This window comes from Streptomyces sp. NPDC006140, from assembly GCF_040628815.1.
Taxonomy (GTDB): domain Bacteria; phylum Actinomycetota; class Actinomycetes; order Streptomycetales; family Streptomycetaceae; genus Streptomyces.
The window spans coordinates 1-54,423 of sequence record NZ_JBEXTS010000018.1; the positions used below are offsets into that span (position 1 = coordinate 1).

Below are 54,423 nucleotides of genomic sequence, written 5' to 3' on the forward strand. Positions count from 1 at the left end.
CTCAAGGAACGGTCGCTTCCTTTGTACTCACCCTCTCGGGCTTTCCTCCGGGCGCTTCCCTTCGGTCTTGCGTTTCCGACTCTATCAGATCTTTTTTCTCGATCCGATTCCCTGTCGGCGGGATTTGCCGTCCGGCTCGGGCTTTCGCTCGTCGGCCTTTCGACATTCACTACGTTAGCCGATTCCCCGTCCAACTCATAATCGAGTCCGTCGGCGTCGAATTCAGGCATGCGGGCACGCCGAATTCGCCCCTGCTGAGGGGAGTGGCTAGGTAGTGGTTTGGCCGCTTCCGGCTGCAGGCGATTGCCGTACCCGGGTCAAGCGGCTCGGGCTACATTACGCACCTTGCCTGGACGCGTCAACTTCGGCGGCGCCTCGGGACATGCGCCCGATAGGGGCTGACCGTCGGGTCGTTGGCGATCCAGAAGCGCCAGGGGTGCACGGCTCCTTCGCCGGCCACACCGGTGCGGGGGCCGTTGAGTACCTGGTCGGAGGGCACGGGCGTGCCGGTCAGCATGCGGAGGGGGGTCTCCTCCGAGGTGCAGGCGTCCGTGCCGTCCAGGGAGCGGTCCACGTCCAGGGCCGTGGCCAGACGGGCCGGGCCTTTGGCCAGTTCCTTGTCGTTGCGGGCCGAGAGTCGACGGGTGCGGGCCAGCTCGGCGCCCTCGATGATCTCGCCGGCGCGGAGCAGGACCGCGCTCGCCTTTCCCTCGGGGCCGCACACCAGGTTCATGCAGAACCACATGCCGTAGGTGAAGTAGACGTAGACGTGTCCGGGCGGGCCGAACATCACCTCGTTGCGGGCCGTGCGGCCGCGATAGGCGTGGGAACCGGGGTCGTCGGCGCCGTCGTAGGCCTCGACCTCGGTCAGGCGGAGGGCGATCGGACCGTCCGGGGTGGTGCGTACCAGGATGCGGCCGAGCAGGTCGGGGGCGACATCGAGGACGGGCCGGTCGAAGAACTCCCTGGGCAGGGGCGTACGGTCGGGGGTCACGATCATGCCGTCCGAGGGTACTGGAGACGGGTGGCGCGGTGGGGTGGCCAGGGGGCACCGGCCTTGCCAGGGTGAGGGCGTGGAACCGGCCACGGCCGGATCGCGTTTGTAGGGATCAAGGATCCACCCGTAATGGGCGAGAGGGAGAGTCATGGCGTTCAAGAAGCTGCTCGCGAGCCTGGGGGCCGGCGGGGCTTCCGTCGAGACGGTGCTGCACGAGGTCAACGTCGTGCCGGGCGGTGTCGTCCAGGGTGAGGTGCGGATCCAGGGCGGTTCCGTGAACCAGCAGATCGAGGGGCTCTCGGTCGGGCTGCAGGCCAAGGTCGAGGTGGAGAGCGGCGACCAGGAGTACAAGCAGGACATCGAGTTCACGAAGTCGCGGCTGGGCGGGGCGTTCGAGCTGCAGGCGAACGCGGTGCACGCGGTGCCGTTCGGGCTGGAGATCCCGTGGGAGACCCCGATCACGATGATCGACGGTCAGGCGCTGCGCGGCATGAACATCGGGGTGTCCACGGAGCTGGAGATCGCGCGGGCGGTGGACTCCAGTGACCTTGACCCCGTCAATGTGCACCCGCTGCCGGCGCAGAAGGCGATTCTGGACGCGTTCGTCCAGCTGGGCTTCCGGTTCAAGAACGCGGACATGGAGCGCGGGGTCATCCGGGGTACGCGGCAGAAGCTGCCGTTCTACCAGGAGATCGAGTTCTACCCGCCGCAGCAGTACCGGGGGCTGAACCAGGTCGAGCTGAGCTTCGTGGCGGACGAGCACGCCATGGACGTGGTGCTCGAGATGGACAAGAAGCCGGGGCTCTTCAGCGAGGGCAGCGACACCTTCCGGTCCTTCCAGGTGGGGCTCAACGACTACCAGGGCACGGACTGGATCGCGTACCTCAACCAGTGGCTGTCCGAGGTCGGCAGCAAGCGCAACTGGTTCTAGGGAGGGCCTAGGCTCGGGTTCGACTGCAAGAACCGATCAGGAGGTACCGAGGTGACCGAGCTCAAGCGGCGGCCGCTCCCCCACGACTTCCATCCGCCCGTGCCGTCGTTCACGGTCGAGAGCAAGGACGTCCGGGAAGGGGCGACGCTCAAGGACGCTCAGGTCTACGCGGCCGGCAACACCTCACCGCACCTGCGGTGGGAGGGCTTCCCGCCGGAGACCAAGAGCTTCGCCGTGACCTGCTACGACCCCGACGCCCCGACGGGCAGTGGGTTCTGGCACTGGGTGCTGTTCGACATCCCGGCTTCGGTGACCGAGCTGCCGGTGGGGGCGGGCAGCGGCGCGTTCGAGGGGCTGCCCGAGGGCGCGATCCACGCTCGTAACGACTACGGCAGCAAGGACTTCGGCGGGGCCGCGCCGCCGCCCGGGGACGGGTCGCACCGGTATGTGTTCACGGTGTACGCCGTGGACCAGGAGAAGCTGGGCCCGGACGCGGACGCCAGTCCGGCTTTCGTCGGCTTCAACCTGCGTTTCCACACCATCGCGCGGGCTCAGCTGATCGGTGAGTACGAGGTGCCCGCCGAAGACTGAGCAAGCCGTCCGGCGATCCCAGCGTTCACGGAACGTTTGCCCGCTCCTGGTCTTGGAATTGATCAGGAGCGGGCATTTTTGTTGCCGGGGGTCGCGGGGGTCACCCCCCGTGGGAGCAGCAGATATTGCGTTGTCCATCTCGGCGTGCCCGGCCAGAGTTGATCCCAGCCCGCCAGGGGGTGGGCCGGTGCACACGGGAGGTGGGCTGGTATGCGGGACACGCTGGTACTCAACGCGAGCTTCGAGCCGTTGTCGACGGTGACGCTGAACCGAGCCGTCGTTCTGGTGCTTCAGGACAAGGCCGTCGTCGAGCAGGCCCACCCCGAACTGCGGATGCGGGGAGCCGCGGTCGACATACCGGCGCCCCGCGTGATCAGGCTCTGCCAGTACGTGCGGGTGCCGTTCCGAAGACGAGCTCCGTGGTCGAGGCGGGGTGTACTGGTCCGTGACCGGCACAGGTGCGCGTACTGCGGGAGGCGGGCGACGACCGTGGACCACGTGGTGCCGCGGTCGCAGGGCGGGCAGGACACGTGGCTGAACACGGTGGCCTCGTGCGCGGAGGACAATCACCGCAAGGCGAACCGGACTCCGGAGCAGGCGGGGATGCCGCTGCTGCGGCAGCCGTTCGAGCCGACTCCGGCGGACGCGATGCTGCTGGCGCTGGGGCAGGACGACTTCGACGCGCTGCCGGAGTGGCTGGCCCAGCCGGCCGCCTAGCGGTCGCGTGCGAAGGGGCCCGCTTCCTGGGAAGCGGGCCCCTTCGCATGTGCCGGTTCAGTCGATGGACGGCTTCTCGCGGCGTTCCTGGGCGGGGACCTGGGCGCCGGAGGCGCCGCCGTTGCCGCCGGAACCTCCGCCGATGCCGCCGAAGTTGCCCATGGCGCCGGACAGGCCCTTGAGGGCGTCGCCGATCTCGCTGGGGACGATCCAGAGCTTGTTGGCGTCGCCTTCGGCGATCTTCGGGAGCATCTGGAGGTACTGGTACGAGAGGAGCTTCTGGTCCGGGTCGCCGGCGTGGATGGCCTCGAAGACCGTACGGACGGCCTGGGCCTCGCCCTCGGCGCGCAGGGCGGCTGCCTTGGCCTCACCTTCGGCGCGCAGGATCTGGGACTGCTTCTCGCCCTCGGCGCGCAGGATCTCGGACTGCCGGACACCTTCGGCCTGGAGGATCGCGGCGCGCTTGTCGCGGTCGGCGCGCATCTGCTTCTCCATCGAGTCCTGGATGGAGGTGGGCGGCTCGATCGCCTTCAACTCGACGCGGTTGACGCGGATGCCCCACTTGCCGGTGGCCTCGTCGAGGACGCCGCGCAGGGCCGCGTTGATCTCCTCGCGGGAGGTCAGGGTCCGCTCCAGGTCCATGCCACCGATGATGTTGCGGAGCGTGGTGACGGTGAGCTGCTCGATCGCCTGGATGTAGCTGGCGACTTCGTAGGTGGCGGCCCGGGCGTCGGTCACCTGGTAGTAGATGACGGTGTCGATGTTGACGACCAGGTTGTCCTGGGTGATCACCGGCTGCGGCGGGAACGGGACGACCTGTTCGCGCAGGTCGATGCGGTTGCGGATGGTGTCGATGAACGGGACGACGATGTTGAGGCCCGCGTTCAGGGTCCGCGTGTAGCGGCCGAACCGCTCCACGATGGCCGCGCTGGCCTGTGGGATGACTTGGATCGTCTTGATCAGGGCGATGAAGACCAACACCACCAGAATGATCAGGACGATGATGACCGGTTCCATCGTCGTTCCCCGTGTCCCTTCTCCGCTGCGGCGTCTTCGGCAGATCTTATGGTTGTCGAAGATCTTGCTGGTCGAGTCTGACAGACCGTCGCGTAGCTGGCGAGGAGTTCACTCCAGTTACGTCGTGCGAGGTCACATGACGATCGCGGTCGCTCCCTCGATGTCCACGACGTCCACTTCCTGGCCTACTTCGTAGGCGCGGCCGGTGTCGAGGGCGCGGGCCGACCAGACCTCTCCGGCCAGCTTGATCCGGCCGCCGGAGGCGTCGACGCGTTCCAGGACGACGGCTTGTCTGCCCTTCAACGCGTCCACGCCGGTGGCGAGTTGGGGTCGCTGGGCGCGATGTCGGTTCGCGATGGGGCGTACGACGGCGATGCCCGCGGTCGAGATGACGGCGAAGACGACGACCTGGGCGACGGCTCCGCCGCCGAAGACGCCGCTGACCGCCGCGGCGCCGATGGCGCCCACCGCGAGCATGCCGAGTTCGGGCATCGCGGTGATCACGAGCGCGATGCCGAGCGCTGCCGCGCCGATCAGCCACCACAGCCATGCGTCGATTTCCACATGGTCATGGTAGGTCCGAGGGCCCTGTCGCCGACAGGGCGCCCAGCGTGTGAAATGCCGTTCTTACTCTGGGATTTGTGTGGCGCGGGGGCGGGTCAGGACAGCGGGAGGCCCTGCGCGGTCCAGCGGTCGCCCACCTGTTCGACGACGAGGGGGAGGCCGAAGCAGAGGGAGAGGTTGCGGGAGGTGAGTTCGAGCTCCAGGGGACCCGCGGCGAGGACCTTGCCCTGGCGGATCATGAGGACGTGGGTGAAGCCCGGGGGGATTTCCTCGACGTGGTGGGTGACCATGAGCATCGAGGGGGCGATGGGGTCGCGGGCGAGCCGGCCGAGGCGGCGGACGAGGTCCTCGCGGCCGCCGAGGTCGAGGCCGGCGGCGGGCTCGTCCAGGAGCAGCAGTTCGGGGTCGGTCATCAGGGCGCGGGCGATGAGGGTGCGCTTGCGCTCGCCCTCGGAGAGCGTGCCGAACTTGCGCTCCAGGTACTCGCTCATGCCGAGGCGGTCGAGGAAGGCGCGGGCGCGCTGCTCGTCGATCTCCTCGTAGTCCTCGTGCCAGGTGGCGGTCATGCCGTACGCGGCGGTCAGGACCGTCTCCAGGACCGTCTGGCGCTTGGGGAGCTTGTCGGCCATGGCGATGCCGGCCATGCCGATGCGCGGGCGCAGCTCGAAGACGTCGGTGCCGGGCCTGCCGAGGGTCTCGCCGAGGATGGCGGCGGTGCCCGAGCTGGGGAAGAGGTAGGTGGAAGCGAGGTTGAGGAGGGTGGTCTTGCCGGCGCCGTTCGGGCCGAGGATGACCCAGCGCTCGCCCTCCTTGACCGACCAGGAGACCTGGTCCACCAGAGCCCGGCCCTCACGGACCACGGATACGTCCTGAAGCTCCAGAACATCGCTCATGAGCGCGTTGTCTCCCCTTGCAGTGTGGCCGGTCTCGGCTGTCGCGTACGCCTGTGGCTCGGTCCGCCGCGCCGGTGGGCGCAGCCCTCCATGAAATCTACGCCACCGGTCGGCCCGGACATTCCCTCGGTCCGGTCCTTGGAGGGTCCTAGGCTGGGAGCATGCTCACGGAACCGCGCGCTGGACGTCTCGCAGCTTGGGGAAATGCCCTTTTGGCCGGACTTGTCTCGCCGGATGACGCCGTGCTCGCCATCGTCGGTGAGGACGCGGTGCACCGGGTGGAGGGGTTGCCCGGGGAGTCGGCGCCCGTCGGGCTGACGTTGGCACTGGGGCGGCTGCGGGCGCTCGGAGTGACCGGGCTGCGGGTGGCGCTGCCCGCGCCGGGGCATCCGCTGGGGCTGTGCGGGCCGCCGGAGTTCAACGCGCGGGCGCTGGACGCCGAGGAGGCGGTGGTCTGTTACGGGGCCGCGTTCGGGCTGGTGCCGGAGGTGTACGAGGCCGGGCCCGAGGGCGATGTGCATGTCGAGGTCGTGTGGCATGTGCTGCCCGTGCGGGAGGCGCCGCCCGCTGATGTGCCGTCGCTGGGTGAGGCGGAGCGGGAGTTGGCAGAGGCCCTGCGGGAGGCGACCGAGGTGCTGACGCGGCTGGATGTGGCCGGGTCGGGGCCGGTGGCGGAGGCGGCGATCGATGCGTATCGGGCTCGGGCCGAGCGGGGGCGGGAGGTGCTGGCGCCGGGGTATCCGCCGCGGGCGGTGCGGGTGCTGGAGTTGGCGCGGCGGGTGGGGACGCTGATCGGGGTGGCCGCGGAGAGTGGGCACGGAGGTGCGGTGAGCTCGGCGGAGATCTTCGCTCGGCGGGAGGCGTTGCGGCCGGTGGAGCGGACGGCTCGGCGGGCGCAGGTCGCGGCGTACAACTCCGTTGTGGAGGAGCGGGAGCGGGGGGTGCGGTGAGCTGGCCCGGGGTTGTGCGGGTGCTCGGCACAGGGTGCGGGCGCTCGGCGCAGGGTGCAGGTGCTCGGCGCAGGGGCTGAGGTCGGGGCGTTGCGCAGCCCGGCGGAGCGGGGTGCCGCTGCGCCCACCCGTGCCGCCCCAAGCGGCACGACTGCCCGCAGCTGGGCGGGATGGGGGCTGCGGCTGAGCGGGGCCCGTAGGGGCGAGGGCCCGCGGCTGAGCGGGACTGGGGCCGCTGTTGAGCAGGGTGAGGGACCGCGAGCTGAGCCGAACGGCCTCCCAGGGGTGGCTGGGAGGCCGGTGGTTGCCTCCGGCTCGGAGACGGAGGCGGGGTGTCAGTGGTTGACGGCGAGGTTGCCGAAGGCGGGGTTCAGGATGCCCACGACGTTCACGCTGTTGCCGGACACGTTGACCGGGACGTGCACCGGGGCCTGGACCACGTTGCCCGAGGCGACACCCGGGGAGCCCACGGCCTGGCCGTCGGCGTGCGCGCTGGTGGCGGAGGCCATGCCCGCGCCCGCGGCCAGCAGGCCACCGGTCACCATCGTCACGGCCGCTGCCTTCTTCAGGTTCTTCACTTCTGAGCCCTCCTTGCGATTGCCGCGGCAGGCGCCGCAGCACGCACTGGAGAACGGCGGAGATCCACCGAGGATGCGCCAAATGAGGGACGTTCCCACGACAGTATGAATCTCGGTCCGGAACGGAACCCTCCGTGTTGCCGTGGGCTGAGCGTGTCAGCCGGTCACGCCATGGCGAACGGCCCACAGGGCGGCCTGCGTTCGGTCGGCCAGGTCGAGTTTCATCAGGATGTTCGAGACGTGGGTCTTGACGGTCTTCTCGGAGAGGACGAGCGCGCGGGCGATCTCCCGGTTGGAACGGCCGTCCGCTATCAGGCCGAGCACCTCGCGCTCCCGCTCGGTGAGTGAACCTCCCCTGCCCGGGCCGGAGTTGGCCTCCTCCTGGGAGAGCAGGGCGCCGGCGACCTCCGGCTGGAGGAGGATGTGCCCGGCGTGGACCGAGCGGATGGCTCCGGCGAGGGCGTCGGGGTCGACGTCCTTGTAGACGTAGCCGGCGGCGCCCGCGCGCAGCGCCGGGACCACCGTGCGCTGCTCGGTGAAGCTGGTGACGACCAGCACGCGCGCGGGGTTGTCGAGTTCGCGGAGTCTGCGCAGGGCGTCGACGCCGTCCATGCCCGGCATCTTGACGTCCATGAGGATGACGTCGGGCCGCAGCTCCTCGGCTCGGTCGACTCCCTCGGCGCCGTCGGCCGCCTCGCCGACGACCTCGATGTCGTCCTGCACTTCGAGGAACGTGCGCAGGCCCCGGCGGACGACCTGGTGGTCGTCGACGAGCAGTACCTTGATCACGTCAGCCACCGGGGACCTCCATCTCGATCGTGGTGCCCTTGCCGGGCGCCGATTCCACGGTCAGCGTGCCCCCGGCGCCGCTCGCCCGGTCCCGCATCGAGACCAGGCCGAGGTGACGCCCCGCGCGGCGGACCGCCTGGGGGTCGAAGCCGCTGCCGTCGTCCGTGACCCGCAGGACGGCTCCGCCGTCGCGGCGGTCCAGGGTCACGTCGACGTGGTCGGCGCCGGAGTGGCGCAGGGCGTTGTGCAGGGCCTCCTGGGCGACGCGCAGGAGGGCCTCCTCCTGGGAGGCGGGCAGCGCCTTGACGCCGTGGCCGGTGAAGGTCACGCGGGCGCTGTGGGCGCGGTCGAGGACCTGTATCTGCGTCCGGAGGGTCGCCACGAGACCGTCCTCGTCCAGGGCGGCGGGGCGCAACTCGACGACCGCCGCGCGCAGTTCGTCGGCGGCCTCGGCGGCGAGGGCCGCCACCTGCTGCAGTTCGCCCTTGGCGCGGGAGGGGTCGCGGTCCACCAGGCGGGCCGCCGCCTGGGCCGTCAGGCGCAGGGAGAACAGCTTCTGGCTGACCGCGTCGTGCAGTTCGTGGGCCAGGCGCGAGCGTTCCTCGGCGATGGTCAGTTCGCGGCTGCGTTCGTAGAGGCGGGCGTTGGTGAGGGCGATCGCGGCGTGCTGGGCGAGGATGCCGAGCAGTTCCTCGTCGTCCTGGGTGAAGCCGCAGCTGCCCTCGGGCTTCTTGCAGTTCTTGTTCGCCAGGAACAGGGCGCCGATCACCTCCTCGCCGTCCCTGATCGGCAGGCCCAGGAAGTCGACCAGGTCCGGGTGGGCCTTCGGCCAGCCCTCGAAGCGGGGGTCCTTGCGGACGTCCGCGAGGCGTTCGGCCCTGGCCTCGTGCAGCATCGCGGCGAGGATGCCGTGCTGGCGCGGGAGGGGGCCGATGGCCTTCCACTGCTCCTCGCTGACGCCGTCGACCACGAACTGGGCGAAGCCGCCGTGGTCGTCCGGGACGCCGAGCGCGGCGTACTGCGCGTCGAGCAGCTCGCGGGCCGAGGCGACGATCGTCTTCAGGACGTCGCGCACCTCGAGATGCCTGCTCATGGCCAGCAACGCGGAACTCACCGCGGCGAGGCCGGACCGGGGACCGTGACTCATGTCCTCACGGTACCGGCGGGCTGTGACAGCGCGGATCGGACCGGTGACGGCGGACGCCCCGGCCGGTGGACCTAGGCCGCGCGGCCTAGTACGGGCCTGGGCGGTACAGGGGCGCCGGGACCGGAGCGGCCGGGTGGGTCCGGACCAGGCCCGGGGGTGGTGGGCCCGTGGTCTAGGGCGAAGGGCCCCGGTGGGTTGCGGCTCGCGTCCGAGGCGGTCCGGGCGGTCCCGTTCCTACGGTGAGGGCACGCGATCACGACGAGGGAGCTGATCATGCCGGTTGCGATCATCACCGGGGCCTCGAAGGGGCTGGGCCGGGCGCTCGCCGAGGCGCTGGCCGGGCGTGGCTGGGACCTGGTGCTCGACGCCCGGGGCGCCGAGGCCCTGGAGGACGCCGCGAGGGCGGTCTCCGCGCACGGCACCCGCGTGACCGCCTTGCCCGGGGACGTCACGGACGCCGCGCACCGGGCGGAGCTGGTGGCGGCGGCGTGGCGGCTGGGCGGGGTCGACCTGCTGGTGCACAACGCGAGCGCGTTGGGCGCCGAGCCCCTGGTGCGGCTGGAGGAGCTGCCCCTCGCGGGACTCCGGAGGGCGCTGGAGGTGAACCTGGTGGCGGGCCTGGGCCTGGTCCAGGAGGCGCTGCCGCTGCTGCGGGCCTCGGAGGCGGGGGCCGTGGTGGCGGTCAGCTCGGACGCGGCCGCCGAGGCGTACGAGACGTGGGGCGGCTATGGGGCCTCCAAGGCGGCTCTGGACCACCTGGCGGCGGTGCTCGCCGTGGAGGAGCCGGGGCTGCGGGTCTGGGCGGTGGATCCCGGGGACATGGGCACGGACCTGTATGCGGCGGCCGTGCCGGACGATCACGAGCCGCGGCCGGAGCCGGCGGCCGTGGTGCCGGGGTTCCTGCGGCTGCTGGACGAGCGGCCGGCGAGCGGGCGGTACGGGGCCCCGGCTCTGGTGGACGGGGTCCGATGACCCTGGCCGTGCGCGTGCCGCAGGAGTTGTCGGCCCGGGTTCCCGTCGAGCAGCGGGGGCCCGGGCTGGACCGGGACGCCGTACGGATGCTGGTGTCCAAGGGTGCCGAGGTGGCGCATCACACGTTCTCGGAGCTGCCGCGGCTGCTGCGGGCCGGGGATCTGCTCGTGGTCAACACCTCGGCCACGCTGGCGGCGGCCGTCGACGGATGGGTCGGGCACGCGCGCGTGGTGGTGCACTTCTCCACCCGCGGGGACGACGGCCGCTGGGCGGTGGAGCTGCGGGAGCCGGACGGGCGGGGCACCACGCGTGCGCGTGCGGGCGGGCCTGCGCAGGCTGGGGTGTGTCTGCCAGGGGGTGTGCGGCTGGTCCTGGAGGAGCCGCTGAGCGGGCGGAGCGAGCGGCTGTGGTGGGCGCGGGTGTCCGGGGCCGGGGTGCCGGGGCTGCTGCGGGAGCACGGGCGGCCCATTCGGTACGCCTATACGGAGCGGGACCAGCCGCTGTCCGTCTACCAGACGGTGTTCGCGCTGCCGTCCGGGGACGGGTCGGGCAGTGCGGAGATGCCGAGCGCGGCGCGGCCCTTCACGGCGCGGCTGGTGACGGAGCTGGTGAGCCGGGGGGTGCGGTTCGCGCCGGTCACCCTGCACACGGGGGTGGCGTCGGGGGAGGCGCACGAGCCGCCGTATCCGGAGCGTTTCGCGGTGCCGGAGGCGTCCGCGGGGCTGATCAACGCCACGAAGGCCGGGGACGGCCGGGTCATCGCGGTCGGCACGACGGCGGTACGGGCCGTGGAGTCGGCGGTGGGCGCCGACGGGACCGTGCGGCCGCGGGCGGGATGGACCGACCTGGTGGTGACGCCGGAGCGCGGGGTCCGTGTCGTGGACGGGCTGCTGACCGGGCTGCACGAGCCGGAGGCCTCGCATCTGCTGATGCTGGAGGCGGTCGCGGGGCGGGCGGCGATCGAGCGGGGCTACGAGGCCGCGCTCCGGGGCCGGTACCTGTGGCATGAGTTCGGGGACGTGCACCTGCTGCTGCCGTAGCCGACGGGTCCTCACACAGAGCATCGCTTGTGCAACTAGCGGTGAGACCGCACGTCGCGCGGTGTGAGCCCGCGCATAGGACGCACGTCACGTACGAAAGTGCGTAGGAGACAAAGCCCCACCTATTGAGCGGCGCAGACAGTCCAATCTGCCCCGTTTTACCCCTCCCTGATCCACTATCGGGCATCGTACGTCACACCTTTGCCACGCCATTTTGCGGCCGCTAAGAATTGCTGGCGTCGCTCAGCGCCGTGGGTTCTCCCCCGCGGCGTTCGTGTCGGAAGCACAACCGTCCAACGCCGGACGCCGAGCGACCCCCGCGCTATTCGAAGAGGTCCACAGCAGCATGCCCAAGAACATCTTCAGCCGTGTTCAGAGTCGTAGCCTGACCCGTCATCACAAGATCGCCATGGCCGGTGTCGCCACCCTCGGCGCCGTCGCCATCGGGGTCTCCGCGGTGCCGAGCGGCGCGTCGACCAAGACCACGACCGAGGCCGCTCAGCCGGCTGCGGTGGCGTTCAGCACCGAGCAGATCAAGGACGTCAAGGCGAGCGTCACCGACCAGATGGCCGGTGCCAGCCTGAAGGCCGAGCAGATCGCGGCGAAGAAGAAGGCCGACGCCGCGGCCGCCGCCAAGAAGAAGGCCGCCGCCGAGGCGGCGAAGAAGAAGGCCGAGGCCGCGCGCAAGGCCAAGGAGGCCGCGAGCCGCGACGCCAAGCGCGCCCAGATCAAGAAGGCCGCCGCGAAGAGCTACCCGAACAACCTCGACGGCTGGATCCGCGAGTCGCTCGACATCCTGAAGAAGCACGACATCCCGGCGTCCTACGACGGCATCCACCGCAACATCATGCGGGAGTCCTCGGGCAACCCGAAGGCGATCAACAACTGGGACATCAACGCCATCAACGGCGTCCCGTCGAAGGGCCTGCTGCAGGTCATCCCGCCGACCTTCAAGGCGTACCACGTCCCCGGCACCTCCTGGGACATCTACGACCCGGTCGCCAACATCACCGCCGCCTGCAACTACGCGGCCGACAAGTACGGCTCCATGGACAACGTCTTCGGCGCGTACTGAGGCTGGCGCGGACCTCTGCTCGCTGAACCGAACGCCGAAGGGCGGCACCCGGCTGACGGGGTGCCGCCCTTCGGGCGCGGTGGAGCGGTGACTACTTGCGCATGACCTCGGGCTCGTGGCGGCGCAGGAAGCGGGCCACGAAGAAGCCGCAGATCACACCGAGGGCGAGCAGCGCGCCCATGTCCATGGCCCAGGCGCCGACCGTGTGCTCCCACAGCGGGTCGGTGTCGCCGGGCGTCTCGGGCGGGCTGATCTTGTTGAAGTCCAGCGTGGCGCCGGCTGCGGCGACCGCCCAGCGCGACGGCATCAGGAACGAGAACTGGTTGACGCCGATCGAGCCGTGCAGCGTGAACAGGCAGCCCGTGAAGACGACCTGGATGATCGCGAACATCACCAGCAGCGGCATGGTCTTCTCGGCGGTCTTCACCAGCGACGAGATGATCAGGCCGAACATCATCGACGTGAAGCCCAGCGCCATGATCGGCACCGACAGCTCCAGCAGCGTCGCGCTGCCGAAAACGAGCCCTTCCTCCGGGATCTCCCGGCTGGAGAAGCCGATGACGCCGACCAGCAGGCCCTGCAGTACGGTGATCATGCCGAGCACGAACACCTTCGACATCAGGTACGCCGAGCGGGACAGACCGGTCGCGCGCTCCCGCTCGTAGATGACCCGTTCCTTGATCAGCTCTCGGACCGAGTTCGCCGCGCCCGCGAAACAGGCGCCGACCGCGAGGATCAGCAGGACCGTGGTGGCCGTGCCGTTGGGGATGATCCGGCCGGTCTGCGGGTTCTCCGGGTTCGGCAGCAGGCCCCGGTCCGCGTCGATGAGCAGGCTCACCGCGCCGAGCACGGCCGGCAGGATCACCATCAGGGCCAGGAAGCCCTTGTCGGACGCGATCACCGAGACGTACCGCCGCACGAGCGTGACGAACTGGGACATCCAGCCCTGCGGCTTCGGCGGCTTCATCGCCTGCATGGGCGCGACCTGTACGGACTGCGGCGCTACGGCGTCGATGTCCGCGGCGTACATCTGGTAGTGCTGCGAGCCCTTCCAGCGGCCCGCCCAGTCGTAGTCGCGGTAGTTCTCGAAGGCGGAGAAGACGTCGGCCCAGGTGTCGTAGCCGAAGAAGTTCAGTGCCTCCTCGGGCGGGCCGAAGTAGGCCACCGAGCCGCCGGGGGCCATCACGAGGAGCTTGTCGCACAGGGCGAGCTCGGCCACGGAGTGGGTGACGACGAGGACCGTGCGGCCGTCGTCGGCGAGGCCGCGCAGCAGCTGCATGACGTCGCGGTCCATGCCCGGGTCGAGGCCGGAGGTCGGCTCGTCCAGGAAGATCAGCGACGGCTTGGTCAGCAGCTCCAGGGCGACCGAGACGCGCTTGCGCTGGCCGCCGGAGAGGGACGTGACCTTCTTGTCCTTGTGGATGTCGAGCTTGAGCTCGCGCAGCACCTCGTCGATGCGGGCCTCGCGCTCGGCCGCCGTGGTGTCGGCGGGGAAGCGCAGCTTGGCCGCGTACTTGAGGGCCTTCTTGACGGTCAGCTCCTTGTGCAGGATGTCGTCCTGCGGGACCAGACCGATGCGCTGGCGCAGCTCGGCGAACTGCTTGTAGAGGTTCCGGTTGTCGTAGAGGACCTCGCCCTGGTTGGCGGGGCGGTAGCCCGTGAGCGCCTTGAGCAGGGTCGACTTGCCGGAACCGGACGGGCCGATGACCGCGATCAGCGACTTCTCCGGGACGCCGAAGGAGACGTCCTTGAGGATCTGCTTGCCGCCGTCGACCGTGACGGTCAGGTGGCGGGCGGAGAAGGACACCTCACCGGTGTCGACGAACTCCTCGAGCCGGTCGCCGACGATCCGGAACGTCGAGTGGCCGACGCCGACGACGTCGGCCGGGCCGAGCAGCTGGGAGCCGCCCTTGGGGATCGGCTGGCCGTTGACGTACGTGCCGTTGTGCGAGCCGAGGTCTCGGATCTCCATGCGGCCGTCGGGCATGGCGTGGAACTCGGCGTGGTGCCGCGAGACCTGGAGGTCCGAGACGACCAGTTCGTTCTCCAGGGCACGGCCGATGCGCATCACGCGGCCGAGGGAGAACTGGTGGAACGTGGTCGGGCTGCGGTCGCCGTAGACCGGCGGTGCCCCCGCGACACCGCCGGGGCCCTGCTGCTGCGGGATGTGCGCCGCCGGCTGCTGCGGCTGCTGCTGCCAGCCGGCCTGGGGCTGCTGGTGGGGCGCCTGCTGGGCGGGGGCCTGCTGGGCCCAGCCCGCGTTCGCGCCCTGTGCTGCGTACGGCTGCTGCTGGGGCTGGGCCTGGGGCGTCGCGACGGAGGCCGCGGCGCCGGAGAGGTTCAGGCGCGGGCCGTCGGTCGCGTTGCCCAGGTTGACGGCCGAGCCGGGGCCGAGTTCCAGCTGATGGATCCGCTGCCCCTGCACGAACGTGCCGTTGGTGCTGCCGTGGTCCTCGATGACCCAACTGCGGCCGTTGAAGCTGACCGTGGCGTGACGCCAGGAAACCCTGGCGTCGTCGAAGACGACGTCCCCCTGCGGATCACGTCCGAGGGTGTATGACCTGGACGGATCGAGCGTCCAGGTACGTCCGTTTGATTCCAGTACGAGTTCCGGCACTCCATGCCCCACTGAGTTGTCCCCCGAGTTACCCCCGACATGGGGAGTCTAGGGATGTCGAACATCGGGGGGAACTATTTCAGTAGCGGCCCCCTGACCGAAAGTCGGGCCTTGTGAAGACCGCGTTCGGACGCATCAGCCGATTCCGTTGACGGGGTTGAAAACGGGCCGGAGAGTGGTATTTCGACGCGAGGGGGACATGCGCGGTGTTCCCCGCCGCGCAGCGGATCGGGGGGTCTGCCATGGGTGGTGCCACAGGTGTCGGCGGGGCGAGGGACGACGCGCGCGTGCCGTGGGGGGACGTGCTGATGTCCGCCGTCGCCGCCGTGAGCTGGGCGTTGATCGGGATGGCGGGCACGGCGGCGCTGGGCCTGCGGCTGCTGGAGGCGGACGCGGCGGGCTCGTTGGGGCCGATGACAGCGGCGGTGGTCGCTCTCGCCGCGGGGGGTTCGGTCACGCCGTCCGGTGACGTGTCGGCGTTCGGCCTCACGAGCGCCGAGGCGGACACGGCCATCGAGATCACGCCACTCGGGGTGAGCCTCGTCGGGGCCGTGCTGCTGTCGTACTTCTTCCTACGGTCCTTGCGGGCGGCGGGAGTTGTGGTATCGCCGGCCGAACTCCTCGCGCGTGCGGGCGCGTCGGTCGCGCTGTTCGTGGCGATGCTGGGCGGGCTGGCCTGGGCGGGGCACGACGTCATCACGATCGACGGCGGGTCGCTGGGGCTGGACGACGTGACCGGTGGGGGTGGCGGTGGCGGCGGGGGTGTCGACGTTCCGGGGCTGGGGGACATCGGGGGGTTGCTGCCGGACCGGCTCGGCGACCTGGTCGACGCGCGGGCCTCGGTCGGTTTCACGGTCGACACCGCGCCTACGCTGCTCGGCGGGTTGTGCTGGTCGGCGGGGATCCTCGCCGTCGCCCTGCTGGCCTCCCGCCGCACGCCGCTGCCGCGGGGCTGGGAGACCGTGCACCGGGTGGTACGGCCTGCCGTGTCCGCGGTGGTGACCGTGCTGCTGGTGGCGGTGGCGGCCGGGCTCGCCGCGGCGGGGTACGCGGCGATCGGCGACGACCATCCGCGGCGCATCGCCGGGGCGGCGCTGCTCGGGGCGCCGAACGGGGTGTGGCTGGGCATCCCGATCGGCCTGCTCGTGCCGTGGGACGGGCGGGCGACGGGGGAACTGACCCGGTTCCTGCCGGACCCGCTGGACGACCTGCTCACGGTCGGCTCCGACCAGCCGGTGACGCTGGGGCGACTAGCCGAACTGGACGGCCGGGTGTGGCTGCTGGGTGTGGCGGCGGCCTTGATGATGCTGCTGGCCGGGGTGCTGACGGCGGCGCGGACGCCGGTGGGGGGCGTCGGGGCGGGAGCGGTGGGGCGGGGGGCTGGTGGTCGGGGGGTCGCGGCGGGGCAGGGGGTGGAGGCCGGGTACACACGGTCGGCTGGTTCTTGGGGTTCTAAGGGTCCCGGGGGTTCTGGGGTTCTTGGAGGTTCTGGCGGTTCGAGGGGTTCCGGGAGTTCCTCGGGCGTACGGGATTCGGGGGCCGTCGGTTTCGCGGCGCGGTGTGCGCTGCGGCTGGGGGTCGCGACCGCGCTCGCCCTGCCCTTGCTGGCGTGGCTGACGGAGGTGTCCGTGACGGCCTCCCTGTCCGTGCTCGGCTTCGACGCGTTCGGCGCGGGCATCGAGCTGCAAGGGCACCTCGGCATGGCACTGCTGCTGGGCGCGGTGTGGGGTGCGGGGGCCGGGGCCGTCGGGGCGCTGCTGGCGTGGGCGAGCGGAGCGGCGGGGCGGGCGGCGGCGCCGCTGGCCCGGGCGGAAGGGCTGAGCGGGAGCGGTTGGCCGAGCGGGGCCGGCGGGACGGGCAGCACCGGTGGGGTGGGCGGCTCGGGGGGAGCCGGGCAGGCGCAAACATCGGCGGCTGGGTCAGGGGCGGCAGGTGTCGGACAGGCAGGGCCGGCGGCCGGTGTGGGTCACGCCGGTCACGGCATCGGTGCCGGGCCGCCCCAGGCCGGACCTCGGTCGGGCGTCCCGCGGCCGCCGGACGGCGAGGAGCCCGGGCCCTACGCGCCAGGTGCGCCGTACCGGCCGCCGAACCCGGCCACCAATCCGTACCTCCGGGTGCCGGAGGAACTGCGTGAGCCGGAGGACGCACGGCCCCCTGGCGAGGCCGCCCGGTACGACCGGCCCCCGTGGCCGGGCGAACGCCCTGGCCGGCCCCGGCAGCCGGGAGTACCTCCGCGCCCCGGCGAATCCCGGCCCCCGGATGACGCACGGCCGGGCGGCGACTCCGCAGGGGACGGTGGCTCCGCAGAGGGCCGTGGCTCCGCAGGGCACAGTGGCTCCCCAGAGGGCCGTAGCTCCGCAGGGCACAGTGGCTCCGCAGGGCACAGTGGCTCCGCAGGGGACGGTGGTTCCGCAGAGGGCCGTGACTCCGCAGGGCACAGTGGCTCCCCAGAGGGCCGTAGCTCCGCAGGGCACGGCGACTCCCCGGAGGGCCATGGCTCCGCAGGGGACCGTGACGTGTACGGCGCGCCCACCGTGGCGCGGCCGGTCGGGCCGCCGCCGCGTGGGCCCCGGCAGCCGCCCGGGCCGAGGGGCGGGAACGGGCCGCCGGCCCGGCCGGACGACGGGCCGCCGCCTCCACCGCCCCCTCCCCCGCCGCCGCGCAAACCACGGGGCGGGAGGTAGTCCCGAGGGCCCGGGGACGCCGTACCGGTACGTTAGATTCACGCCATCGACGCGACACCCAGTGTTCGCTGTCCGCCAGACGGACCTCACGGGCGGTATCCCCTGCCTGCCGGATACGGTGGGACCACCATGAGCGCTTCGCAGACCTCGTCCTCTGACGTCCCCACCCTCCTTGTGAAGATCTTCGGCAAGGACAGGCCGGGCATCACGGCCGGCCTCTTCGACACCCTCGCCGCCTACTCCGTCGACGTCGTCGACATCGAGCAGGTCGTCACGCGTGGCCGAATGGTGCTGTGCGCGCTCGTGACCGAGCCGCCCCCCGGGCTCGAAGGAGATCTGCGGGCGACCGTCCACAGCTGGGCCGAGTCGATGAAGATGCAGGCGGAGATCATCTCCGGCCTCGGCGACAACCGGCCGCGCGGCCTGGGCCGCTCCCTGGTCACGGTGCTCGGGCATCCGCTCACCGCGGAGGCGACCGCGGCGATCGCCGCGCGGATCACGCAGACCGGCGGCAACATCGACCGTATCTTCCGGCTCGCCAAGTACCCCGTGACGGCGGTCGAGTTCGCCGTCTCCGGCGTGGAGACCGAGCCGCTGCGCACCGCGCTGGTGACCGACGCGGCGAGGCTCGGCATCGACGTGGCGGTCGTCGCCGCCGGTCTGTACCGGCGCGCACAGCGCCTGGTCGTCATGGACGTCGACTCGACGCTCATCCAGGACGAGGTCATCGAGCTGTTCGCCGCGCACGCCGGCTGCGAGGACGAGGTCGCCGAGGTGACGGCGGCCGCGATGCGCGGGGAGCTGGACTTCGAGCAGTCCCTGCACGCGCGCGTGGCGCTGCTGGAGGGGCTGGACGCCTCGGTCGTGGACAAGGTGCGCAGCGAGGTACGGCTGACGCCGGGCGCCCGCACCCTGATCCGCACGCTGAAGCGGCTCGGCTACCAAGTCGGCGTCGTCTCGGGCGGTTTCACCCAGGTCACCGACGATCTGAAGGAGCGGCTCGGGCTGGACTTCGCCCAGGCCAACACGCTGGAGATCGTCGACGGCAGGCTGACGGGCAGGGTCACCGGCGAGATCGTCGACCGCGCGGGCAAGGCCCGGCTGCTGCGCCGGTTCGCCGCGGAGGCGGGTGTACCGCTGTCGCAGACGGTGGCGATCGGTGACGGGGCGAACGACCTCGACATGCTGAACGCGGCCGGTCTGGGCGTCGCCTTCAATGCCAAGCCGGTGGTGCGCCAGGCCGCGCACACGGCGGTGAACTTCCCCTTCCTGGACACGGTCCTGTACCTGCTGGGCATCACGCGCGAAGAGGTCGAGGCGGCGGACACCGTCGACACGGTCTGAGCCGACCGGGAGGGCCCGGCACCGCACCGGTGCCGGGCCCCTGTCACGCGGAGGTCACGCGGGGTGGGTCACTCGGCGGGCGCCCAGTAGTCCTGCAGCGTGGCCACGCCCGGCTCCAGGCTCTTCCACTCGCCGGTGTAGGCCAGGACGGCGAAGGCGGCGGCCGGGAACCCGCGGCGGCCCATCCGCTCGCGGGCGTCGCCCTCGGCCGAGCCCGCCAGGACGTCGGCGAGGCCCTGGATGCCCGGGTTGTGGCCGATCACGAGGATGTTCTGCGCGTCGTCGGGGGTCTCGTTGAGCACGGCGATCAGTTCGCCCGGCGAGGCCTCGTAGATCCGCTCCTCGTAGACGGTTTTCGGCCGCTGCGGGAACTCCTGGACGGCGAGCTTCCAGGTCTCCCGGGTCCGGACCGCGGTGGAGCACAGGGCCAGGTCGAAGGGGATGCCGGTGTCGGCGAGCCTGCGCCCGGCCTCCGCCGCGTCCATTCGGCCCCGGTCAGCGAGCGGGCGCTCGTGATCGGTCACCTGTGGCCAGTCGGCTTTCGCATGGCGGAAGAGGACAATCCTGCGGGATTCTGCGACGCTCATGAGATCCAGCTTCGCATGAAACACGCCACAGGGCGCAGGGAGTTGACCAGCGGATCCGGCCGTGCTCAGCGGGCTATCAGCTGCTGCGCGCGCTCGAAGAGGTGCGTGAGCGCGGGGTCGCCGGCGGCCGCGTGGGCGTCGGACGGGTTCAGGATCAGGGCGAGCAGCGCGGTGAAGGCGAGCATGGGCAGGGCGAGGGCCCACCAGGGCAGCCGGCTGTCGGCGCCGGCCCGGGTCGCCGGGTGGGGCCGGGTGTGCGTGGGAGCCGACATGCGTGCCTCCGCTCTTCGGACGGTCGGTGACCCGCTTCTCGTGGCCACACCTCGACGCTACGGAATCCGCGGCCGCCGGCCCATCCGGTGATCCACCCACTTGACCCTGACCCTCACCCCCTAGGGGACAGGGGGGCTAGCCCCACCACGGGCCGGGTCAGGGCGGGGTCATGGCGAGGCGAGCGTCGCGATGACGCCGATGACGATGAAGATCGCGAAGAAGGCGCCGAAGACGAGCAGCATCTTCTTCTGACCGTGCTGGGGATTCGGGTCGAGCACTGGCATGGGCCAAGTCTCGCACCCGCCCCGGGCGCCGGGCGCCCCGGGGTGACCCCACGGCCCTGGGAGGAGGCTCAGCGGGCCGCCTCGTCCTCCACCGTGCGGTCGCGGCCCGCCAGGACGCCGACCACCATCTGCGGGATCATCAGGGCGCTCATCAGCGCGATCGGCAGGCCCCAGCCTCCGCTGTGCTGGTAGAGGACGCCCACCAGGAGCGGCCCCGGGATGGAGATCAGGTAGCCGGTGCTCTGCGCGAACGCCGACAGCTGGGCGACGCCCGGCCCCGTCCTGGCCCGCATCCCGACCATGGTCAGGGCGAGCGGGAAGGCGCAGTTGGCGACGCCGAGCAGCAGGGCCCAGGCCCAGGCTCCGGCGGCCGGCGCGAGGTACAGCCCGGCGTAGCCGGCGAGGCCGCAGACGCCCAGGGCGAGCACGATCGGGCCCTGGTGGGGCAGTCGCGTGGCCAGGCGCGGTATGACGAAGGCCAGGGGTACGCCCATGACCATCGTGACGGCGAGCAGCAGCCCGGCGGTGCCGGCGGGCACACCGGCGTCGCGGAAGATCTGCGCCATCCAGCCCATGGTGATGTAGGCGGCGGTGGCCTGGAGGCCGAAGAAGACGGCCAGGGCCCAGGCGGTACGGCTCCGGGTGATCCGCAGCGCCGGCGGCTCCTCGCGCGCGGGTTCGGTCCGGGCCGTCGTGACTCGCCCGTAGGCGGAGGAGCCTTGCGTCTCCGTCGTAGCTCGCCCGTCGGCGGAGGAGTCCTGCCTCTCCGTCGTACCGCGCCCCTCGGCGTCGGTACCCCGCGTCTCCGTCGCACCTGGCCCCTCGGCAGCCGGCCCGGCAGCGTCCCGGTCCCCAGCCGTGGGGGCCGTCACCCGCTGTCGTACGAACGGCAGCCACGGCAGCACCGCCGCCACGGCCAGGCCCGCCCACAGGGCCAGGCCCGACTGCCAGCTCCCGCCGAGGGTGTCGGTGAGGGGCACCGTCACGGCGGCCGCGAGCGCGGTGCCCAGGGCGAGCGCCATCGAGTACAGGCCGGTCATGGAGCCGACGCGGTCGGGGAACCAGTGCTTGACGATGACCGGCATCAGGACGTTGCTGACGGCGATGCCCATGAGGGCGAGGGCGCTGGCGGCCAGGAAGCCGGCCGTGCTGCCGGTGTAAGGCCGGAGCAGCAGGCCGGTGGCGATGGCGGCCATGCCGGCGCACACGACGGCGCCCGCGCCGAAGCGGCGGGCGAGCCGCGGGGCCGTTACGCCGAAGACGGCGAAGCACAGCGGCGGCACGGACGTGAGCAGCCCGGCCACGCTGCCGCTCATGCCGAGCCCGTCGCGGACCTCCTCCAGGAGGGCGCCGAGGCTGGTGATGGCGGGGCGGAGGTTGAGCGCGGACAGCACGATGCCGAGGACGAGCAGCCGCATCGTCCACGCGCGCGTGGCCGTACCGCCCGGTTCCCGGGCGTCGTGCGCGGCCGAGCTGCGTACGGTCGGGGGCGTCACGGTCCGGGTTTCCTCACTAGCCATGAGGCCCATCATAGAATCATAGGATGATTGACTGTCCAGCTCCCGGCCACACTCCGGCGCCCCGATCGTGGGAAGGTGTGCCATGCCCCTGAGCCATCCCCGTCGTTCGGCCCTGTCCGAGCAGGTCATCGCCGCGCTGCGGGCCCAGATCACTTCGGGCGAGTGGCCGGTCGGCTCCCGCATCCCGACCGAGCCGGAACTGGTCGAGCAGCTGGGTGTCGCCCGCAACACGGTCCGTGAGGCCGTCCGCGCGCTCTCGCACAACGGCCTGCTGGACATCCGCCAGGGCTCCGGCACGTACGTCGTGGCGACGAGCGAGCTGGCGGGCGTGATGCAGCGGCGGTTCGCCGACGCCGATCCGCGGCACATCGCCGAGCTGCGCTCCACGCTGGAGTCGGCCGCCGCCCGGCTGGCCGCCGAGCGGCGCACGGAGAAGGACCTCAAGCAGCTCGACGCGCTGCTGCTGCGGCGCGAGGAGGCGTGGGAGTCGGGTGACGCGGAGGCGTTCGTGACGGCGGACGCGACCTTCCACCTGGCCGTGGTGTCCGCCTCCCACAACGACGTGATGACCGCGATGTACGCGGACCTGGGCGAGGTGCTGCGGGACTGGCTGCGCGAGGACGTCGGCGGGGAGCTGACGCCGGAGACGTACATGGACCACGGGCGGCTGCTGGACGCGATCCGCGCGGGCGACGCGGCACAGGCGGCCGCCGAGGCCGCCCGCTATCCGTTCCTGTGCCGCCTGGGCGGGGTCAGCTCCCCCGCCGGTGACTGATCCACACCTCGTCGACTTCCTTCCAGCAGCGTCCGCTCAGCCGCACGGTCTGCGCGGGCCCGGTCGCGACCGGGGCGCTGTCGGTGTCGAGGTCCCACCAGCGGGCGCACTCGACGTGCAGGCTCACGCGGTCGGTCTCCGGGTACGGGTTGTGGCAGTACGCGGTCACGGAGGAGCCGGTGACCCGGGTGCGGCAGGCGGCGCCGAACGGGTCCGCCGGCTCCTGCTCGCCGGCGGGCACGCGCGCGTGGGGCACCGCCTCGTACGCCAGGGTCATCACGAGAGCGACGGCGAGGGACAGTGAGGCCGTTCGGCGGGACAAGCGCACAAGGGGACCTCCTCGGCCGTGCTGGGGAGGGAGCGCGTGGTGAACGCGTACTCCAGAGTGCCCAGTTGCAGCGCTCCCCCGCCCGGCCGGATGAGCCGAACGGGTGACGCCCCGCTCCCCGCGCGTGCGGGAAACGGGGCGTCCGGGACGTACGCGGGGTCAGGCGCCGATGGCGTGCAGACCGCCGTCCACGTGGATGATCTCGCCGGTGGTCTTGGGGAACCAGTCGCTCAGCAGCGCGACGATGCCGCGGCCGGCCGGCTCCGGGTCCTTCAGGTCCCACTCCAGCGGGGAGCGGGAGTCCCACACGGAGGCCAGTTCGCTGAAGCCGGGGATGGACTTGGCGGCCATGGAGCCGAGCGGGCCGGCCGAGACCAGGTTGCAGCGGATGTTCTGCTTGCCCAGGTCACGGGCCATGTAGCGGCTGGTGGCCTCCAGGGCGGCCTTGGCCGGGCCCATCCAGTCGTACTGCGGCCAGGCGAACTGCGCGTCGAAGGTGAGGCCCACGACGGAGCCGCCGTTCTGCATCAGCGGCAGGCAGGCCATGGTCAGCGACTTCAGGGAGTACGCCGAGACGTGCATGGCCGTGGCGACCGACTCGAACGGCGTGTTGAGGAAGTTGCCGCCGAGGGCGTCCTGCGGGGCGAAGCCGATGGAGTGCACGACACCGTCGAGGCCGCCGAGCTCCTCACCGACGATGTCGGCCAGCCGCCCGAGGTGCTCGTCGTTGGTCACGTCCAGCTCGATGACCTTGACGGGCTTGGGCAGCTTCTTGGCGATGCGCTCGGTCAGCGTGGGCCGGGGGAACGCCGTGAGGATGACCTCGGCGCCCTGCTCCTGGGCCAGCTTGGCGGCGTGGAAGGCGATGGAGGCCTCCGTCAGCACACCGGTGATCAGGACGCGCTTGCCCTCGAGAATTCCGCTCATGGTGATCAGTGACCCATTCCCAGTCCGCCGTCAACCGGGATGACGGCTCCAGTGATGTACGAGGCGTCGTCCGAGGCGAGGAACCGCACCGTCGCGGCGATCTCCTCCGGCTGGGCGTACCGGCCGAGCGGCACCTGCGACACGATGCCGGCGCGCTGCTCGTCGGTGAGCACCTTGGTCATGTCGGTGTCGACGAAGCCGGGTGCGACGACGTTGAAGGTGATGTTGCGCGAACCCAGTTCCCGGGCGAGGGAGCGCGCGAAGCCGACCAGGGCGGCCTTGGAGGCGGCGTAGTTGGCCTGCCCCGGCGAGCCGTACAGGCCCACCACCGACGAGATGAGGACGACGCGGCCCTTCTTGGCGCGCAGCATGCCGCGGTTGGCGCGCTTGACGACACGGAAGGTGCCGGTGAGGTTCGTGTCGATGACCGAGGTGAAGTCCTCCTCGGACATGCGCATCAGGAGCTGGTCCTTGGTGATGCCGGCGTTGGCGACGAGGACCTCGACGGGGCCGTGGGCCTCCTCGATCTCCTTGTAGGCCTGCTCCACCTGCTCGGCGTCGGTGATGTCGCACTTGACAGCCAGGAAGCCGGTCGGCGGCTCACCCGAGCGGTACGTGATGGCGACCTTGTCGCCGGCATCGGCGAAAGCGCGGGCGATGGCGAGGCCGATGCCCCGGTTGCCTCCGGTGACGAGAACCGAGCGGCTCAACGGATCACCCTTTCGGTAGCGGTCTGATACCCCGCCCTGGCGCCTGGGCGACAGGCGACGATGACAGGCGGCTTCCTCGAAAACCTATCGGTCCCGGCACGCTCGCGGACAATCGGGCACCGACAGTGGCGTACGGGACTGACTGTCGGGTCCCTACAGAAAGCCCCGGTCACCGGTTCGGAAACTCATGGCCCGCGCGCGGGATGGACGACATGATCGGAGCAGTCACAGAGCACGGCAACCACGGTCACCTCGACAGAAAGAGACGGCGGTGCCTCATACCATCGACGAGGCCTTCACGGCCCTCCCCCTACGCGCCCTCGCCGACGCGGCCCTCGCACGCGCGCGTGCGCTGGGCGCCGAGCACGCGGACTTCCGGTTCGAGCGGGTGCGCAACGCGTCCTGGCGGTTCCGGGACGCCAAGCCCGCCGGGTCGTCGGACACCACCGACCTCGGGTACGCGGTGCGGGTGGTGCACGGCGGGACCTGGGGTTTCGCGTCCGGCGTCGACCTCACCATGGACGCCGCGGCCAGGGTCGCCGGGCAGGCGGTGGCCATGGCGAAGCTGTCCGCGCAGGTGATCAAGGCGGCGGGTTCGGACGAGCGGGTGGAGCTGGCCGACGAGCCGGTGCACGCCGACAAGACGTGGGTCTCGTCGTACGAGATCGATCCGTTCACCGTGCCCGACGAGGAGAAGGCCGGGCTGATCGCCGAGTGGAGCGCGCGGCTGCTGGCGGCGCGCGGGGTGGACCACGTCGACGCCTCGCTGCTCACCGTCCACGAGAACAAGTTCTACGCCGACACGGCCGGGACCGTGACCACGCAGCAGCGGGTCCGGCTGCACCCGGTGTTCAACGCCGTCGCGGTGGACGAGTCCAGCGGCGAGTTCGACTCGATGCGCACCCTCGCGCCGCCGGCCGGGCGCGGCTGGGAGTACCTGCGGGGCACCGGCTGGGACTGGGAGGGCGAGCTGGAGCGGATCCCGGAGCTGCTCGCCGAGAAGATGCGCGCCCCGAGCGTCGAGCCGGGCCTGTACGACCTGGTCGTCGACCCGTCCAACCTGTGGCTGACCATCCACGAGTCCATCGGCCACGCCACCGAACTCGACCGGGCGCTCGGCTACGAGGCCGCCTACGCCGGCACCTCCTTCGCCACCTTCGACCAGCTGGGCAGGCTGCGCTACGGCTCGGAGCTGATGAACGTCACCGGCGACCGCACCGCCGAGCACGGCCTCGCCACGATCGGCTACGACGACGAGGGCGTCCAGGCGCAGTCCTGGGACCTGGTCAAGGACGGCACGCTCGTCGGCTACCAGCTCGACCGGCGGATCGCGAAGCTGACCGGCTTCGAGCGGTCCAACGGCTGCGCCTACGCCGACTCCCCCGGCCATGTGCCGGTCCAGCGCATGGCCAACGTGTCGCTGCGTCCCGACCCGGCCGGGATGTCGACCGAGGACCTCATCGGGGGCGTGGAGCGCGGCATCTACGTCGTCGGGGACCGGTCCTGGTCGATCGACATGCAGAGGTACAACTTCCAGTTCACCGGGCAGCGCTTCTACCGCATCGAGAACGGGCGCCTCGCCGGGCAGCTGCGCGACGTGGCCTACCAGGCGACCACCACCGACTTCTGGGGCTCGATGGCCGCGGTGGGCGGGCCCCAGACCTATGTGCTGGGCGGCGCCTTCAACTGCGGCAAGGCCCAGCCGGGCCAGGTCGCCGCCGTGTCGCACGGCTGCCCCTCGGCGCTGTTCAAGGGCGTCAACATCCTCAACACCACGCAGGAGGCCGGTCGATGAGCGCGCGCACCAGCAAGCCCCACGAGGTCGTCGAGCGCGCCCTCGAACTGTCCCGGGCGGACGGCTGTGTCGTCATCGCCGACGAGCAGTCCACCGCCAATCTGCGCTGGGCGGGCAACGCGCTGACGACGAACGGTGTCACGCGCGGGCGCACGCTCACCGTCGTCGCCACGGTCGACGGCAAGGAGGGCACGGCCTCGGGGGTCGTGTCCCGCTCGGCCGTGACCGCCGACGAGCTGGAGCCCCTGGTGCGGGCCGCCGAGGCCGCCGCCCGCGGCGCCGGGCCCGCCGAGGACGCGCAGCCGCTGGTCACCGGTGTGCCGCAGTCGCCGGAGTTCACGGAGGCGCCCGCGGAGACGTCCTCGGCGGTGTTCGCCGACTTCGCCCCGGCGCTCGGCGAGGCCTTCGCACGCGCGCGTGCGGGCGGCCGCGAGCTGTACGGCTTCGCCAACCACGAGCTGGTGTCGTCGTACGTGGGCACCTCCACGGGGCTGCGGCTGCGGCACGACCAGCCGAAGGGGACGCTGGAGCTGAACGCCAAGTCGCCGGACCGGACCCGGTCCGCGTGGGCGGGGCGCTCGACCCGGGACTTCAAGGACGTCGACCCGGCGGCCATGGACGCCGAGCTGGCCGTGCGTCTCGGCTGGGCCGAGCGGCGCGTGGAGCTGCCGGCGGGGCGCTACGAGACGCTGCTGCCGCCGACGGCCGTGGCGGACCTGCTGATCTACCAGATGTGGTCGGCGTCGGGCCGGGACGCGGTCGAGGGCCGCACGGTCTTCTCCAAGCCGGGCGGAGGCACCCGGGTCGGCGAGAAGCTCACCGATCTGCCGCTGACCCTGCGCAGCGACCCGCACGAGCCCGGCCTGGAGTCGGCGCCCTTCGTGATCGCGCACTCCTCCGGGGGCGACCAGTCGGTGTTCGACAACGGGCTGCCGCTCGCGGCCACCGAGTGGATGAGCGAGGGTGAGCTGCGGCACCTGACGACCAGCCGCCACAGCGCGGGCCTGACCGGGCTGCCGGTGGCGCCGGGTGTCGAGAACCTGATCCTGGACGGCGGTGATGACCGCTCCCTGGACGAGATGGTCGCGAACACCGAGCGCGGGCTGCTGCTGACCTGCCTGTGGTACATCCGGGAGGTCGATCCGGCGACGCTGCTGCTGACGGGCCTGACCCGGGACGGTGTCTACCTCGTCGAGAACGGCGAGGTGACGGGCGAGGTGAACAACTTCCGGTTCAACGAGTCGCCGGTGGGGCTGCTGGGGCGGGCCACCGAGGCCGGGCGGACGGAAAAGACGCTGCCGAGGGAATGGAGCGACTGGTTCACTAGGGCTGCGATGCCTGCCCTGAGGGTGCCGGACTTCAATATGAGCTCTGTCAGCCAGGGCGTATAACCTCGTACCTGATTACGAGCCCACTCAAGGAGATACGAGAACCGTGACGGACATCGTCGACGAGCTGAAGTGGCGCGGGCTGTTCGCCCTGTCCACTGACGAGGACGCTTTGCGCAAGGCGCTCGCGGACGGTCCCGTCACGTTCTATTGCGGTTTCGACCCGACGGCGCCGTCGCTGCACGTGGGGCACCTGGTGCAGGTGCTCACCGTGCGCCGGCTCCAGCAGGCCGGTCACCGGCCGCTGGCGCTGGTCGGCGGTGCCACGGGCCTGATCGGCGACCCCCGCCCGACGGCGGAGCGCACGCTGAACGACCCGGAGACGGTCGGCGGCTGGGTCGACAGGCTGCGCGCCCAGATCGAGCCCTTCCTGGACTTCGAGGGCGAGAACGCGGCCGTCATGGTCAACAACCTCGACTGGACGCAGAACCTCTCCGCGATCGAGTTCCTCCGGGACATCGGCAAGCACTTCCGCGTCAACAAGATGCTGACGAAGGACTCCGTCGCCCGGCGCCTGGAGTCCTCCGAGGGCATCAGCTACACGGAGTTCAGCTACCAGCTCCTCCAGGGCATGGACTTCCTCCAGCTGTACCGGCGCTACGGCTGCACGCTCCAGCAGGGCGGCAGCGACCAGTGGGGCAACCTCACGGCGGGCCTGGACCTGATCCACCGCCTGGAGCCGGACGCCACCGTGCACGCGCTGGCGACGCCGCTGATGACGAAGGCGGACGGCACCAAGTTCGGCAAGACCGAGGGCGGCGCCGTCTGGCTCGACCCGGAGATGACGACGCCGTACGCGTTCTACCAGTTCTGGCTGAACGTGGACGACCGGGACATCTCCCGGTACATGCGCATCCTGTCCTTCCGTTCCCGCGAGGAGCTGGAGGAGCTGGAGAAGCAGACGGAGGAGCGTCCGCAGGCCCGGGCCGCGCAGCGCGCGCTCGCCGAGGAGCTGACGACGCTGGTGCACGGCGCCGACCAGACGGCCGCCGTGATCGCCGCGTCCAAGGCCCTCTTCGGGCAGGGCGAGCTGGCGGAGCTGGACGACAGGACGCTGGCCGCGGCCCTGTCGGAGGTGCCGCACGTCAAGGTCACCGAGCTCGGCCCGGTCGTCGACCTGTTCGCTGAGGTCGGCCTGGTCGCCAGCAAGTCGGCCGCGCGCCGCACGGTGAAGGAGGGCGGCGCGTACGTGAACAACGTCAAGGTCGTCGGCGAGGACGCCGTCCCCGCCGAGGAGGACCTGTTGCACGGCCGCTGGCTGGTGCTGCGCCGGGGCAAGAAGAACCTGGCGGCGGTCGAGGTCACGGCCGGCTGAGCACGCGTGGGAAGGGGGCGGTCTCCGCTGTCGGAGACCGCCCCCTTCGCCGTGCGCCCCGTTCCGTCCTGCGCTTGTCCGCCGCTATGCGCGGCGCCTGTTTCCCCGGACCGCCGTGTAGGCCCTGTCGCCGATGGCGACGAGGACGACCGCGGCCAGGAGCTGGAAGACGTGCCGCCACCAGTCGATGCCCTCGGTGGCATCGACGCCGGCCGCCCGGGCGATGGCGTTGCCGCCGATGGCGCCGAGCATGCCCAGAATGACCGTCAGCCACAGCGGCACGTGCTGCTTGCCCGGAATGATCGCCTTGGCGATCAGGCCGAGCACCAATCCCACGATGATCGCCCACAACCAGCCCATCCCTGCCTCCTCGTACGGCTCGACGTGAGCACTACGGCCAGTGTCGGCCCAGCCGCGGTACGGCGCATGCCGACGCGGACCGTACGCGGTACGGCGCAGGCCGGCCGGACCGGCCCCGGTCTCGTAGCGGACGCGGACGCGGCGTAACGTGGGAGCTGTCCTGGTCAGGTTCCCCGGCCGGCCGGGGACGGCTACGGGGCGGGGAGAGTCCGATACGGGCGGATGGTGGAATGCGATGCGGAAGCAGCATGGCGGCGGCAACGTCCAGGTTTTCCGGATCACCGGCGCCCGGGCGGGGCTCCAGGAGGACGTACGCGGGCGGCAGCGCCGCTACGTGATCTCGATGACGATCCGCACGATCTCCGTGATCCTCGCGGCCACCCTGTGGAACGTCGAACGGCACGTGGCCATCGTTGCGTTGGTGCTCGGGCTGGTGCTGCCGTACATCGCGGTGGTGATCGCGAACGCCGGGCGCGAGAACGCGCCGTCTCTGCCGTCGACGTTCGTGGCGCCGCCGGTGCGTCCGATGATCGCGCCGGGGGCACAGGACGGGCCGGCGGAATCCGTCCCGGAAGACGCCGTGACCGGGACGGTGCCGGGTGCGCGGACCGAGACGCACGAGCGGTAGGGGCGCCGGCGGGTGATCACAAACGGAAGTCATCTTCCCGCCAAGCTCAAGAAAAGCTCAGATCAATCATGTTGTTCCGGTGCCGGGCCCGGGGTTACCCGTGACATACTTCGTACGCGCTCCGCATCCCCCGTCGGAGCGACGGACCGACGCCGGGCAGCTCCCCCCGTGGCTGCTCGGCGTCGCCTTTTTGTGTGCTGTGGTGAGACGAACCTGTGAGTGACGAGACGCCCATCTGCTCCGCGAAGGGCTGCCGTGCCGACGCGGTGTGGGTCCTTGCCTGGAACAACCCGAAGATCCATACGCCGGAGCGGCGCAAGACGTGGCTGGCCTGCGAGGAGCATCGCGAGCATCTGTCGCAGTTCCTCGGCGTGCGGGGGTTCTTGAAGGACGTCGTCCTGCTGAAGGAGTGGGAGTCCCCGGGAACGGCTTAGCCGCCGATCGCCGACATCGGCCGGTCCGGCTGGACGAACGACGGGTCGTCCAGGCCCGCTCCCGCCTTCTTGCCCCACATCGCCAGGCGCCAGATGCGGGCGATCTCCTCGTCCGGAGCGCCGGAGCGCAGGGCGGCGCGCAGGTCCGTCTCCTCGCGGGCGAACAGGCACGTGCGTATCTGGCCGTCGGCCGTCAGGCGCGTACGGTCGCAGGCCGCGCAGAACGGGCGGGTGACCGAAGCGATCACGCCGACCACATGCGGACCGCCGTCGACCAGCCAGCGCTCTGCCGGGGCCGAGCCGCGCTTCTCCTCACCCTCGGGCGTCAGCTCGAAGCGCGTGCGCAGGGAGGCCAGGATGTCACCGGCCGTGATCATGCCCTCGCGCTTCCAGCCGTGCTGGGCGTCCAGGGGCATCTGCTCGATGAAGCGCAGCTCGTACTCGTGCTCCACCGCCCAGGCCAGGAGGTCCGGGGCCTCGTCCTCGTTGAGCCCCGGCATGAGGACCGAGTTGACCTTGACCGGGGTCAGGCCGGCGTCACGGGCGGCGTGCAGGCCCTCGATGACGTCCTTGTGGCGGTCGCGGCGGGTGAGCGTCTTGAAGACGTCCGGCCGGAGCGTGTCCAGCGAGACGTTGACCCGGTCCAGGCCCGCCGCCTTCAGGGCCGCCGCCGTGCGCCCCAGGCCGATGCCGTTGGTGGTCAGCGACATCTGCGGGCGGGACTGAAGGGCTGCGACGCGCTCGACGATGCCGACCAGGCCGGGGCGCAGCAGGGGCTCGCCGCCGGTGAAGCGGACCTCGTCGATCCCGAGGGACGTGACCGCGATGTCGATCAGGCGGACGATCTCGTCGTCCGTCAGCAGATCCGGCTTGGCCAGCCACTGCAGGCCCTCCTCGGGCATGCAGTACGTGCACCGCAGGTTGCAGCGGTCGGTCAGCGAGACCCTCAGGTCGGTGGCCACTCGGCCGTAGGTGTCGATGAGCACGTGGGCCCCCTCCCTCGACGCGGATCGTGCCCGGAGCACTGGTTCTCCGACACCTGTGAGCCTACGTGACCCCACTGACAACTCCACAGGCCCGATCCCACGACGTGGAACGCGGCCGCGTCGTAGGAACCTGGAGGTTCCTACGACGCGGCCGCGCGAGGGGGTTCGTGCTCAGTGGGCGCCGGTGCCGGTCAGGGACCGGACCTCCAGCTCCGCGTACTTCTTGACGTCAGGCTCCTCCTTGGACAGGACCGTGCCGAGCCAGCCCATCAGGAAGCCGAAGGGGATGGAGATGATGCCCGGGTTCTTCAGCGGGAACCAGGCGAAGTCCACCTCGGGGAACATCGCCTTGGGGTCGCCGGAGACCACGGGCGAGAACAGCACCAGGCCGACGGCGACGATCAGACCGCCGTAGATCGACCACAGGGCGCCCTGGGTGGTGAACCGCTTCCAGAACAGGCTGTAGAGGATCGTCGGCAGGTTGGCGGAGGCCGCGACCGCGAAGGCGAGGGCGACCAGGCCGGCCACGTTCAGGTCGCGGGCCAGGGCGCCGAGGCCGATGGAGATGACGCCGATGAAGACGGTCGCCCAGCGGGCCGCGCGCACCTCCTCGGCGCCGGAGGCCTGCCCCTTGCGGATGACGTTGGCGTAGATGTCGTGCGCGAAGGAGGACGAGGAGGCGAGGGTGAGGCCGGCGACGACGGCGAGGATCGTCGCGAAGGCGACCGCCGAGATCGTGGCGAGCAGGATCGCGCCCCACGTCGAGTCGACGCCGCCCAGGTGCAGGGCGAGCAGGGGTGCCGCCGTGTTGCCGGACGGGTTGGAGGCGATGATCTCTTCCTGCGAGATGAGCGCGGCGGCGCCGAAGCCGAGCGCGATGGTCATCAGGTAGAAGCCGCCGATGATGCCGATGGCCCAGTTCACGGACTTACGGGCGGCCTTGGCGTCGGGCACCGTGTAGAAGCGGATCAGGATGTGCGGCAGGCCGGCGGTGCCGAGCACCAGGGCGATGCCCAGGGAGATGAAGTCCAGCTTGGAGGTGCCGGTCGCGCCGTACTGGAGGCCGGGCTCCAGGAAGGCCGCGCCCTTGCCGCTGTTCTCGGCGGCGGTGCCGAGCAGGTCGGAGATGTTGAAGTTGAACTTCAGCAGCACCAGGAAGGTGATCAGGAGGGTGCCGCCGATGAGCAGCACGGCCTTGATCATCTGGACCCAGGTGGTGCCCTTCATGCCGCCGATGGAGACGTAGACGATCATCAGGACGCCGACCAGGGCGACGATGAGGATCTTGCCCGCGTCGGAGGTGATGCCGAGCAGGAGCGAGACGAGGACGCCCGCGCCGGCCATCTGCGCCAGCAGGTAGAAGATCGACACGACGATCGTGGAGGTGCCGGCGGCGGTGCGGACCGGGCGCTGGCGCATGCGGTATGCGAGGACGTCGCCCATGGTGTAGCGGCCGGAGTTCCTCAGCGGCTCGGCCACCAGGAGCAGGGCGACCAGCCAGGCGACCAGGAAGCCGATGGAATAAAGGAAGCCGTCGTAGCCGAAGAGGGCGATCGCGCCCGCGATGCCGAGGAACGACGCGGCCGACATGTAGTCGCCGGAGACGGCGAGGCCGTTCTGGAAGGCGCTGAACTGGCGTCCGCCCGCGTAGAAGTCGGCGGCGTCCTTGGTCTGGCGGCCCGCCCAGATGGTGATGCCGAGGGTGGCCACGACGAACAGCGCGAACAGGGTGATGATCAGCGGGCGGTGCTCGCTGGCCTCGTTCGCGGCGAGAAGGGTCTGCTGTGCGGGGCTCATGCGCCGCCCTCCATCCGGGACTTGATGGCCTCGGCCTTGGGGTCGAGGTTCGCGGCGGCGTGCTTCGAGTACCACCAGGCGATCAGGAACGTGGTGACGAACTGGGCGACGCCGAAGACGAGGGCGACGTTGATGTTGCCGAACAGCTTGGTGCCCATGAAGCCGCCCGCGTAGTTCGACAGCAGGACGTACAGCAGGTACCAGGCGATGAAGGCGACGGTCAGCGGAAAGGCGAAGGAGCGGTAGGAGCGGCGCAGTTCACCGAACTCCGCGCTCTCCTGCACCTCGCTGAACTCCTCGGGTGAGGGGAGTTTGTGTTGCTCTTTCGAGGGGGGCGGTGCGTCGGTGGCCACGGAGTCTCCTCGCAATGACGAAGCGGTTGTGAACGGGGACGGAGGCGAGTGTCCTCGCGCTCCTTGTTCAACGTCACGGCGGCACGCGAGGAGCGGTTCAACCGCGTCGCGTTCTTTCCGAAGTGGTTTCGACAAAACGTTGCTGACCAGCGAGGGGCCGGGATAGCTTCGCCCTGCACCACCTCGTCATGTACCTGCCCGAGCACCACCTGTGCCTCGGGCCGGTTTCGTTTCCGGAGGATGTGGAGACCCCATGTCTCACTTGCGTTCCAGACGCCGGCTCGCCCTCGCCGTGCCCGTCGTGCTGTCCCTGACGGCCTCGCTCGGCTTCCTGCCCGCCGCCGCCTCGGCGGCCCCGCAGGCGGCGCCGGCCACCCGGTCGGCGGACGCGCCGCAGCTGGCGTACGTCGTCAACACCAAGGTGGACCGGCACACGATCGCGTCGGTGAAGAAGGCGATCGGGAAGGCCGGCGGCTCGGTCGTGGCCACCTACGAGCGGATCGGCGTGATCGTCGTCCACTCCTCGAACGCCGACTTCGCCAAGACCATCCGCACGGCGCGGGGGGTCCAGTCGGCGGGTGCGACGCGGACGGCGCCGCTGACGCCGGCGGGTACCACGGAGCAGGGGGCGGCGGAGTACCTGACGGCCGCCCAGGCGAAGCGCACCGAGGCCGCCTCGGCGAAGACGCCCGAGAGCGAGCCCCTCGAGGCGGACCAGTGGGACCTGCGCGCGATCGGCGCCGACCAGGCCGCGAAGATCAACCCGGGCAGCCGCAAGGTGACCGTCGCCGTGATCGACACCGGCGTGGACGACACCCACCCGGACATCGCCCCGAACTTCTCCGCGTCCCAGTCCGCCAACTGCGCGGGCGGCAAGCCGGACACCAGCGAGGGCGCCTGGCGGCCGTACACGCCGGAGGACTACCACGGCACGCATGTCGCCGGTGAGATCGCCGCCGCGCGCAACGGGATCGGCGTCGCCGGCGTCGCTCCCGGTGTGAAGGTGTCCAGCATCAACGTGACCGACCGGGCGAACGGCCTCTTCTACCCGGAGAGCGTCGTCTGCGCGTTCGTGTTCGCCGCCGACCACGGCGTGGAGATCACGAACAACAGCTACTACGTCGACCCGTGGCTGTACAACTGCATGGACGACCCGGACCAGCGGGCGGTCGTCACCGCGGTCAACCGGGCGCAGCTGTACGCCCAGAAGAAGGGCACGCTCAACGTCGCCTCGGCGGGCAACTCCAACCACGACCTGGACGCGGACGCGATCCTCGACGACTCCAGCCCGAACGACACCACACCCGTCGAGCGCACCATCGACCCGCACGAGTGCTTCGACATACCGACCCAGCTGCCGGGTGTCGTCACCGTCAGCGCGACCGGCGTCGACAACCTCAAGTCGTACTACTCGACGTACGGCGAGGGTGTCGTGGACGTCGCAGCTCCGGGTGGTGACCGCCGCTACCAGATACCGGACACGCCCTCCAAGGACGGCCGCATCCTGTCCACCATGCCGAACGGCGCGTGGGGCTTCCTGCAGGGCACCTCGATGGCCTCGCCGCACGCCTCGGGCGTCGCCGCGCTGCTGAAGTCCAAGCACCCTGGGGCGTCTCCGGCCCAGCTCCAGGCGATGCTGAAGGCCCAGGCCGACCGGACCGCCTGCCCCGAGTCCTACGACCAGGACGGTGACGGCACGCAGGACGCGGTGTGCGAGGGCGGGAAGCGCGTCAACGGCTTCTACGGGCACGGCATCGTCAACGCGCTGCGCGCGGTCAAGTGACCGTGCCTTCACGACTTTCCGCACAGCCCGCTCGTACCGCGAACGAACTGGAGACAGCATGACAGCGCCGCACGCGCGCCACCGCCGCGCCGTCGCGATCCCGGCCGGGATGGCCCTGGCCACGGCCCTCGCGTTCCTGCCGAACACCGCGGCCACGGCCGCCGACGAGGCGCCCGCGAAGGTCTCGGCCGACGCGACCTCGCTCAGCTACGTCGTCAACGTGAAGCCGGGTCACGGCACTTCGGCGTACGTGAAGAAGGCCGTCGCCAAGGCCGGCGGCACGATCGTGACGTCGTACGACCAGATCGGCGTCATCGTCGTCCACTCCTCGAACCCGGACTTCGCCAAGAGCATCCGCGCGGTGCGCGGGGTGCAGTCCGCCGGTGCCACCCGCACCGCGCCGCTGCCGGCGGCGTCGACGGGTGACCTGGGCGCGCCGAAGGTGCTGAGCGCGGCCGAGGTCGCGAAGGCGGAGGCGGCGGCCGGGCAGGACCCGCTGGAGTCCCTGCAGTGGGATCTGCCGGCCATCAAGGCGGACAAGGCGCACGAGAAGTCGCTGGGCAGCAAGGACGTCACGGTCGCCGTGATCGACACGGGCGTGGACGACACCCACCCCGACATCACGCCCAACTTCGACCGCAAGGCGTCGGTCAACTGCGTGACGGGCAAGCCGGACACGTCCGACGGTGCCTGGCGGCCGAGCGCCGAGGAGAGCCCGCACGGGACGCACGTGGCCGGTGAGATCGCCGCCGCCAAGAACGGCGTCGGCATGACGGGTGTGGCGCCCGGGGTGAAGGTCTCCGGCATCAAGGTGTCCACCACCGCCGGCTTCTTCTACACGGAGGCCGTGGTGTGCGGCTTCGTGTGGGCGGCCGAACACGGGGTCGACGTGACGAACAACAGCTATTACACCGACCCCTGGTACTTCAACTGCAAGAACGACCCGGACCAGAAGGCGCTCGTGGAGGCCGTCACGCGCGCCTCGCGGTACGCGGAGAAGAAGGGCGCGGTCAACGTCGCGGCGGCCGGCAACGAGAACTACGACCTCGCCTCCGACGAGATCACCGACCCGTCGTCGCCGAACGACTCCACGCCGGGCGACCGGGTCGTCGACCCCTCGAAGTGCCTGGACATCCCGACGCAGCTGCCGGGTGTCGTGACGGTCGCCTCCACGGGCGCGAAGGGCATCAAGTCGTCCTTCTCCAACTACGGCCTGGGCGTGGCCGACATAGCCGCGCCGGGCGGCGACTCGACGGCCTACCAGAAGCCGGAGCCGCCGGCCACGAGCGGGCTGATCCTGGGCACGCTGCCGGGCGGCAAGTGGGGCTACATGGCCGGTACGTCGATGGCGTCCCCGCACGTCGCGGGCGTCGCCGCGCTCATCAAGTCGACGCACCCGTACGCCTCGCCCGCGATGGTGAAGGCCCTGCTGTACGCGCAGGCCGACGCCAAGGCGTGCACGGACCCGTACGACATCGACGCCGACGGCAAGATCGACGCGGTGTGCGAGGGCCCGAAGAACCGCAACGGCTTCTACGGCTGGGGCATCACGGACGCGCTGGACGCGGTGACCAAGTAGGGCTGGTGACCGAGCAGAGCTGAGGTGAGGACGGGCCGGGCGGGGACACCTGCCCGGCCCGTTCCGTGTCTGCGGCAGGATTCCTTGCCATGGACGTGTACGAGGATCCGTCGGCCTGGACCGCCGAGCCGGTCCGGCCGCGGTGGCGGCTGGCCCTGCGGTTCGCCGGGAGCGTGGTGTGGTTCCCGGTGGTGTGCGTGCTGTGGGCGGCAGTCGCCGTCGCGGGCTTCGTCGTCGGACTGTTCGCCGACGCGCTCGTCAGCAGCCGCCTCGAACGCGCCTACGTCGACTTCGTGGCCGGCGCCCTGAAGCGCGTCAAGGGGCTGGCCTCGTGGTGTGTGACCTGGCCGGAGCTGCTCCACGAGGGGGACGCCGACTACTACAGGGCGCGCGTGGACAGGGTGGTCCGGGACTGTACGGCCCGGGCCACGTGGCCGCACCGTCCGGCGAAGTCGAGACCTTTTGTCGAGTGTGCGATACCGCTGCGGGACTACCGCGGTGTCGGCGGGTGGTACGTCGCCGAGGTCGCCCTCGCGCAGGGGTGGGAGCTGCGGCCGACGGACGCGCACCGGGAAGTACGCCTGTGGTGGTCGGCCGCGTCCAGGGCCGATTGAGGCCGTTCTGCCGACTTGCCCGGCTCTGTGGAGGCCGGTGAAGATCCTGGGGTGACCTTGACAAGATCTTCACCAGGAATGGCCGATGCGCAGGGACGCGCCGGTGCGGGCCGGGCCGTCGCTGTCCTGGTGCTGGTGGCGCTGGCCGCGCTGATCCCGCTGCTCGGCCCGTCCACCGCGCTGCACGGCACCGGGGAGGCCCGCGCGCCCGGCGCCGGGGGCATAGCCCTGCTGCGGACGGTGCTGTTCGCGGCGCTGTGCATACCCGTCGGCGAGCTGTTCGTGAACCGGCTGGCGCGGTCCGTGCCGGGCGCGGAGACCGGGCCGTGGGGCGTGCCCCGGAGTTGGTCACCCTGCGCGGCCGCCGCCGGTTTTCTCGCCGCCCTGGGGCTCGCCTCGGTCGTGGCCACGGGCAATCTCGTGCCGGCCGGACTGTCGGACGTCGACGTCGGCGGGCTCTACGCGTCCCGGGACGGCAAACTCGCCCTGCTGGAGGTCAACGCGTTCCTCCTGGCGTGGCTGTGCGCCGTGTCCCGCCGGCCGGCCACGCAGCTGTGGCCACTGGCCGCCGTGATCGTCGCCGAGGCCCTGCGCGCGCACCCCACGACCGAGCACACCCCGCTGACCGGCTCCGGGCTGACGCTCGTCCACCTGACCTGCGCGGCGCTGTGGGCGGGCGGGCTGCTGCACGCGTTGCGCACCCTGCGGCTGTGGCGGGGCGGGCAGGCCGCGGAGGCGGGTGCGGCCCTGCTGGGCCGCTACGCGCGCGTGGCGGCCGTACTGCTGGCCGCCATCACGGCGACGGGCGTGTGGAGTTCACTGCGCCGGATGCCGCCGGAGACGGTCCTGGAGCAGCTCACGGCGACGGCGTACGGGCGGGCCCTGCTCGCCAAGGTGCTCCTCGTGACGGCCGTCGCCGCGCTCGCTCTGTGGGCGCGGCGACGGCTGCGCCGGGCGGCCGACCCGCTGACGGCGTACGTGCCGGCGCGGGCGGAGGTCGTCGTCCTGGGTCTGGTGGTCGCGGTGTCCGGGCTGCTGACGGCGCTTCCGGTGCCCATCCGCTGGTGACACCGGCGGGTCTCAGACGGCCCGCATCTCGCCGTACGTCGCGGCCGGTGCCCTGCGCGCGTCGAGCGCCCCGAGCGTGCCGCCGGCCAGCAGGGCCTGCGCGGCGAGGTACGTGAGCATGATCCAGAAGTCGGGGGCGGGCGGCTGCGGCCAGTCGGCGACGCCCGTCGCGATGAGCGTGTCGGAGAGCAGGAAGAGCGCTCCGCCGAGTCCGGCGAAGAGCCCGAACCGGGTGGCGGCGCGGTACGCCATGGCAGCCAGCAGGAGGCTGTACGCGGCGACGGGTACGCGCAGGTCCGCGGGAAGGTCCGGCCACAGCAGCGCGACGGTCGTGACGAGGGCGGTGGCGTAGCCGAGGGCGAGGAGACCCGCACGCGCGCGTGGGACGGCGTTCCGGCTGCCGTACGTCGCGAAGAGGACGAGGTAGCAGACGTGTCCCGCCGCGAAGCTGCCCATGCCGGCGAGGAAGGCCGGTTCGGCGTCGGACAGCAGCAGGACGTCGCCGCCCCAGCCGAACAGCAGGGCGGCCACCAGCGGCCGGGGCGCCCGGCGCTGGGCGGCCCAGAGGGCCAGGAGCGGCATCAGGAGGGGCTTGGCGACGGCGTGCCCGGCGCCGGAACCGGCCGCGAGGGAGACGAGGTCGGCGGCGACGGCGAGCCCGAAGACGCCGAGGAGGAGACGCGAGGGGGTCACGCCGAGGCACCCTTCCCGGCGGACGCGGCGTTCCCGACGGACGCGGCCTCGTCGGCGGACGCGGCTTCCCCGGCGGGCGCAGCCTCGCCGACAGACGCAGCCTCCCCAGCGAACGCGACCTCGCCGACGGACGCAGCCTCCCCGGCCGGGATGCTCTCCCCCACCGGCCCGGCCTCCCCACCGAACGCGACCTCGCCGGCGGACGCAGCCTCCCTGGCGAACGCAGCCTCCCCGGCGAACGCGACCTCGCCGACGGACGCAGCCTCTCCGGCGGACGCGGACTTCCCGGCGGACGCGGACTCGCCGACGGACGCAGCCTCCCCGGCCGGGATGCTCTCCCCCACCGGCCCGGCCTCCCCACCGAACGCGACCTCGCCGACGGACGCAGCCTCCCCGACGGACGCAGCCTCCCCGGCCGGGATGCTCTCCCCCACCGGCCCGGCCTCCCCACCGAACGCGACCTCGCCGACGGACGCAGCCTCCCTGGCGAACGCAGCCTCCCTGGCGGACGCAGCCTCCCCGGCGAACGCGACCTCCCCGGGGAACGCGACCTCGCCGGCGAACGCGACCTCGCCGGCGAACGCAGCCTCGCCGACGGACGCAGCCTCTCCGGCGGACGCGGACTTCCCGGCGGACGCGGACTCGCCGGCGGACGCGCCGTTCCCGGCCGGGATACTCTCCCCCACCGGCGCGGCCTCGCCGACCGGCGGTGAGGCCGTGTCAGTAGCCGGAGGTACCGCCGGATCCGACACCAGGGCCGGCGCCGGAGGCCGCGTCCGCGTCGGTCCCCACCCCGGCCCCCGGAACACGCGCCCGGCGCGCTCGCTCCAAGTCCGGGCCGCCCTCAGGTCCTTGGCGATCGACACGTACTCGTGTGTCGCCACCTTCAGCAGGTTGTACGTGTCGATGTTCTTGGTCAGCCCGTACCGGGGCCGCTCGGTCTCGGCGACGAACGAGCCGAACAGACGGTCCCAGACGATGAGGATGCCGCCGAAGTTGCGGTCGAGGTAACCGCCCTGGGAGGCGTGGTGGACCCGGTGGTGCGAGGGGGTGTTGAAGACGGACTCGAACCAGCGGGGCAGCTTGTCGATCCGCTCGGTGTGGATCCAGAACTGGTAGACGAGGTTCGCGGAGGAGCAGAACGCCAGCGCGGCGGGGTGCACCCCGGCGACGATGAGGGGCACGTAGAACGGCCACACGGTCAGGGACGTCCAGGGCTGGCGCAGCGCGGTGGTGAAGTTGAACTTCCGGCTGGAGTGGTGGACGACGTGGCAGGCCCACAGGATGCGGACGACGTGGTGGCCGCGGTGGGACCAGTAGTAGAAGAAGTCCTGCGCGAGCAGCATCAGCGGGACGGTCCACCACAGGACGGGGACGCGCAGGGGCGTGAGTTCGTAGAGGGCCGTGTAGACGGCGACGATCGGGATCTTCCAGAGGAAGTCGAAGGCGAGGCTGCCGAGCCCCATGCCGATGCTCGTGGCGGCGTCCTTCGCCTCGTAGCCCTCCGCGTCCTCGTCGGGATGGAGGCGGTAGCTCACCATCTCGACCACGGTGAGCAGCACAAACGCGGGTATCGACCACAGCACGACATCGGGCAGGTTCGGCATGCCTGCACCGTAGGACCGCCGTCCGGCCCCCACCAGACGTTGTTACCCACAAGTATTACCGACGGTACGCGCTTGCTTCTTGGCGATCTCCGCCAATACGGAGGGCCCGGCCGGCACGGAATGCCGGACCTCGCCCAGACGTACGCCTCGCGAACGGACAGATCGGACAACGCGCCTGAGGGAGCGTCGGAAGAACGGGCCGGACGCACCTGGCGGGCGGGAGTGTCAGTCCCGGCCCGTATCCTCAGGGACCATGCTGGAAGACCTGACGACCGCCGCCTTCTCTCCCACGTCGTGGCCGACCGCGTATCCCAAGGGGTACGCGGTCGTTGACGTGGAGACCACGGGCCTGGCCCGGGACGACCGCATCATCTCCGCGGCCGTCTACCGGCTGGACGCGCGCGGCGAGGTCGAGGACCACTGGTACACGATGGTCAACCCGGAGCGTGACCCGGGCCCCGTGTGGATCCACGGACTGACGAGCGAGGCGCTCGAGGGCGCGCCCCTCTTCCAGGACATCGCCGAGGAGTTCACGGCCCGGCTGGCGGGGCGGGTGCTCGTCGCGCACAACGCCGTCTTCGACTGGCAGATGATCGCCCGGGAGTACGCGCGCGCGGAGCGCGAGGCGCCGGTGCGCCAGCGGCTGTGCACCATCGCGCTCTCCAAGGAGCTCGGGCTCCCGCTGCCCAACCACAAGCTGGAGTCCCTCGCGGCGCACTTCGGCGTGGTCCAGCGGCGGGCGCACCACGCGCTGGACGACGCGCGCGTGCTCGCGGAGGCGTTCCGGCCCAGCCTCAAGGCCGCGGCGGCGAACGGCCTACGGCTGCCGCTGCACGAGTGCCGGCCGCTGACCGAGTGGTCGGACCGCCCCGCCGCGCCCCGCATCGGGCAGCAGGCGGGCTACGGCGGGTCCCGGCCGGGCAGTTGGCGTCCCTCCCGGAAGCGGCCCGCCTGCCCCTACCCCAACCCGGGGCGCTACGAGCCGGGCGGGCGGCTCAAGCAGGGCATGCGGGTCGCCTTCTCGGGTGACACGTCGGTCGAGCGGGAGCTGCTGGAGGACCGCGCGACCGAGGCGGGGCTGCACGTGGCGTCGAGCCTGTCCCGGCTGACGAGCCTGCTCGTCACGAACGACCCGGACTCGGGCACGTCCAAGGTGGTCAAGGCCCGCCAGTTCGGCACGCCGGTCGTGGACGAGGCGGCGTTCGGGCAGCTCCTCGCGGACGTGGAGCCGGCGTCCGGGGAGTGAGCCGGACACCGGGCGGCGGCGGACCGTACGGACGGGTGATTGCCGGGCGACTCGCCCGGCCGCCGCTCGCCCGGGCCGGGGTGACGGCCCACGCTGTGGCGCATGGCGACCTGTGAGGTATGTGGCAATCAGTACGGAATGACCTTCGAGGTGCACGCGCAGGGCGCGGTGCACGTCTTCGACTGCTTTGCCTGCGCGATCCACCGCATGGCCCCCATCTGCGAGCACTGCCGGGTCCAGATCATCGGCCAGGGCGTGGAGGTCGAGGGCCACTGGTACTGCGGCGCCCACTGCGCCCGCGCGGAGGGAAAGGTGGGAATTGTCGACAAGGTGTGAACCCGTACCCGCCTGAATGCACCCCACGACCGAGTTGTACGGTCGTGGGGTGTACCGCTTCCTGATGTCCCGGCAGTGGGTGATCCTCACGTTGATCGCCCTGCTCCTCATCCCCACGATGATCAGGCTGGGCATCTGGCAGATGCACCGCTACGAGGAGCGCACCGCCCGGAACCAGCTGGTCACCGACGCGCTGGCCGCCAAGCCGGTGCCGGTGGAGAAGCTGACCGCCCCCGGGCACACGGTCACCAGCGCCGAGCGGTACCGGACCGTGACCGCGAAGGGCCGCTTCGACACGGAGGACGAGGTCGTCGTCCGCCGGCGCACCAACTCCGACGACGAGGTCGGCTACCACGTCCTGACCCCCTTCGTCCTCGACGACGGCAAGGTCCTGCTGGTCAACCGGGGCTGGATCCCCTCCGACGGCCCGAGCCAGACCGCGTTCCCCAAGGTGCCCGCCCCGCCGAGCGGCGAGGTCACCGTCCAGGGCCGGCTGATGCCCAGTGAGACGACCGCGGCGAGCGGCATCAAGGACCTCAAGGGCCTGCCCGACCGGCAGATCATGCTGATCAACAGCGAGCAGGAGGCCCGGCGCCTCAAGGCCGAGGTGCTCGGCGGCTACATCGCCCAGACGGCTCCCGAGCCCAAGGGCGACACGCCCGAGCTGCTGGGCGACCCCGGCAAGGAGGACGCGGCGCTGAACTACGCGTACGCGATCCAGTGGTGGCTGTTCTCCGCGGCCGTCCCGGTCGGCTGGGTGGTCCTGGCCCGCCGCGAGGCCCGGGAGCGGGCGCAGGCGGCGGCGAAGAAGCAGGACACCAGTGAGGCGGAACCGGCGGCGGTGTGACCACCGCCGGCCCCCCGGCCGCGTCAGCAGCAGCGGCCCTGCCGGCACTCCTCCCGGTGCGTCCGGTCGAGCACCTCCGCGAGTTCCCGCACGTACCAGCACACCACCCGCGCCCAGTGCACGGCCCTCATGAGCGGGCTCCCGCCAGCGGCTCCTGCGGTACGTCGAGGCGGGATTCCACGTAGGGCGCCTCGGTCACCGGCAGGGAGCCCGGGGACCTGATCGCCCGTACGCAGACCACCGCCGCGTTGCCGATCACGACGGCGACGAGCAGCAGGAACAGGGCGATCAGCACGCCGTCCACGGTGGAGTTGGTGACCACGGTGTGCATGTCGTCGAGGTTCTTGGCAGGCGGCAGCACCTGGCCCGCGTCGAGGGCGTCGGCGTACCGCGTCCGCTGGGCGAAGAAGCCGATCTTCGGGTCGTCGGAGAAGATCTTCTGCCAGCCGGCGGTGAAGGTGATCGCGACGACCCAGGCGAGCGGGACGCCCGTGACCCAGGCCCAGCGCAGCCGGCCGGACTTGATCAGGATCGTGGTGCAGACGGCCAGGGCGATCGCGGCGAGGAGCTGGTTGGCGATGCCGAACAGCGGGAAGAGCTGGTTGATCCCGCCGAGCGGGTCGGTGGCGCCGGTGTAGAGGAAGTACCCCCAGGCCGCCACGACGAGGGCGCTGCACAGCCAGATGCCCGGCTTCCAGGTGACCCGGCCGAGGGGCTTGAAGACGTTGCCGAGCATGTCCTGGAGCATGAAGCGGCCCACACGGGTGCCGGCGTCCACCGTCGTCAGGATGAACAACGCCTCGAACATGATCGCGAAGTGGTACCAGAAGGCCTTCATCCCGGCGCCCCCGAAGACCCCGGAGAAGATCTCCGACATGCCGACGGCCAGGGTCGGTGCCCCGCCGGAGCGGGCGATCAGGGTCTGCTCCTCCACGGCCTTGGCGGCCTGGGTGAGCTGGTCGGGGGTGATGGTGAAGCCGAGGCCGGCGACGGCGTGGGAGGCGGACTCGGCCGTGGTGCCGAGCAGGGCCGCCGGGGCGTTCATGGCGTAGTAGAGGCCCGGCTCCAGGGTCGCCGCGGCGATCAGCGCCATGATCGCGACGAACGACTCCATCAGCATGGCGCCGTAGCCGATCATCCGGACCTGGGACTCCTTCCGGATCAGCTTCGGGGTGGTCCCGGAGGCGACCAGCGCGTGGAAGCCGGACAGCGCGCCGCAGGCGATGGTGATGAAGAGGAACGGGAACAGGCCCCCGGCGAAGACGGGCCCGGCGCCGGAGGAGGCGAAGTCGCTCACCGCGTCCGCGCGCATCACGGGCGCGGCGACGACCACGCCGACCGCGAGCAGGGCGATGGTGCCGATCTTCATGAAGGTGGAGAGGTAGTCGCGCGGCGCGAGCAGCATCCACACCGGCAGCACGGAGGCGACGAAGCCGTAGCCGACCAGGCAGAACACGAGGGTGGTGGGGCTGAGGGTGAAGGCGGAGGCCAGCGAGGACTCCTGCACCCAGCTGCCGCCGACGATGGCGAGCAGCAGCAGGACGACGCCGATCACGCTGGTCTCGACGACCCGGCCCGGGCGGATGACGTGCAGCCAGAAGCCCATGAACAGCGCGATGGGGATGGTCATCGCGACGGAGAAGGTGCCCCAGGGGCTGTGCGCGAGGGCGTTGACGACGACCAGCGCGAGCACGCCCAGCAGGATGATCATGATGGCGAACACGGCGATCAGGGCGGCGGCCCCGCCCGCCCGGCCGATCTCGTCCCGGGCCATCTGGCCGAGCGAGGTGCCGTCCCGCCGCATCGACAGGAACAGCACGACCATGTCCTGCACCGCGCCCGCGAAGATCACCCCCGCCACGATCCACAGGGTCCCGGGCAGATAGCCCATCTGCGCCGCGAGGACCGGGCCGACCAGCGGTCCGGCGCCGGCGATGGCGGCGAAGTGGTGGCCGAGCAGCACCCGGCGGTCGGTGGGCTGGAAGTCGACGCCGTCCTCCAGCCGTTCGGCCGGGGTGGCCCGGCGGTCGTCCGGCTCGAGGACACGGCGGGCGATGAACCGGGAGTAGAAGCGGTAGGCGATGGCGTACGAGCCCAGGGCGGCGACCACCAGCCAGACCGCGGAGATCCGCTCGCCGCGGGCCAGGGCGAGCACCCCCCAGGCGACGGCGCCGAGCAGGGAGACGGCGGTCCACACCGCAAACGACCGCAGACGTGACTTTTCCGGCGCTTGAGGGCCGGATTCGGGCAGGGCTGATGTGGGCATGGCGGCTCCTCGCCTCGACAGGGGGTGAACCCTCGACAGGGGTGAACAGGGTGTGCGGACGGATCAGCGATGTCGGTCGGTCAGCGCGTACGCCGCGAGCAGGCACAGGCCGCAGCCCGGTACCCAGGCCAGTTGGTACCAGTAGAAGAACGGCGCCCCCGCGAGCCGCGGATCCGCCCCGGCGTACAGCGGGACCCACAGCAACCCGGCCGCGGGTGCGAGGAGCAGCACGGCGACGGCGACGCGCCGTAGCCGGGGATGTCCGGTCCGTGCCATGACCTGCGCTCCTCTCCCGCTCGCTGTCGGTCTGTGCAAGAGTTGCGCACCCGCCGGAAGTGGTTGACACGGCGTTTCCAGAAGATTTCCCCCCGGTTCCCTGTCCTCCGGACGGGCCGTCCGCGCAACTCTCGCGCGAGGGCACAGGCACACCAAGGACGGTGACCCATGGCTGACGGCGCCATGACCGCGACGTTCCTCGCCGTGATCGGCGGGGCGTCGCTGCTCGCCGTCACCGCGCGGCGGCTGCGCGCCAACGACCGGCTGCCGTCGCTGGAGGGCTGGGCCCTGGCCGACCGGAGTCTCGGCCCGGTGTGGACCTGGTTCCTGCTGGGCGGCACGATCTTCACCGCGTACACGTTCACCGCCGTACCGGGGCTGGCGTACGGCAACGGCGCTCCCGCCTTCTTCGCGGTGCCGTACACGGTGATCGTCTGCCCGCTGGCCTTCGTGCTGCTGAGCCGGCTGGGGAGCGTGGCCCGGCGGCACGGCTACATCACCGCCGCCGACTTCGTGCGGGGCCGCTACGGCTCGCCCCCGCTGGCCCTGGTGGTCGCGCTGACCGGGATCCTCGCCACGATGCCGTACCTGGCGCTGCAACTGCTCGGCATCCGGGCGGTGCTGACGGCCGGGGGCGTGTACCCGCGGGGCGCCGCCGGGGACCTGGTGCTGGTGGCGCTGTTCGCGGGGCTCGCGGTGGCCACCTACCGGCACGGGCTGCGGGCGCCGACGGTCATCTCGGCGCTGAAGGCGGTGGCCGTGTTCGTGTCGCTGACCGCGGTGACCTGGCTGGTGCTGGAACGGTTCGGCGGTCCGGGCCCGGTCTTCGACGGCGCCGCCGAGCGGCTGGGCGGCCCCGCGCTGCTGCTCTCCCCCGGGCAGCAGCCGGCCTACGCCACCCTCGCCCTCGGCTCCGCGCTCGCCCTGCTGATGTATCCGCATGTGCTCACCGCCGGTTTCGCCGCCGACGGGCCGCGCACCCTGCGCCGCGTCGCGGTGGCGCTGCCCGCCTGGACCGGACTCCTCGCGCTGTTCGGTTTCCTCGGCATCGCCGCCCTCGCGGCGGGGGTGCGGGCACCGCGCGGAGGGGCCGAGGCGGCCGTGCCGATGCTGGTCGACCGGCTGATGCCGGCACCGCTGGCCGGGCTGGTGTTCGCCGCGATCGCCGTCGGGGCACTGGTCCCGGCAGCGGTGATGTCGATCGCCGCGGCCACGAGCTTCGTCCGCAACGTGTACGTCGAGTACGTCCATCCGACGGCCACGCCCAAGCGGCAGGTGCGGATCGCCAAGGCGGTCTCGCTCACCGCGAAGGTGGGGGCCGTGGCGTTCGTGTTCGGGCTGCGCGACCAGGACGCCGTCAACCTCCAGCTGCTCGGCGGCGTGTGGATCCTGCAGATCTTCCCGGCCGTCGCCGTCGGGCTGTTCACCGGGCGGCTGCACCCCCGGGCGCTGCTCGCCGGGTGGGCCGTGGGCATGGCGTCGGGGACGTACCTGGTGGTGCGCGAGGGGTTCTCCTCGATCGTGCCGCTCGGCACCGGCGCCGGGCCGCTGGAGATCTACGCCGGGCTCGCCGCCCTGCTGCTCAACCTGACCGTCGCGGTGGCCGGCACCGCGGCCCTCGAACGCCTCGGCGTGCCACGCGGCGCCGACGCCACCGACCTGCCGTCCCGCCTGACCGTCCGGCGCCGCCCGGAGACGGGAGCGAACCACCTGTGAGACGCAGAGAGAACCCCACACTGCCCCCCGCGGCGGTGCCACCGGCACCGGCCGGGCCGCTCGCCTCCCCGGCGGCCGGCGACCCCGCCGACCTGGAGCGGGAGGCCGGTGTCGCCCACCTCTTCGAGCTGCACTACTCCTCGATGCTGCGCCTGGCCGTGCTGCTCGGCGCCGACGACCCGGAGAACGTGGTGGCCGAGGCGTACTACCAGATCTACCGCAAGTGGCGGCGCCTTCGGGACGTGGCCGCGGCGGAGGCCTATCTGCGCTCCACCGTCTGCAATCTGACGCGGATGCGGATACGGCACCTCCAGGTCGCCCGCCGGCACGAGGAGAACCCGCCGGACGAGACGGTCGCCTCCGCCGAGCACGCCGCGCTGCTGCGCGAGGACCAGCGGGTGCTGATCGACGCGCTCCAGCAGTTGCCGCCCCGGCAGCGCGAGGCGCTGGTGCTGCGGCACTGGCTCGGGCTCAAGGAGAGCGAGATAGCCGCCGCGATGGGCATCTCCGGCGGCTCCGTCAAGACGCACACGGCACGCGGCATCGCCGCCCTGACCCAGGCGATGGAGGCCCGGCGATGACGCATCGAGACGCGACTCCGTCGCGCGGCACCGACCGGACCGAGCAGGAGCTGCGCGAGGCGCTCCGGGCACTGGCGGGCGGGGTGCTCCCCGACCCCGACGCGTACCGCACGGCACGCGGCGAGTGGCTGCGGCGCGAGCGCAGGCGGCGGCTCGTGCTGGCCGTGCTCATCACCGTCGTCTTCGCGCTGGCGGTGCTGATCGGCCTGTGGGTGCTCAACCAGGCCCCGTCGGATCCGGGGGTGATCTTCTCGGGCACCGGCGCCGCGGCCGCCGACGGCCTGTCACTCCCCCGGCCTCTGCCCTGATTGCCGCGCCGACTTGCCGGGAACCCGCACTGCGTGCATCCCAGCATCGAGGACTACGCGATCGTCGGCGACGAGCAGACCGCTGCCCTGGTCGGCACGGACGGATCCGTCGACTGGCTGTGCCTGCCCCGCTTCGACTCCGCCGCCTGCTTCGCCAAGCTGCTCGGTGACGAGGACAACGGCTACTGGCGCATCGCCCCCGTGGGGGCGGACCGGTGCACCCGGCGCGCCTACCGACGCGACACCCTCGTCCTGGACACCGACTGGGAGACCGAGCAGGGGGCGGTGCGGGTCACCGACCTGATGCCCCAGCGCGACCGGGCCCCCGACCTCGTACGCGTCGTCGAGGGCCTCGACGGCGAGGTGACGCTGCACAGTGTCCTCAAGCTGCGCTTCGACTACGGCTCGATCGTGCCGTGGGTGCGCCGGGTCGACGGCCACCGCGTCGCCGTCGCGGGACCGGACTCGACGTGGCTGCGCAGCGAGCCGGAGGTGCGCAGTTGGGGCGAGGACTTCGGCACGCACGCGGAGTTCACGGTCAGGAAGGGGGAAAAGGTCGCCTTCGTCCTGACCTGGCACCCCTCCCACGAACCGCGCCCCCCGCTCGTCGACCCCTTCGAGGCGCTGCGCCACAGCGTCGAGGACTGGCGGGCATGGGCGTCCCGCTGCCGCTACGACGGGCCGTACCGCGACGCCGTCGTCCGCTCCCTGATCACCCTCAAGGCGCTCACCTACGCCCCGACCGGCGGCATCGTCGCCGCCGCCACGACCTCCCTGCCCGAGGAGCCGGGCGGGGTGCGCAACTGGGACTACCGCTACTGCTGGCTGCGCGACTCCACCCTCACCCTGGGCGCGCTGCTGGCGGCGGGCTACCAGGAGGAGGCGGAGGCCTGGCGGAACTGGCTGCTGCGCGCGGTCGCGGGCGACCCGGCGGACCTGCAGATCATGTACGGCCTGGCGGGCGAGCGGCGGCTGCCCGAGTTCGAGCTGCCGTGGCTGTCCGGCTTCGACGAGTCCACGCCCGTGCGCATCGGCAACGACGCCGTGAACCAGCTCCAGCTGGACGTCTACGGCGAGGTCATGGACTCCCTGTCCCTGGCCCGCGAGTCGGGTCTGTCCCCGCAGCCGGACGTCTGGGCCCTGCAGACGGCCCTGATGGACTTCCTGCGCACCCATTGGCAGCAGCCGGACGAGGGACTGTGGGAGGTGCGCGGCGGCCGGCGCCAGTTCGTGCACTCGAAGGTGATGGTGTGGGTGGCCGCCGACCGTGCCGTGCGCACGCTGGAGCGCCATCCGGAGCTGGACGGCGACCTGGACGGCTGGCGCGCGCTGCGCGAGGAGGTGCACCGCGAGGTGTGCGAGAAGGGCTACGACCCGCAGCGCAACACCTTCACCCAGTCCTACGGCTCGCGCGAACTGGACGCCGCGCTACTGCTCATCCCGCGCGTCGGCTTCCTGCCGCCCGACGATCCGCGGGTGATCGGCACCATCGACGCGGTCCGCAAGGAGCTGGACCACGGCGGCCTGCTGCGGCGCTACAGCACCACCGACGCGGACTTCACGGACGTCGACGGTCTGCCCGGCAGCGAGGGCACCTTCCTGGTGTGCTCGTTCTGGCTCGCGGACGCCCTGCACATGACGGGCCGCACGGAGGAGGCCCGACAGCTGTTCGAGCGGCTGATGGGGCTCGCCAACGACGTCGGACTGCTGGCCGAGGAGTTCGACCCGGTGACCGGCCGGCAGCTCGGCAACTTCCCGCAGGCGTTCAGCCACATCGGCCTGGTGAACACCGCCCTCGCCCTCTCCGGGGAGGACGGGGCAGGATAGGGACCATGGATCTTGGACTGAAAGACCGGGTGTACGTCGTCACGGGAGCCACGCGGGGCCTCGGCAACGCCTCCGCGCGTGAGCTCGTCGCGGACGGGGCGAAGGTGGTCGTCTCGGGGCGGGACGAGAAGGGTGTCGCCGACGCGGCGGCCGAGCTGGGCCCGAACGCGGTCGGGGTGGCCGTCGACAACGCCGACCCCGAGGCGCCGGCCCGGCTGATCGGGGCCGCGCGGGAGCACTTCGGGCGGGTCGACGGCGTCCTGGTCAGCGTGGGCGGGCCGCCGGCCGGGTTCGTCGCGGACAACACGGACGAACAGTGGCAGACGGCGTTCGAGTCGGTGTTCCTCGGCGCGGTGCGGCTGGCGCGCGCCGCGGCCGCCGAGCTGGAGCCCGGGGGCGTCATCGGGTTCGTGCTGTCCGGGTCGGTGTACGAGCCGATCGCGGGGCTGACGATCTCGAACGGGCTGCGGCCGGGCCTGGCGGGCTTCGCCAAGTCGCTCTCCGACGAACTGGGGCCGCGCGGGGTCCGGGTGGTGGGGGTGCTGCCCGGGCGGATCGACACGGATCGCGTGCGCGAGCTGGACGGGTTGTCGGCGGACCCGGAGGCGACCAGGGCCGCCGCGGAGTCGCGGATCCCGTTGCGGCGGTACGGGACGCCGCAGGAGTTCGGGCGGGTGGCCGCGTTCCTGTTGTCGCCGGCTGCTTCTTATCTGACGGGTGTGATGGTCCCCGTGGACGGCGGAGCCCGGCACGGCTTCTGACGGCGGCCCCCTCGACCGGGCCGTCAGCTCACCCTCTCCGCGTGGTGCTTGACTCCCGTCAGCCGTACCTCCGCCGGAAGCGACGCCAGGCCCGCCGATGTCCTGGCATGGGTCAGGGCACCGGTCGTGAAGTCGTCCAACGCGGCCCCCGGGTCCACGTGCGGCTCCAGTGCGAGGCGCACGCGGGCCTCGGGGGCGCTGCGGCGGCCCGTCAGGTGGGCGCGGGACCGGTCGACGCCGTCGATCCGGGCCGCCTCCCCGGTGAGCGCGTCCTCCAGGGCCCGGCCGCGCAGCAGCGCGCCCTCGCCGTCCCCGGTGTCGACGAGGACCTCGGCGAGGCGGCGCCGGCGCAGCACCGAGACGAGCCACCACAGGGCGAGCAGCAGCAGGACGGCGAGCACGGCGATGACGACCGGCCACCACCAGCCGGCGTCGCGCCAGCGAGTGCGTTCGGCGTCGCTCAGCAGCACGTCGTGCCGGTCCTGGTGGATCCACCAGGAGGGGGCGGGGGCGCCGAGGCGGACGGCCAGGACGGAGCCGCCCAGCACCAGCAGGACGAGGCCCACCAGCCCGAGGAACACGCGGTTGACGATCCTGAGCACCGGCCCTCACCCCTTCCGGCCGGGCCGCCGGACGCGCACCGACAGCGAGGGCGGCCGGGACAGCCCCAGTCCGCGGACCGCGTCGGCGAGCACGGCGTCCAGATCGGTCCGTACCTCGTCCAGTTCACGGAAGTGGGCCAGGGCGCGGACGTCCGCGCGGCGCCGGCGCACCTTCACCCGTGCCGACTGCACGCCGGCCACCTTCACCGCCCGGTCGCGCAGCGCCGTGGCGGCGGCGTCCCGGTCAAGTCCCGCGCGGACGTCGGCGTGCGTGCGGCGCATCGGGAGCACGTGCCGCAGGCCGGGGGTGGCGGCCAGGAGCAGCAGCCAGAGCCCGAGGGCGGCGGCGATCCCGGCCCCGACGAGCACCCAGGTGTCGTCGAGGGGCCGTCCGGCGAGCTGCCGGGCCAGCTCCCGGCGCCAGCCCATGCCGGGCCGGTCGGCGCGTACGGAGACGATGTCGTAGAGGAACAGCCCGGCGAGGGCTAGGAGCAGCAGGGCGACGATGGCCGCGGGGATGCGGCGCGCCGACCAGAAGCGGCCCGCGCGGCCGCCTTCGCCGTCGGGCGCGGCCGGCGGTCCGTGGGTGGCCGACGCCTCGGACCGGCCGGGGCCGGCCTGCGTCTTCTCCAGGACCGGCAGGCGCTGGGTGGTGCCTTCGGGCTCGGGGGTTTCCCTGCCCTGGGGTTCGCTCATCGGGTCCTCCCCTGTGCCGCGCCGTGCGCGGCGGTCAGGTGCAGCCGCTCCACATGGACGACGACCTCCGGCACCTGCATTCCCGCCAGGGCGCCCACCCGTTCGACGACTTGGCGGCGCACCCGGCGGCAGCGGTCGCCGATGTCGCAGGGGTAGTCGAGTTCGACGTGGACGCGGACGTGGACCACGTGGTGGTGGACGACGACCGAGGCGGACGGCCGGCCGGCGTCGGGTGGCAGCGTCCCGACCGCCTCACGGGCCGCCTGGGAGGCGATCTTCGCGACGACCCGGTCGGCGATCCGGGTCGCGCCGCGCTCCCCGGCCGGGACGACGGTCAGAGGTCTGTCGAGCTCACCGGCCCCCGCGCTCACGGGCGTCACCGCCGCCGTTCGCCACGGGTGCGGAAGAAGTCGCCCCACTCCATGTCGCCCTCCAGGAACCGGCCGACGACGAAGCCGACGGCGCCCAGCGCCGCCACCAGCAGGAAGGCACCGAATCCGCCGAAATACCCGGCGAAGGCCAGCGCCATGCCGGCGATCATGCCGACCACGGCCATGTTCATGCGCTCCTCAGCTCCTCAGCTCCGCAGCCGCTGTGTTGTCCGGTGTCCCTGGGCCTCACTGGATCCGGCGCTCCGGTTCCTCTTCCTCTTCGTCCGGCAGCTTCACGTCGCTCACCGCGATGTTGACCTCGACGACCTCCAGGCCCGTCATCCGCTCGACGGCGGTGATGACGTTCTCCCGTACGTCCCTGGCCACGTCGGCGATCGACACGCCGTAGTCGACGACGATCTCCAGGTCGAGGGCCGCCTGCACCTCGCCGACCTCGGCCTTCACCCCGCGGGTCACGCCCGACTTCTGGCCGCCTGGTACGCGGTCGCGCACTGCTCCGAACGTGCGGGACAGCCCGCTGCCCATGGCGTGCACGCCGTCCACGTCGCGTGCGGCGAGCCCGGCGATCTTCTCCACGACACCGTCGGCGATGGTCGTCCGTCCCCGGGAGCCCGGGTCCGCCCCACCGCGCTTGGCCAGTGGACTCCTGCGTGCCGCCGCCGGCTCGGTCTCCCCGCCCCGGTTCTCGGTCATGTCAGTCATCGCCGTACGTCCTTTTCGGTCGTCGTCCTTCGACCACCGTAAGCACGGTTACGGGATTGCGCGCCTCTGATGCGGCAGGCTGGAGGAATGACGGCCGACCGGTGGACACGGGCAGTGAGACATCAGCTGGGTTTCGGCAGGCTTTTGCCGTTGGGTGATGCGCGTGACGGCGCGTGGATCGCCGAGCAGGCGGCCGAGGCGGTGCTGCGGCGCGCGGCCGAGGACGCGCCGGGCGTCCGCGTCGACGCGCTCCGTATCGTGCTCGCCGACCCGGCGGACACGCAGGCGCCGGCGGTGCCCGCTCCGCCGAGCGGCCTGCCGCCCGGCCCGCTGCGGGTGACGGCCGAGTTCGCGGCCACGGCCTCGGAACCGCTGCCGACGACGGCGTCCCTGCTGCGGGCGACGCTGGCGACCGCAGCGACGCAGCGGATCGGCCTGGCGGTGAGAGAGGTGGATCTGCGGGTGACGGGGCTGCTGGACGGGGAACCGGAAGCCGGGACCGCCGCCGGATTTCCTGAACCGCCGGGCGCCGCGCAACCGGAGGCGGGCGACGAGGCCCGCGTGGCGGCGACGGCCCTCGCGGTCCCGGGCGTGCTCCGTCTGACCGGCGCGCTGGGCCATCCCGTGCACATCGAGGAACTGCCGGGCGATGCCGCGCTGTCCCACCGCCATGTCCGGGTGGAGCTGGCGGTGGGCGCGGACCACCGGGCCCGGGACGTGGCCCGCGCGGTCCGCACGGCGGTCAGGACATCGCTGCCGGACCACCCGACGGTGGCGGTACTGGTGAGCGCGATCGGCTGACCGCGCGGACCGGCCCGACGACTCGGCTGACGGCCCTGGTCCGCCCGGCGATCGGCTGACCGCCCACGTGGGGCCGGCGATCGGCTGACCGGTCGAGTCGGGCCGGCGATCGGGTGACAGCCCAGGCGGGTCCGCGACCGGGCTGACCGCCCGGGTCGGGCCGACGACCGGCTGACCGGTCGACTCGGGCCGGCGATCGACTGACCGCCCGGGTCGGGCCGGCGACCGGCTGACCGGTCGACTCGGGCCGGCGACCGGCTGACCGCTCAGGTGGGCCCGGCGACCGGCTGACCGCCCGGGTCGGCCGGTGGGCGTCAGTCGCCGACGCCCGCGAGGTCACGCAGCCTGCGTGCCTG

At 71.8% G+C, this 54,423-nt stretch carries 56 protein-coding genes and 1 pseudogene (1 of these 57 only partly in view); 28 read left to right on the plus strand and 29 right to left on the minus strand.

What is annotated here, in order from left to right:
- Nucleotides 1-358 precede the first annotated feature (358 nt).
- Nucleotides 359-1,000: a DNA-3-methyladenine glycosylase gene (locus tag ABZ386_RS34595; RefSeq protein ID WP_358967557.1), complete on the minus strand. Its 642-nt coding sequence runs from the start codon at nt 998-1,000 to the stop codon at nt 359-361.
- A 145-nt stretch (nt 1,001-1,145) separates the two neighbouring features.
- On the opposite strand from ABZ386_RS34595, the gene ABZ386_RS34600 reads away from it, so the two are divergent.
- The 3 genes from ABZ386_RS34600 (at nt 1,146) to ABZ386_RS34610 (ending at nt 3,236) form a co-directional block, all read left to right on the plus strand.
- Nucleotides 1,146-1,928 carry a sporulation protein gene (locus ABZ386_RS34600; protein ID WP_351346609.1) on the plus strand — a complete coding sequence of 261 codons (783 nt, stop codon included), beginning with the start codon at nt 1,146-1,148 and terminating at the stop codon, nt 1,926-1,928.
- A gap of 51 nt (nt 1,929-1,979) precedes the next feature.
- Complete coding sequence (locus ABZ386_RS34605) at nt 1,980-2,519, plus strand: YbhB/YbcL family Raf kinase inhibitor-like protein (protein WP_114251209.1); 540 nt, start codon at nt 1,980-1,982, stop codon at nt 2,517-2,519.
- A gap of 210 nt (nt 2,520-2,729) precedes the next feature.
- Complete coding sequence (locus ABZ386_RS34610) at nt 2,730-3,236, plus strand: HNH endonuclease (protein ID WP_306968241.1); 507 nt, start codon at nt 2,730-2,732, stop codon at nt 3,234-3,236.
- Nucleotides 3,237-3,293: 57 nt separating this feature from the next.
- Here ABZ386_RS34610 and ABZ386_RS34615 read toward each other — a convergent pair whose 3' ends face one another.
- The 3 genes from ABZ386_RS34615 to ABZ386_RS34625 form a co-directional block, all read right to left on the minus strand.
- A complete protein-coding gene (locus tag ABZ386_RS34615) occupies nt 3,294-4,253 on the minus strand; it encodes an SPFH domain-containing protein (RefSeq protein ID WP_114251211.1) in 960 nt (319 codons plus the stop codon).
- A gap of 132 nt (nt 4,254-4,385) precedes the next feature.
- Nucleotides 4,386-4,817 carry an NfeD family protein gene (locus ABZ386_RS34620; protein WP_114251212.1) on the minus strand — a complete coding sequence of 144 codons (432 nt, stop codon included), beginning with the start codon at nt 4,815-4,817 and terminating at the stop codon, nt 4,386-4,388.
- A gap of 95 nt (nt 4,818-4,912) precedes the next feature.
- Nucleotides 4,913-5,710 carry an ABC transporter ATP-binding protein gene (locus ABZ386_RS34625; protein ID WP_114251213.1) on the minus strand — a complete coding sequence of 266 codons (798 nt, stop codon included), beginning with the start codon at nt 5,708-5,710 and terminating at the stop codon, nt 4,913-4,915.
- A gap of 161 nt (nt 5,711-5,871) precedes the next feature.
- On the opposite strand from ABZ386_RS34625, the gene ABZ386_RS34630 reads away from it, so the two are divergent.
- Entirely contained in the window at nt 5,872-6,660 is a 789-nt protein-coding gene (locus ABZ386_RS34630; protein WP_358967559.1) for a hypothetical protein, read from the plus strand.
- 335 nt (nt 6,661-6,995) lie between these two features.
- Here the strand turns inward: ABZ386_RS34630 and ABZ386_RS34635 are convergent, their stop codons facing one another.
- The 3 genes from ABZ386_RS34635 to ABZ386_RS34645 form a co-directional block, all read right to left on the minus strand.
- Nucleotides 6,996-7,238, minus strand: coding sequence for a chaplin (locus tag ABZ386_RS34635; RefSeq protein ID WP_114251215.1), 243 nt, complete (start codon nt 7,236-7,238; stop codon nt 6,996-6,998).
- A gap of 156 nt (nt 7,239-7,394) precedes the next feature.
- Nucleotides 7,395-8,036 (minus strand): response regulator transcription factor, encoded by a 642-nt coding sequence (locus tag ABZ386_RS34640; RefSeq protein WP_198678112.1) that lies wholly within the window; start codon nt 8,034-8,036, stop codon nt 7,395-7,397.
- The gene (locus tag ABZ386_RS34645; RefSeq protein WP_351346618.1) at nt 8,029-9,174 is read right to left on the minus strand and encodes a GAF domain-containing sensor histidine kinase; all 1,146 of its coding nucleotides are present in this window, start codon (nt 9,172-9,174) and stop codon (nt 8,029-8,031) included. Before ABZ386_RS34645 ends, ABZ386_RS34640 begins: the two co-directional genes overlap by 8 nt.
- 273 nt (nt 9,175-9,447) lie before the next feature.
- Between ABZ386_RS34645 and ABZ386_RS34650 the strand changes: the two genes are divergently transcribed.
- The 3 genes from ABZ386_RS34650 to ABZ386_RS34660 all read left to right on the plus strand — a co-directional run bounded on the left by ABZ386_RS34650 (nt 9,448) and on the right by ABZ386_RS34660 (nt 12,261).
- Entirely contained in the window at nt 9,448-10,146 is a 699-nt protein-coding gene (locus ABZ386_RS34650) for an SDR family oxidoreductase (protein ID WP_351346619.1), read from the plus strand.
- Nucleotides 10,143-11,186 (plus strand): S-adenosylmethionine:tRNA ribosyltransferase-isomerase, encoded by a 1,044-nt coding sequence (locus tag ABZ386_RS34655; protein ID WP_351346621.1) that lies wholly within the window; start codon nt 10,143-10,145, stop codon nt 11,184-11,186. The genes ABZ386_RS34650 and ABZ386_RS34655 overlap by 4 nt, the downstream gene beginning before the upstream one ends.
- 346 nt (nt 11,187-11,532) lie before the next feature.
- Nucleotides 11,533-12,261, plus strand: coding sequence for a transglycosylase SLT domain-containing protein (locus ABZ386_RS34660; RefSeq protein WP_351346623.1), 729 nt, complete (start codon nt 11,533-11,535; stop codon nt 12,259-12,261).
- Between the two features lie 91 nt (nt 12,262-12,352).
- Here the strand turns inward: ABZ386_RS34660 and ABZ386_RS34665 are convergent, their stop codons facing one another.
- Complete coding sequence (locus tag ABZ386_RS34665; protein WP_356506380.1) at nt 12,353-14,878, minus strand: FHA domain-containing protein; 2,526 nt, start codon at nt 14,876-14,878, stop codon at nt 12,353-12,355.
- Nucleotides 14,879-15,120: 242 nt separating this feature from the next.
- On the opposite strand from ABZ386_RS34665, the gene ABZ386_RS34670 reads away from it, so the two are divergent.
- Together ABZ386_RS34670 and serB are read left to right on the plus strand one after the other, a co-directional pair.
- The gene (locus ABZ386_RS34670; protein ID WP_358967561.1) at nt 15,121-17,562 is read left to right on the plus strand and encodes a streptophobe family protein; all 2,442 of its coding nucleotides are present in this window, start codon (nt 15,121-15,123) and stop codon (nt 17,560-17,562) included.
- Nucleotides 17,563-17,691: 129 nt separating this feature from the next.
- Nucleotides 17,692-18,906: a phosphoserine phosphatase SerB gene (serB, locus tag ABZ386_RS34675; RefSeq protein WP_351346628.1), complete on the plus strand. Its 1,215-nt coding sequence runs from the start codon at nt 17,692-17,694 to the stop codon at nt 18,904-18,906.
- A 68-nt stretch (nt 18,907-18,974) separates the two neighbouring features.
- Here serB and ABZ386_RS34680 read toward each other — a convergent pair whose 3' ends face one another.
- The 4 genes from ABZ386_RS34680 to ABZ386_RS34695 form a co-directional block, all read right to left on the minus strand.
- Entirely contained in the window at nt 18,975-19,493 is a 519-nt protein-coding gene (locus tag ABZ386_RS34680) for a histidine phosphatase family protein (protein ID WP_351346630.1), read from the minus strand.
- Between the two features lie 65 nt (nt 19,494-19,558).
- Nucleotides 19,559-19,765, minus strand: coding sequence for a hypothetical protein (locus ABZ386_RS34685; RefSeq protein WP_351346632.1), 207 nt, complete (start codon nt 19,763-19,765; stop codon nt 19,559-19,561).
- Between the two features lie 168 nt (nt 19,766-19,933).
- Entirely contained in the window at nt 19,934-20,050 is a 117-nt protein-coding gene (locus ABZ386_RS34690) for an SGM_5486 family transporter-associated protein (RefSeq protein WP_351346634.1), read from the minus strand.
- 68 nt (nt 20,051-20,118) lie between these two features.
- Nucleotides 20,119-21,582: a CynX/NimT family MFS transporter gene (locus ABZ386_RS34695; RefSeq protein WP_358967563.1), complete on the minus strand. Its 1,464-nt coding sequence runs from the start codon at nt 21,580-21,582 to the stop codon at nt 20,119-20,121.
- A 70-nt stretch (nt 21,583-21,652) separates the two neighbouring features.
- Between ABZ386_RS34695 and ABZ386_RS34700 the strand changes: the two genes are divergently transcribed.
- The gene (locus ABZ386_RS34700; protein ID WP_356506383.1) at nt 21,653-22,345 is read left to right on the plus strand and encodes an FCD domain-containing protein; all 693 of its coding nucleotides are present in this window, start codon (nt 21,653-21,655) and stop codon (nt 22,343-22,345) included.
- Here ABZ386_RS34700 and ABZ386_RS34705 read toward each other — a convergent pair.
- The 3 genes from ABZ386_RS34705 to fabG all read right to left on the minus strand — a co-directional run bounded on the left by ABZ386_RS34705 (nt 22,323) and on the right by fabG (nt 24,310).
- Nucleotides 22,323-22,673: a hypothetical protein gene (locus ABZ386_RS34705; protein ID WP_351346640.1), complete on the minus strand. Its 351-nt coding sequence runs from the start codon at nt 22,671-22,673 to the stop codon at nt 22,323-22,325. The two genes, ABZ386_RS34700 and ABZ386_RS34705, sit on opposite strands and share 23 nt — an antisense overlap.
- A 159-nt stretch (nt 22,674-22,832) precedes the next feature.
- Nucleotides 22,833-23,600 (minus strand): enoyl-ACP reductase FabI, encoded by a 768-nt coding sequence (gene fabI / locus ABZ386_RS34710; protein WP_114251228.1) that lies wholly within the window; start codon nt 23,598-23,600, stop codon nt 22,833-22,835.
- Between the two features lie 5 nt (nt 23,601-23,605).
- Nucleotides 23,606-24,310 (minus strand): 3-oxoacyl-[acyl-carrier-protein] reductase, encoded by a 705-nt coding sequence (fabG, locus tag ABZ386_RS34715; RefSeq protein WP_355721716.1) that lies wholly within the window; start codon nt 24,308-24,310, stop codon nt 23,606-23,608.
- Between the two features lie 271 nt (nt 24,311-24,581).
- Here fabG and ABZ386_RS34720 point away from each other — a divergent pair, with 271 nt between their 5' ends.
- From ABZ386_RS34720 to tyrS, 3 genes are read left to right on the plus strand one after another with little or no spacing between them, the layout of a single operon-like run.
- On the plus strand, nt 24,582-26,105 hold the full coding sequence (locus ABZ386_RS34720) for a TldD/PmbA family protein (RefSeq protein ID WP_351346645.1): 1,524 nt from the start codon (nt 24,582-24,584) through the stop codon (nt 26,103-26,105).
- A complete protein-coding gene (locus tag ABZ386_RS34725; protein ID WP_358967565.1) occupies nt 26,102-27,496 on the plus strand; it encodes a metallopeptidase TldD-related protein in 1,395 nt (464 codons plus the stop codon). Before ABZ386_RS34720 ends, ABZ386_RS34725 begins: the two co-directional genes overlap by 4 nt.
- Nucleotides 27,497-27,539: 43 nt before the next feature.
- Nucleotides 27,540-28,808 carry a tyrosine--tRNA ligase gene (tyrS, locus tag ABZ386_RS34730; protein WP_351346649.1) on the plus strand — a complete coding sequence of 423 codons (1,269 nt, stop codon included), beginning with the start codon at nt 27,540-27,542 and terminating at the stop codon, nt 28,806-28,808.
- 84 nt (nt 28,809-28,892) lie between these two features.
- On the opposite strand, the gene ABZ386_RS34735 is transcribed toward tyrS, so the two are convergent.
- Nucleotides 28,893-29,168, minus strand: coding sequence for a GlsB/YeaQ/YmgE family stress response membrane protein (locus ABZ386_RS34735; RefSeq protein ID WP_114251233.1), 276 nt, complete (start codon nt 29,166-29,168; stop codon nt 28,893-28,895).
- Nucleotides 29,169-29,403: 235 nt separating this feature from the next.
- Between ABZ386_RS34735 and ABZ386_RS34740 the strand changes: the two genes are divergently transcribed.
- Both ABZ386_RS34740 and ABZ386_RS34745 read left to right on the plus strand, forming a co-directional pair.
- Nucleotides 29,404-29,796 carry a DUF3099 domain-containing protein gene (locus tag ABZ386_RS34740; RefSeq protein ID WP_356506385.1) on the plus strand — a complete coding sequence of 131 codons (393 nt, stop codon included), beginning with the start codon at nt 29,404-29,406 and terminating at the stop codon, nt 29,794-29,796.
- A gap of 215 nt (nt 29,797-30,011) precedes the next feature.
- Nucleotides 30,012-30,230, plus strand: coding sequence for a hypothetical protein (locus ABZ386_RS34745; RefSeq protein ID WP_114251234.1), 219 nt, complete (start codon nt 30,012-30,014; stop codon nt 30,228-30,230).
- Here ABZ386_RS34745 and moaA read toward each other — a convergent pair.
- The 3 genes from moaA to ABZ386_RS34760 form a co-directional block, all read right to left on the minus strand.
- The gene (gene moaA / locus ABZ386_RS34750; RefSeq protein ID WP_356674056.1) at nt 30,227-31,216 is read right to left on the minus strand and encodes a GTP 3',8-cyclase MoaA; all 990 of its coding nucleotides are present in this window, start codon (nt 31,214-31,216) and stop codon (nt 30,227-30,229) included. The genes ABZ386_RS34745 and moaA overlap by 4 nt on opposite strands.
- 171 nt (nt 31,217-31,387) lie before the next feature.
- A complete protein-coding gene (locus ABZ386_RS34755) occupies nt 31,388-33,013 on the minus strand; it encodes a cation acetate symporter (RefSeq protein WP_351346656.1) in 1,626 nt (541 codons plus the stop codon).
- Nucleotides 33,010-33,366 carry a DUF485 domain-containing protein gene (locus ABZ386_RS34760; protein WP_020274125.1) on the minus strand — a complete coding sequence of 119 codons (357 nt, stop codon included), beginning with the start codon at nt 33,364-33,366 and terminating at the stop codon, nt 33,010-33,012. The genes ABZ386_RS34755 and ABZ386_RS34760 overlap by 4 nt, the downstream gene beginning before the upstream one ends.
- A 253-nt stretch (nt 33,367-33,619) precedes the next feature.
- Between ABZ386_RS34760 and ABZ386_RS34765 the strand changes: the two genes are divergently transcribed.
- From ABZ386_RS34765 to ABZ386_RS34780, 4 genes are all read left to right on the plus strand, one after another.
- Nucleotides 33,620-35,149, plus strand: coding sequence for a S8 family serine peptidase (locus ABZ386_RS34765; protein ID WP_356503997.1), 1,530 nt, complete (start codon nt 33,620-33,622; stop codon nt 35,147-35,149).
- A gap of 58 nt (nt 35,150-35,207) precedes the next feature.
- Nucleotides 35,208-36,728 (plus strand): S8 family serine peptidase, encoded by a 1,521-nt coding sequence (locus tag ABZ386_RS34770; protein ID WP_358967569.1) that lies wholly within the window; start codon nt 35,208-35,210, stop codon nt 36,726-36,728.
- Nucleotides 36,729-36,817: 89 nt separating this feature from the next.
- Nucleotides 36,818-37,342, plus strand: coding sequence for a hypothetical protein (locus ABZ386_RS34775; protein WP_351346662.1), 525 nt, complete (start codon nt 36,818-36,820; stop codon nt 37,340-37,342).
- A gap of 78 nt (nt 37,343-37,420) precedes the next feature.
- Nucleotides 37,421-38,410 carry a CopD family protein gene (locus ABZ386_RS34780; RefSeq protein ID WP_358967572.1) on the plus strand — a complete coding sequence of 330 codons (990 nt, stop codon included), beginning with the start codon at nt 37,421-37,423 and terminating at the stop codon, nt 38,408-38,410.
- 12 nt (nt 38,411-38,422) lie between these two features.
- On the opposite strand, the gene ABZ386_RS34785 is transcribed toward ABZ386_RS34780, so the two are convergent.
- Together ABZ386_RS34785 and ABZ386_RS34790 are read right to left on the minus strand one after the other, a co-directional pair.
- Entirely contained in the window at nt 38,423-39,103 is a 681-nt protein-coding gene (locus ABZ386_RS34785) for a lysoplasmalogenase (RefSeq protein WP_358967574.1), read from the minus strand.
- 788 nt (nt 39,104-39,891) lie between these two features.
- Nucleotides 39,892-40,710: pseudogene (locus ABZ386_RS34790) on the minus strand (sterol desaturase family protein); the annotation flags it as partial.
- Nucleotides 40,711-40,963: 253 nt separating this feature from the next.
- Between ABZ386_RS34790 and ABZ386_RS34795 the strand changes: the two are divergent.
- From ABZ386_RS34795 to ABZ386_RS34805, 3 genes are all read left to right on the plus strand, one after another.
- On the plus strand, nt 40,964-41,956 hold the full coding sequence (locus ABZ386_RS34795) for a DEDDh family exonuclease (protein ID WP_351346666.1): 993 nt from the start codon (nt 40,964-40,966) through the stop codon (nt 41,954-41,956).
- Nucleotides 41,957-42,058: 102 nt separating this feature from the next.
- Nucleotides 42,059-42,292 carry a hypothetical protein gene (locus tag ABZ386_RS34800; protein WP_114251243.1) on the plus strand — a complete coding sequence of 78 codons (234 nt, stop codon included), beginning with the start codon at nt 42,059-42,061 and terminating at the stop codon, nt 42,290-42,292.
- Nucleotides 42,293-42,341: 49 nt separating this feature from the next.
- On the plus strand, nt 42,342-43,139 hold the full coding sequence (locus ABZ386_RS34805) for an SURF1 family protein (protein WP_358967577.1): 798 nt from the start codon (nt 42,342-42,344) through the stop codon (nt 43,137-43,139).
- 127 nt (nt 43,140-43,266) lie between these two features.
- Here the strand turns inward: ABZ386_RS34805 and ABZ386_RS34810 are convergent, their stop codons facing one another.
- Complete coding sequence (locus ABZ386_RS34810; protein WP_351346670.1) at nt 43,267-45,405, minus strand: carbon starvation CstA family protein; 2,139 nt, start codon at nt 45,403-45,405, stop codon at nt 43,267-43,269.
- 63 nt (nt 45,406-45,468) lie between these two features.
- Nucleotides 45,469-45,681, minus strand: coding sequence for a DUF3311 domain-containing protein (locus ABZ386_RS34815; RefSeq protein WP_358967580.1), 213 nt, complete (start codon nt 45,679-45,681; stop codon nt 45,469-45,471).
- 168 nt (nt 45,682-45,849) lie between these two features.
- Between ABZ386_RS34815 and ABZ386_RS34820 the strand changes: the two genes are divergently transcribed.
- From ABZ386_RS34820 to ABZ386_RS34840, 5 genes are read left to right on the plus strand one after another with little or no spacing between them, the layout of a single operon-like run.
- On the plus strand, nt 45,850-47,397 hold the full coding sequence (locus tag ABZ386_RS34820) for a sodium:solute symporter (RefSeq protein ID WP_351346674.1): 1,548 nt from the start codon (nt 45,850-45,852) through the stop codon (nt 47,395-47,397).
- Between the two features lie 35 nt (nt 47,398-47,432).
- The gene (locus ABZ386_RS34825) at nt 47,433-47,978 is read left to right on the plus strand and encodes a SigE family RNA polymerase sigma factor (RefSeq protein ID WP_114251248.1); all 546 of its coding nucleotides are present in this window, start codon (nt 47,433-47,435) and stop codon (nt 47,976-47,978) included.
- On the plus strand, nt 47,975-48,286 hold the full coding sequence (locus ABZ386_RS34830) for a hypothetical protein (protein ID WP_358967583.1): 312 nt from the start codon (nt 47,975-47,977) through the stop codon (nt 48,284-48,286). The genes ABZ386_RS34825 and ABZ386_RS34830 overlap by 4 nt, the downstream gene beginning before the upstream one ends.
- A gap of 33 nt (nt 48,287-48,319) precedes the next feature.
- On the plus strand, nt 48,320-50,113 hold the full coding sequence (locus ABZ386_RS34835; protein ID WP_358967585.1) for a glycoside hydrolase family 15 protein: 1,794 nt from the start codon (nt 48,320-48,322) through the stop codon (nt 50,111-50,113).
- A gap of 5 nt (nt 50,114-50,118) precedes the next feature.
- The gene (locus ABZ386_RS34840; RefSeq protein WP_351346680.1) at nt 50,119-50,874 is read left to right on the plus strand and encodes an SDR family oxidoreductase; all 756 of its coding nucleotides are present in this window, start codon (nt 50,119-50,121) and stop codon (nt 50,872-50,874) included.
- A gap of 23 nt (nt 50,875-50,897) precedes the next feature.
- Here ABZ386_RS34840 and amaP read toward each other — a convergent pair whose 3' ends face one another.
- The 5 genes from amaP to ABZ386_RS34865 are packed head-to-tail and all read right to left on the minus strand — an operon-like array spanning nt 50,898 to nt 53,266.
- On the minus strand, nt 50,898-51,476 hold the full coding sequence (gene amaP, locus ABZ386_RS34845) for an alkaline shock response membrane anchor protein AmaP (RefSeq protein WP_351346682.1): 579 nt from the start codon (nt 51,474-51,476) through the stop codon (nt 50,898-50,900).
- 6 nt (nt 51,477-51,482) lie between these two features.
- Nucleotides 51,483-52,172: a DUF6286 domain-containing protein gene (locus tag ABZ386_RS34850; protein WP_358967588.1), complete on the minus strand. Its 690-nt coding sequence runs from the start codon at nt 52,170-52,172 to the stop codon at nt 51,483-51,485.
- Nucleotides 52,169-52,552 carry an Asp23/Gls24 family envelope stress response protein gene (locus ABZ386_RS34855; protein WP_351346686.1) on the minus strand — a complete coding sequence of 128 codons (384 nt, stop codon included), beginning with the start codon at nt 52,550-52,552 and terminating at the stop codon, nt 52,169-52,171. Before ABZ386_RS34855 ends, ABZ386_RS34850 begins: the two co-directional genes overlap by 4 nt.
- Nucleotides 52,549-52,734 carry a hypothetical protein gene (locus ABZ386_RS34860; RefSeq protein ID WP_351346688.1) on the minus strand — a complete coding sequence of 62 codons (186 nt, stop codon included), beginning with the start codon at nt 52,732-52,734 and terminating at the stop codon, nt 52,549-52,551. The genes ABZ386_RS34855 and ABZ386_RS34860 overlap by 4 nt, the downstream gene beginning before the upstream one ends.
- Nucleotides 52,735-52,789: 55 nt before the next feature.
- Nucleotides 52,790-53,266 carry an Asp23/Gls24 family envelope stress response protein gene (locus tag ABZ386_RS34865; protein ID WP_351346690.1) on the minus strand — a complete coding sequence of 159 codons (477 nt, stop codon included), beginning with the start codon at nt 53,264-53,266 and terminating at the stop codon, nt 52,790-52,792.
- Nucleotides 53,267-53,353: 87 nt separating this feature from the next.
- On the opposite strand from ABZ386_RS34865, the gene ABZ386_RS34870 reads away from it, so the two are divergent.
- Nucleotides 53,354-54,067 carry a nucleopolyhedrovirus P10 family protein gene (locus tag ABZ386_RS34870; protein WP_358967591.1) on the plus strand — a complete coding sequence of 238 codons (714 nt, stop codon included), beginning with the start codon at nt 53,354-53,356 and terminating at the stop codon, nt 54,065-54,067.
- A gap of 314 nt (nt 54,068-54,381) precedes the next feature.
- Here the strand turns inward: ABZ386_RS34870 and ABZ386_RS34875 are convergent, their stop codons facing one another.
- A protein-coding gene (locus ABZ386_RS34875; RefSeq protein ID WP_351346694.1) for an enoyl-CoA hydratase/isomerase family protein crosses the window boundary here: on the minus strand, nt 54,382-54,423 show its final stretch. 762 nt of this gene lie beyond the right edge of the window; the window shows 42 of its 804 coding nt (coding positions 763-804); the start codon falls outside the window, past its right edge; its stop codon occupies nt 54,382-54,384.

Bases quoted from the DNA above. Each gene is read 5' to 3' on its own strand.
- ABZ386_RS34595 (WP_358967557.1), bottom strand. From the start codon at position 1,000: ATGATCGTGACCCCCGACCGTACGCCCCTGCCCAGGGAGTTCTTCGAC.
- ABZ386_RS34600 (WP_351346609.1), top strand. From the start codon at position 1,146: ATGGCGTTCAAGAAGCTGCTCGCGAGCCTGGGGGCCGGCGGGGCTTCC.
- ABZ386_RS34610 (WP_306968241.1), top strand. From the start codon at position 2,730: ATGCGGGACACGCTGGTACTCAACGCGAGCTTCGAGCCGTTGTCGACG.
- ABZ386_RS34615 (WP_114251211.1), bottom strand. From the start codon at position 4,253: ATGGAACCGGTCATCATCGTCCTGATCATTCTGGTGGTGTTGGTCTTC.
- ABZ386_RS34625 (WP_114251213.1), bottom strand. From the start codon at position 5,710: ATGAGCGATGTTCTGGAGCTTCAGGACGTATCCGTGGTCCGTGAGGGC.
- ABZ386_RS34630 (WP_358967559.1), top strand. From the start codon at position 5,872: ATGCTCACGGAACCGCGCGCTGGACGTCTCGCAGCTTGGGGAAATGCC.
- ABZ386_RS34645 (WP_351346618.1), bottom strand. From the start codon at position 9,174: ATGAGTCACGGTCCCCGGTCCGGCCTCGCCGCGGTGAGTTCCGCGTTG.
- ABZ386_RS34650 (WP_351346619.1), top strand. From the start codon at position 9,448: ATGCCGGTTGCGATCATCACCGGGGCCTCGAAGGGGCTGGGCCGGGCG.
- ABZ386_RS34655 (WP_351346621.1), top strand. From the start codon at position 10,143: ATGACCCTGGCCGTGCGCGTGCCGCAGGAGTTGTCGGCCCGGGTTCCC.
- ABZ386_RS34660 (WP_351346623.1), top strand. From the start codon at position 11,533: ATGCCCAAGAACATCTTCAGCCGTGTTCAGAGTCGTAGCCTGACCCGT.
- ABZ386_RS34670 (WP_358967561.1), top strand. From the start codon at position 15,121: ATGGGTGGTGCCACAGGTGTCGGCGGGGCGAGGGACGACGCGCGCGTG.
- serB (WP_351346628.1), top strand. From the start codon at position 17,692: ATGAGCGCTTCGCAGACCTCGTCCTCTGACGTCCCCACCCTCCTTGTG.
- ABZ386_RS34680 (WP_351346630.1), bottom strand. From the start codon at position 19,493: ATGAGCGTCGCAGAATCCCGCAGGATTGTCCTCTTCCGCCATGCGAAA.
- ABZ386_RS34685 (WP_351346632.1), bottom strand. From the start codon at position 19,765: ATGTCGGCTCCCACGCACACCCGGCCCCACCCGGCGACCCGGGCCGGC.
- ABZ386_RS34690 (WP_351346634.1), bottom strand. From the start codon at position 20,050: ATGCCAGTGCTCGACCCGAATCCCCAGCACGGTCAGAAGAAGATGCTG.
- ABZ386_RS34695 (WP_358967563.1), bottom strand. From the start codon at position 21,582: ATGATGGGCCTCATGGCTAGTGAGGAAACCCGGACCGTGACGCCCCCG.
- ABZ386_RS34700 (WP_356506383.1), top strand. From the start codon at position 21,653: ATGCCCCTGAGCCATCCCCGTCGTTCGGCCCTGTCCGAGCAGGTCATC.
- fabI (WP_114251228.1), bottom strand. From the start codon at position 23,600: ATGAGCGGAATTCTCGAGGGCAAGCGCGTCCTGATCACCGGTGTGCTG.
- ABZ386_RS34725 (WP_358967565.1), top strand. From the start codon at position 26,102: ATGAGCGCGCGCACCAGCAAGCCCCACGAGGTCGTCGAGCGCGCCCTC.
- ABZ386_RS34735 (WP_114251233.1), bottom strand. From the start codon at position 29,168: ATGGGCTGGTTGTGGGCGATCATCGTGGGATTGGTGCTCGGCCTGATC.
- ABZ386_RS34740 (WP_356506385.1), top strand. From the start codon at position 29,404: ATGCGGAAGCAGCATGGCGGCGGCAACGTCCAGGTTTTCCGGATCACC.
- ABZ386_RS34755 (WP_351346656.1), bottom strand. From the start codon at position 33,013: ATGAGCCCCGCACAGCAGACCCTTCTCGCCGCGAACGAGGCCAGCGAG.
- ABZ386_RS34765 (WP_356503997.1), top strand. From the start codon at position 33,620: ATGTCTCACTTGCGTTCCAGACGCCGGCTCGCCCTCGCCGTGCCCGTC.
- ABZ386_RS34770 (WP_358967569.1), top strand. From the start codon at position 35,208: ATGACAGCGCCGCACGCGCGCCACCGCCGCGCCGTCGCGATCCCGGCC.
- ABZ386_RS34775 (WP_351346662.1), top strand. From the start codon at position 36,818: ATGGACGTGTACGAGGATCCGTCGGCCTGGACCGCCGAGCCGGTCCGG.
- ABZ386_RS34780 (WP_358967572.1), top strand. From the start codon at position 37,421: ATGGCCGATGCGCAGGGACGCGCCGGTGCGGGCCGGGCCGTCGCTGTC.
- ABZ386_RS34795 (WP_351346666.1), top strand. From the start codon at position 40,964: ATGCTGGAAGACCTGACGACCGCCGCCTTCTCTCCCACGTCGTGGCCG.
- ABZ386_RS34800 (WP_114251243.1), top strand. From the start codon at position 42,059: ATGGCGACCTGTGAGGTATGTGGCAATCAGTACGGAATGACCTTCGAG.
- ABZ386_RS34810 (WP_351346670.1), bottom strand. From the start codon at position 45,405: ATGCCCACATCAGCCCTGCCCGAATCCGGCCCTCAAGCGCCGGAAAAG.
- ABZ386_RS34815 (WP_358967580.1), bottom strand. From the start codon at position 45,681: ATGGCACGGACCGGACATCCCCGGCTACGGCGCGTCGCCGTCGCCGTG.
- ABZ386_RS34820 (WP_351346674.1), top strand. From the start codon at position 45,850: ATGGCTGACGGCGCCATGACCGCGACGTTCCTCGCCGTGATCGGCGGG.
- ABZ386_RS34830 (WP_358967583.1), top strand. From the start codon at position 47,975: ATGACGCATCGAGACGCGACTCCGTCGCGCGGCACCGACCGGACCGAG.
- ABZ386_RS34840 (WP_351346680.1), top strand. From the start codon at position 50,119: ATGGATCTTGGACTGAAAGACCGGGTGTACGTCGTCACGGGAGCCACG.
- ABZ386_RS34850 (WP_358967588.1), bottom strand. From the start codon at position 52,172: ATGAGCGAACCCCAGGGCAGGGAAACCCCCGAGCCCGAAGGCACCACC.
- ABZ386_RS34860 (WP_351346688.1), bottom strand. From the start codon at position 52,734: ATGAACATGGCCGTGGTCGGCATGATCGCCGGCATGGCGCTGGCCTTC.
- ABZ386_RS34865 (WP_351346690.1), bottom strand. From the start codon at position 53,266: ATGACTGACATGACCGAGAACCGGGGCGGGGAGACCGAGCCGGCGGCG.
- ABZ386_RS34870 (WP_358967591.1), top strand. From the start codon at position 53,354: ATGACGGCCGACCGGTGGACACGGGCAGTGAGACATCAGCTGGGTTTC.